Here is a 57092-nt window from a genome sequence, read left to right on the forward strand (position 1 = left end):
AGAACTTCAGCCTTCCAAGCTGACTACGTGGGTTCGATTCCCATCACCCGCTCCATTTATTTTAAAGTGGAACGGTTTTTTTTACTAAAAAGAAAATATCTAATACGAATAATCAATTCTTTAATAGATAGAGTAATCATTTGGTATTAGACATTTACAAATACTTTATATTGAATTTAGATTTTCAATTTGTTAAAATCTTAAGTGAAAAACTAAATACTATTATTGATATGTTGTAAGTCAAACCAATTAAAATGACTACACATTACGTTGTTTTCTTCATAAAAACAACGTTTTTTTATGCTTTTTTTATATTCTTTATCATTATATCATCTGATAAATGCAAAAGAAAGTCATTTGTAACAAAAATTGTGAATTGTTACTACTAATACCAATAGATCATATTCAATCTATATAACTTTTGAATACCTTTCTTCTACTCTTATATTATACCATAATATGCTACAAAAGTGTAGCTTTTTATATAATATTGTAGATATATTTTTAAAATTTGTTATAATATTTTTAGGAGGAATTTTAAAATGGCAAGAGCAAAAAAAGACTATAAAGCATTAAATATAAAGATTGAAAGTACAATTTATGAAAGACTTGAAAACTACGCTGAAGAAAAGGGGCAAACAAAAACAAAGGCTGTTGAACGTCTTCTAACAAAAGCAATGGATCTAGAAGAAAAAGATGATAAATAAAACCTAAAATATAATGTTAAAATAAAATAATTTTTGATATTTATTTTCTAAAACAGCTATAATATTCTCAATAATAAATTAGAGGTGATTTCTTTGATTTTAGAAGAATTTAATAAAAAGAGAATATTATGTAATATTGCTATAAAAAAAGCCTGTATGGAGCTTAATTTGAAGCTTCCAGAAATTTATTATGTTCAGCTTGATGACATCAAGCTCTTTGATCAGGACGGAAATATTGTTTCATATGATTACAGAGATGTAGGGTACAAGGTCAAAAGTATTTTATTCATTCCTAAGGAATACGTTATCTATATCAATGTTGATTTGTTTCAAAATGAAATAAATATGCTTGTAAAATGTTATCAGACCGCAAGACAGATGTATCATACAATACAGGTATATAATCAGCTTCAATCTAAAGAATTAAGTGAATCAACTACTACAGTCAATCAATGGCGATATTGTTATATTGAACGAAAAAATTCTAAACCTAGCGGAATTACACCTGTTCAGGCGGATATGATGGCTTTTTCTATTGTAATGATGCAAAAGTATCATTTTATCAATATTGAATTCAAAGATAATGATTATTTTAGCTGGGAAAGTTTACTGAAAGATATGAAGAGCCGATATTTATAATATATTATAGGTTTGAACAAAAAACATATCATATTTACAGGTAGGTGAGATAATGAGAAACAATGTTGAAACATCAACAGTTGGTGAGATATTATTTGAAGAATTTATGAAACCAAATAATATTTCTGCATATAAACTTGCTAAAGAAATAAATGTTCCATTATCAAGCATACAGGATATTATTCATAATCGTAGCAAGATAATTGTTGACATATCATTACGACTTGCTCGTTTCTTTGGTGTATCAGACAAATATTTTTTAGATATGCAGAATGATATAGATATTCGTAACTCTAAAAAAGGTGTAAATGAAATTAATGATATAGAGGAAATATAAAAATGGAAAATTCAATAAATATATTAAGATCTTTAAAAAAGGAAAGAGAGAGCTTATCAAATAAATTTAATGATGCAATGCAACAAAAAAATATATCAAAAGCTTTAGAAATCAAAGTCAGGCAAGACAGTATTTGTGATAAAATAATCAATGTATATGATTCAATGATAAAATTGCAAAGTAATGAATAAAACCTATTCTCAATTGAATAGGCTTTTTAATTGTTTATAAAATCGTAGATTTCTTTTAATGTTTCAGTTTGGTCAGAACTGTATGTTTCATTTGTGATTTGTTTTAACAATGTTTTTTTCAATCCTTCAATAAATACATCATATGTATTAACTTCTTCCTGATGAATAGCAAATTCTAGCTTTTCTACCATTTCCCTTTGAATTTTTGCATTAACATGTAAATATGTATCGGTTATAACAATATTTTCATGACCTAAACGTTTAGAAACATTATAAACATCATTTGTAAGATTCAACATCAATGTAGCGTGAGAATGTCTAAAGCCATGAAGATTCATATTTGTTACATTTGATTTTTCCTTATATTTATTGAATATTCTACCAAGAGTGGAAAATGAAATCATTTTAATTCCACCAAATACATAATGTTGTTTAATATTACTGGTATAGTTTTGTTTTTCTTTTATAAAATGGTTGAGTAACATTTCGTTCAAGCTTCTATTTATGTAAATAATTCTGTGAGAACTTTTTGATTTAGGTGGCTTTATACATTGTCCTTTACCACGAACACGACAGGCAGTGGTATTTATTGTTATCGTTTGATCAATTAAATCAACATCTTTCCAGCATAAAGAAAGTAGCTCACCTTTGCGCATTCCTGTGTAGTACAGTACACTGAAGAACAGACGATCTCTTTCATTATCAACTACTTTCAAAAAGTTATTGAAGTCTTTTATTGACCAAATTATTTGTGTATCTAATTGTGCTTTTTTATCTATGATAGAAGTAACACTTTCAAGTCCTCTTATTTGAGCAACTGTAAAATCACCATAGGACATAATATTTGCATATTTTAAAAGTCTTTTTAAAAGAGCAATTATTTTATTAATGTAGGAAATACTGTATGTTTTTCCATCTTTTGTTTTGTGCTTTCCATTTAAAAGTTCTTTTTGGTATTTTTTTATCTCTTTAAATTTAATTGATTCTAATTTTTTATTTCCATATTTTTTAGCAAGTCCCGAATTATATACATAACGTATAGAATCTAAAGTAGTATCTTGATGTGTTAGGTCAATATCTTCTAAATACAATTCAAATAGTTCGTTTAATTTCATTAATTTTTTCCTCCAAAAAACAAAAACTAGTCTAGCATCAAGCTAAACTAGTTCAGTATAATATATTTTTGTTTTCTGTGAAAAGTTTGTATAGAAATAGTTCTAATGTTTTTTTCTTTTTTTTATTTGTTGTTTTTTTGGTGGTTGCATCTTATTTTGATATTTAGAAAGTCTATCAAAATGCAATGTACCATTTGAAAAAATTAAATGATCAAATACATTCATAGGAATACCATCAGGGTTTTTATTAGGTCTTTTCTTGTCAATGTTATAAAGCTCCCAAAGTTCTTTTTTTGATTTTTTTATTTCATTACATCTTGTTTTGAATTCCTTATCAGCAATTTTGCAAACGACAAAGGAATTTGGCTTAAATTTAGATACTTCGCTATCATTCCATGTATGGAGCGATTCAACACGACCAATTCTAAAATCATTAGCTGGTCTACCATACATATTTTTTCTTGTGATTTCTACAATTACATAGTCTCCAATTTGAATATCTTTTAGATCACAAATATAGTTGAAAGTTTTATTGTTTTCTTTTCCTAGAACTCCACGTTGCATCTTGATTGATACAATACGTGTTTCTTTCTCTAAATCTGTATGATCTTTGTCAGGTTTCATCACATCAACCCAAGAAGTCAAGCGTTGAAATTGCAGACTGTCTGTTTCTTTAATGATGTCATCAAAAATACTATATCGAGGATTCTTGTTATCTTTGTTTTTGATAGCTCTATATCTAGCCCACAATGACCACTTTTTTTTCAATAAAGTGTTACAGCGCATGTAGAAATCATTGTCATTGATTTTAAACACAACAAAGTTGTTAGGTCTAAATTGTGCTATTTCTCCATCCCTGAAGATCATAAAATCTTCAACACGACCAATTCTGAAGTCATTGTTGAAATTTTTAGCACGTGTTTTCATGGACAATTCTACAACAACGAAATCACCTTTTTTTACATCTCCTATATCGCATATAAAGGTCATAAGTTTATTTACTTGTGTAATAGGGTCAAGGACACCTCTATGTAGTCTAACGATTGCAATTTTCTTTTCCATATATTGCTCCTTTTTTGTTAATTTCATTATAAAATAAAATTTTAAATAATTTCTCATTTTATTTTCCAACTAATTAAATTCTTATCTATTTAATTAAATAGCATAATGAATACCCCTAGACATAAAGATAAAATTAGAACATAATATGCTATTTTCCAAAAAAGAGGATATTTACCTAAATATCCTCTAATTAGCCATAGACCAGTTTTTTTTGATTTTCTTTTGTTACAACTACTACAGGCTGCTACTAGATTTTTGCAGTCATTTATATCTTCTATATCGAGTTTTTTTAGCAGTTTTCTATTTATATTTCTAAAACTACTATTTTTTACTTTATGGATAGGATATAGATGATCTATAGTTATTTGATTTTTTTGAAAATGTCTTCCACAATACACACAGCGATAATAGGGCTTACCATTTTTAATGATAGGTTTATTGTTGGCAAAAAAATCTGCACGATAATGAGCATTTCTTGAATATGAGGATTCCAATATCAAGAAAGTTAATCCTTTTTTTAAACAATATGCTTGAAGCCTATTGGCTAGGAATTGATCTTCAGTATTTAAATACCAATATCCTGAATATTTACCAGTTTTTTTGAACTGACAACCAAATTCTTTTAATTCATTTTTAAAATAATAAGTCTTATTTTTACCATTCTTTATTTCATATCTCATGATTCATAGTTATCATATTCTTCTTCGACTTCGTTGGAAGTAGGGGAATCATTTAGAAAAAAACTATTTAATTTATTATTGACCTTTTCAATTTCATCTTTCATAGCATAAAGCTCTTTTAATTCTTTGTTATATTCCTTGATTTCATTTTGTTCTTTTTTTATATTTTCTTCTTTCTTTTTCTTTTTTTGTTCTAATGATTTAATACGTGTTTCTAGTTTTTTATAATTATTCATAGTACAGCTCCTTTTACAGTTATAACAAAAAAGAGCTAACTTGGCTCTTTTGTCATTTATATATTTTAATATTTTTTAGAAATCATTGTATCAATACTTAATTCTGGATGCGTATATCCATAAGCAAAAATGTAGCCATCAATCATACACCCCCAATAATAAGGGCGGTTTTTATCAGATTGCCATCCTTCACGAGATGTTGACATTCCTTTGTAAAATGGGGAATATTTTAGCTCTTTAAGCATTGTATCAAATATCCAAGTTTTATAAATATTCCATAGTTTTTTATGTTTAATATCCTGTATTTCATTATTTTCACGAAGAGTAATACTCATTAATTTATGCAGTACATTTGTATCTTTCCAATTTTTAATAAGATGTATTGAATAGTTGTACTGTTGCTTTGATAGATAATCTTTTAATGAATTAATAACTTCTTCAACATCATATTCTTCATATTCTTCTTTTTCATCATTAACTATGAAAGCTTTACTATTACCTACTTGTTCGGGTTTTAACATAGGTTTAGTACTTTTAATACATTTACCAATTATTTTAATATTCATTTTTTGTTCTCCTTTAATTATATTTTTATTTTACAAGAAGTAGATAAATTATTTCTCACTTTATTTTCCAATAATGTAAAAAGAGCCAACTTGGCTCTTCTATTACATTAAATATTTTGACTTTGATAATAAATACATTTTTCTTCTAGCAACTTGAAATTACAGCATCTGTTTTCAAGTGATTGCCAAGAATGAGTTATAACAGCATTATAAATTCTTTTGCTGTCAGATATTATTTTTTTCTTATGTAGGTTACAAAATGCTATTTCTTTTCTTAAAAGAAAATAATCTTTGTCTTGACTAATATTATAATTGATTATTGCTCTGTCACATACAGGAATCATATTATTTAGATTTAAAACAGAGAGAAGCTTTCTTTCATCATTATATGTTTCCTCAATAAAAAACATATCTATAGGCTTTTTACCTGTTTCAACATATTTATTAAACATTCTAGATAATTTATCCTTTTTATTACTAGAGATAGGTACAAAATATTTTAAATTGTTGATTTCAAAAAGAACACCCACAAAAGGTTTATTGTCTTTATGTAAAACACTAGAGTTGATTTGAACTTTACTATCATATTTTCTTAAATAGCTTATATATTCTTCATCAATTCTAATTAGAATTGATTTTGACAAGTTTTCTTTTTTCATTAAATCACATCCTATTTTATTAAAAAAGGACAGTCATATATTATGACTATCCAAACTTTTATAGTCCTCAACTACGGTATGAGGTCACCCAACTTTGTATAGTCCTCAACTATGGTATGAGGTCACCCAACTTTGTATAGTCCTCAACTACGGTATGAGGTCACCCAACTTTTACCTCTTTTTAAAAGTGAGGAATCTTTTGGTGGAACTACCACCTACATTTAGTATAGTATCATATTTCAAATTTAATTCAATACTTTATTTAATACTATTCTAATTAGTTTTTTCGTCATAGTAACTTATAAAATATAAATAAATTTAAATATTGATTTGATGTTTTTTCATTGATGATATTTGTATCAGTAGACATTTTCTATGTCTCCCTCACAAATATTAAATTGTAGAAATTCTTTTTCAGCATTCTTTAATGCCTTTTCTTTTATATCATTATTTTTCAATAATCTAGACATCATTTCAATTCCTCTAGGATAAATAATGTTTTTCATTTTATATTTATCATAAGTATGGATATTCATATTTAAACCATATTTATTTGAGAGATAATTGACCATTGCTACTAAATAAAATGATTTACAATATTTTTTTCCTTTAAAGAATTTTTCTATTGTATGAGAATTTGTAATTTCTTCTATAGCTTCTAAAGGATCTAATAATTTAATAGACTGACAAAGATTACTTTTAAATAGCTCAAAATCATCATTATCGGTAATAATTATTACTTTTTTAATAGCCATATCAATTCATCTCCTTTACCTGAATGAATAAAAGATTAATGATTATATTTAGAATCATATATTGTTATTCCTTCATTAAAAATATTTTTGTATATTGGTGAATCAATTTTAATAGAAGATAGCTGAAAAATATCAATATCTTTAGATAATGCTTTTTGTAAATCTCCTTTAAGTGTAAATAATTTTAAACTTTTAATTCTTGGATCAATAATACAGAAGTCTATATCACTTATTAATGAGGCTTCATTTCTAGCATAAGAGCCAAATAATAATACACGGTTGACCTCATATTCGTCAAAAATGGGTTTTACAATTTTTTTAATGTCTTCAATATTGTAAATAAATTGATATTTTTTATTAGAATAATATCCTTTATAAATCTCCATGTTGTCACCAACTTTCATACTTATTATAACATATATAATTAGTATTTATTATTCGTATTCAATACCAATTTTAATACCCAATCCTTTTGGTAAAACAGCGGAAATGATTTCTTTTTCATATAAATATCTATTTGCTTTTATTTTCTTTCTCCATTTACCATTAGAGAATCCAAAATGATATTCTTTAAGTATTTCTTTTGCTTTAAACGTATTTCCCTCAACAACTATATAGCCATCAAACACCAAAACAAGATGATGAGGTGTTCTAAAGTCCAATTTAACTGTTTGATCAAGAGAAAATAGTTTCTCTGTTATTTCATCTACCTTATCAATTTCATATTCTTTATCCCATGATTGATAGCTGGAATTATATCTAAATCCATTTTCTTTAAGATAAGCTTTGATGTTGTAAGAATTAAATACCTCTAAAATAGTAGTTTTATATATTTGTAAAACAACATTCTTTTTCCAGCACACTTCTAAAGCTGTTTTTATTAACTTTTGGTTTTCATAGTCCTCGCAGTTGATTAATTGAACATAATCCAATAATTGGAAGATAAGAGCTTTATAAAGTAATTTTGAATATACCTGAAGAAAAGTCTTATCATTTTTAGTTTCCCCACGATCACAAAAATCAATGTGGTGGGCAAGGGCGATAATACATGAATTTGCTATTGCAACCTCTTGACGATAGAGATTAAAAACAGTAAGCACATTATCTTTATATTTTTCATTTTTTGTTGATTCTTTTTTTGAAAATTCTATTTTAAAGTTCTTATAATTATTTTCTTTGTTTAAATTTTCATAGGTCTTGTCTATGATAAATTCTAATTCTTTTTTTATTGATTTCATAATTATCCTCCGTGTACAAATTCGAGATTTTTACTTTGTGCTCTTGCTTTTTCAATCATGTTATTGAGCATTTGTTCTTGTTCTTTTAGATCATAATGTGCTTGTGCAAGTTCTTTAGCAAGTTCATCTAGTACACCACCTTCAAGACATCTACTCCTGTTTTTCATTGATACCTTGGCATGTTCAGAAACTGTTTCGGAAGTATTATCAATATATAATTCATCTTCTTGTTCCTGCTCGTATTCATCAACATCTTCACGATAACATTTGATATTTTGAAGGATCATATTAGCAATGCGATCATGTAATTCCTTTTCTTTGTTTTCAATGGATTTATTTTGTTCTTTAGATTCTTCTTTAGAAAAGTAACGATTATCAAACATTTCTTTTTCTTTTTCTAACATTTCCCTGTATTTTTTATAAAGCTTATTAATGTCATCTTTCTCTAATAACTTATCTACAAGTTTATCAATTTCTTGACGGTAGGGCATGATATTTGCAGAATTATATTTCATACTTCCAGTTTTAGGAATGTTTTTTTCTAATTTCTTGAACATTCTGTTGATTTCTTTATCATTTGCAAATAATTTTTTTGAATTGTTAGAATTTGAATATTTACCAGCATCCAATCCCATATCTTTTAACGTATCAATGATTTCTTTTTTAACATTGTCTCTTTTAAGATAAAGTTCAGAGTTGATATTCATTGTTCTAATAATGTTTGACTTGATAGGTTTAAAAGTATTTTTTTTAATATGGTAATCTGTTCTTGTTGGATTTTTTTCAAAGATAAAAGCATGGATGTGGGGGTGTGCTGTATTCGTATGGTAGTAGCAACCCCATTCGACATTATCAGGATTCAATCCCAATTCCTTGATATTTTTGTTCATGCTCTTATTCATTAGATTTTTCATTGCTTTTTTATCTAGAATTTTATTTTCTCTAGCAAAAGTTTCATCAAATGAAATAACCAGTCTATAGATCGTTTCAGGTTTATATTTTTCAAAGAGTTTTTTATCTTCGTCCGCTTTGAAATCACCATTCTTACCCCAACCACCATTAGATCCAATTCTATATTTGTAATAGTTTACAGCATCTTCAGTATCAATAGTTTTATCACACGCTTCATCACGATCGTAGTAATCGCACATAGCACCAGTATTAATTTTTTGCTTGCTGTCATTCGATTTAGAATATTGAGTTTGTTTATATTGAATATTGCAGAATATTTCCATATTATTTATTACCTCTGATCGTGTTGATACTTTCAAATGCTTTCCTTAGATCATTACTGTTTAATTCATTGATTTTATCTAATAAGGACATTTTAGGAACACTTTTAGATGTCTTTGACATTTCTTTTTGAATATCTTTAATATGACTTGCTGAATTTTCTTTTTGGGCATTGATGTGTGGTACATCAATTTGATTGATAAATTCAAAGAACTGTTCAGAATTCATATAATTTAGTAATTCTCTTCTTTCAGGAAAATAGCCTAAAGATTTAACGTAAGCATTGATATGTCTTTTTACAGCAGAAGCAAGATCATCACGTTGTGACCAGTACCAGTACATATCTTCTTCAACTAATTCAGTAGTTTTAGGTTTGATATTGTTTTTTACATTAGGAATTTGTGATAGGTCATAATCAGCTCTTGTATAAATAATATAGCGAGGTACAGCATAATGAATTTTTCTATTTATATTATCTATTCTTGAATCTTCCTCATGCAAGTCTTTAATCCATTTGTATTCAGTCATATCAGGAAGATAGTTTTGCATAGGTCCAAGATAAGTACGTGTAACAATAATTCCTCTTCCATCTGTAACATTTTGATAACGTAAAACATCAGGAGCAATCAAAGGAACTTGTTGCTGACTGTATGAAACTCCTCCACCATTTTGAGTAGCATTGTTATTAAAGTTTCCACTTTGACTTGCGACCCAAATAGTTTCATATCCTATTTCTTTACTAAAGTTTTCGCAGGTATCCATACTTGCACTTGAAATAAAAGTTTTTAAGTTACAGTTACCACGAATAATTAATGCTATTTTATCACCATATTTTTCATCTAACTGTTCATCAGCTTGAAGAAAAAGATGTAAGAAAATCCAACGAGATAGGGCAACTGTAATTTTTGTTTCAATTTGATTGATAGGTGCCATGTTTCCAAATTCATCTAAAAAAATGTGACAACGTTTATTTAAATGCATATCTTTTGTAGCTGTAGCACATCTAACAAGTTCTTGATAAGCTTGGTCAACTAAAACAGAAATGATAGGATTATATTTAGAATTTTCATCAGGGTTAATAATAAATAAAACATGTTTACCATTTGCATAATCACTAAATGTCATATCGGAATCACTTAATAATTTTGCTAAATTTTGTCCACTAAAAATTGCAAGTGTCGATAATGTTGAAGTCATAAAACTTCCACGTGTCTTATCAGGAGAGTTAGCAATAGGGGTGAAGGCAACACGTGATGGATTTATTTCATCCAGTGAATTAATATAGGCACTTAAAAGCATACGTGGATTTTTTTCTCCTTTAAAAGTAACTTCCTTTCCTAATACGGAAAGAACCTGATAAACTGAAAAAAGATTTTTACGATTGTCTTTAATGTTTGCTTGTGCGACTGCAAGTATGATTGATTTAATTAAAGCCTTTTGACCATCTATCCAAATTCTCTCACTTTTACCATTGTCTACTACAACTTGGTTAACGAAGTCATCAGTAAACTGGTCTGCATCATCTATACGAGGGTCATCATTATCTTTAAAACAATCAACAATCAATTTAAGCGGATTCCATCTTTGAGATTTTTTCATAAATCTAAAATCAATAACATTAACAGTGTAACCATATTTTTCAAACAAAGTATGAAAGCGACGATACAGTTCTCCTTTGTTATCATGAAAGATTGCAGACTCACGAGCTTTTATAACTAACATGACAAATACACTTAAAAGTTTTCTCGTTTTTCCTGAACGAGTTGAACCATAATTTAAACTGTGAGTAGCACCGACATCATAAATAAGTTCATTGTCACTGATCTTATTGACAGGCATACCTGCTGTTTCAATTTTTTCATTCATATCTATTTTTGCAATTCTAAAATCTTCAAATTCTTTTTGTTCATCAATAGTCTTCCAGCTTTGTTTCCCTAATGTATCTGTTTTCTTTGGCTTTGAAAAAAGAAATGCTTTTGTAATAAATGTAAATGAAAGAACATATAAAGCAAATGTAACGATCATGATAATATCCAAATTATCTGAAAAAACAGTTACAAAAGAACTTTCCTGTAATAATAAACTGAAGAACATATATACAAACATTACTGAAAAAATCGGTACGATTATCGATATACCAATAACAATGATCATCAACTCTTGGTGATGCTTTTTATCTTCTTTTTTGTTCAAAACTTATTACCTCCTTTTTATAATTTTGTTAATGAAAAAAGAGCCAAGTTGGCTCTTCATCTAAATCTAAAAAATTTGCTTCCTACTTAATTTTCTTGTCCTAATTAACTGAATATTTTGACCGAAAATTAAGTAGCAGGATAAGGAGTGTCCGACAGACACTCCGTTTGGGGCTTGTTCGCAGTGCGAACAACCGCATGGTTGACGTTTATTCAAATATTCATTTTTGGAGACAGTTGAATATTTTAGGAATAAATATTCAAAAAATATTCAAGAAAAACTATGCTTTTTTCTTTTGAAAACCGCACGGTTGACGTTTATTTTGATTTTTTTAGAAGTGTCCTCCAAAAGTGAATATTCAAAGCTTTTTTGTGCTTTATTTTTTAAAATATTCAGCCAAAAACCGCACGGTTGACGATTCCTGTAAAATATTCACTTTTTGTCCGACAACTTTTGCTCAAATTTAACTGTAAAACAAAAATATTCAAGAAAATATTCACTATTTTTTGAAATTTCATTTGAAAAGCGCATGGTTGACGATTCCTGAAGGATTTAACCATTGTCCGACAATATTCAGTATTTTGAGTACTTTTAGGACGGTTTTATCCGTCCAAACCCGCATGGTTGACGTTTATTTTGAATTTTCAAAATATTCAAAAATTGTCCGACAGCGTTTAATATTGATCAAAGAATTTGTTTTGTCTTTTATTGTATTTTTTTAGAACATAATCATCTTGAATTGGCAACTCATTATTGCTCGTAAGTTCATACCAAGTGAAGATGTCATCTTCATCAAATGCGATAGTTGCAAGTTCTTCTTTTGCTATAATTGAACAAAGTTTTTCAAAATATTCAAATGAACTATCAAGATAAACTAGAACAAATATTTCAGGTCTGAACACTTTTAATTTTCTTAAAATCATGAGTAGATCTTTACTTTTATAGAATGATTTTTGAATAATTACATGTGTTAAATTTCTATAACCTGTTACTGGATTTATTGAAAAATTAATATATTTATTTGAAACAATATGAATAACTTCATTTGTGTTTCTATCAAAAAAATGAACAATTTCATCATTCTCGTTATCTCTAAATGTAAATCTTTTGAATAATTTTTGATATAACGGTTCATCAGAATACAGCACGGTTCTGTAATTTTCTAACATTTTTTTCAACTCCTTTTTTGAATTTTTTATTACTTTTTTATTTAAAAATTTGATTTTTTTAATTTAATTATTTCATGTTTTTTGTTATTAAAATAATTAAAAATCATAAAATAATAATTAAAAAACAATTGTTTTTGTATTACCATTTAGCTATATTTTTTCTTTTCGATTCGATAGAATTGAAATCTTTTTTTGCTTGTTCTTCATCAATTTCATAAGTTTCTAAAATAAAATCTAGGAATTTTTTATTGCTGATATTTTCTTTTTCAAGGTCTTTTACTGTTGTTGCCCATGTTTTCAAAACAACTTCTTGAAACATATTTTCTATATCATATTTCACTTTTGACAGGTCGTGATTAAGAAAATACTGTTCAAAAATATAATTAGCTGTTTGAGAAAATGAATCAAATTCATGTTCAATTTCTATCATTTTAATTTGTTTTAAAGTCTCATTTTTTATACGTAAAGCCATTTTAGTAGTAGGTGATACTTTTAATGTATCACTAAATATTTCATCATCAATTTCAAGTTTGACTGCTATTTGTTTCAGTAGATTTTGGTCATAAGTTTCATATTTATTTGCTTCGAGTCTTTGATAATTTGAAAAGGATATTTGTAGATATTCAGCCATATCTTTTTGTGTAAGCTTCTTTTTTTTCCTTTTATCTTTGATAATGCTCACTAATTTTTCATTTATTTTTACTGTTGCCATAAATAAAATCTCCTTATTTTTTTATAGGAAAGGAAAGGGCAGGAGTGATTTTAGACAGTGCTTTTTTATATTCATTACTAACATAAAAATAGGTTTGAATATAAAAATCATTGTCTTTATTTTCTAATGACGATAAAATATCTTGCCTGTTTAATAGATGATTATTTGAAATCATATCATACGCATCTAACATTTTTTCAATACGGATGTACCAAAATAATTGTTCGTTGTTCATATGGAAACTAGTAAGAAGAAACATCTTCTCCTTCAGGTTCTTCATCTTCATCAGGCATTTGATTTTCGGTATCATCATTTATTTTTTTATTTTTATATGCATCCTTATCTACAATATACAGATACGTTTTTCCTTTTTTGTTTGGTTTGTAATCTTGATTATTAATGTCTCCATTCCATATAAATTTACATTTTTTATTTTGAATATTGAATTTTGTCTTATATAAAGATTGCCAATCATCATCCAAAAGCACATAGCATGTAAACAATTTTTTGTTTTCTTTTTTTGGCTTTTTTATTTGTATATTGTTAATTTCTTTATCTTTATATTCTAATTCTTCTAGATATTTTTGAATATCATTTTTAAAAGCTATTGTCTGATTTTTATTTAAAATATCAGAAATAGAATCTTCATTTTCAATTTCATAGTAGTAATTTAATTCTTTAATATTTTCATTGAAAACAGTATTTTGCAGTATTAGATAAGTTAAATATCCACCAATTAATAGAATAAGAATAGTGATATAGATAACTGTCTTTTTTGTAATTTTATCGTCCATAATCCATTTAAATTTCCTTTCTTTTATAAATATTTAAGGCATTCTGCTTTCTCGTTTTTCCAACGATTATGCCAACCATTATAATATTTCTTTCCTGTCTTTCCGTATTTTTTATATCCATTCATATCTAGAGAATAGAGATAATCATAAACCTTTGATACAAAAGTACGATCATCCATTGAAGTTTTCGCACCTGAATCAGCAATTATTTTTGGAGCAGTTCCACTTCCAGCCCAGTTAGAAAGAGAACAAGCCATGCCTTTTACAGCATCATTTTTTCCTGAAATATCAATTCCTTTTTTCTTCAAATTGTTTTCGACTGGAACATAATAAGTGTTATATTCAAATTCATCTTGTTTGATTGCAAAGTCATTAGGATCGTTTTTATAAGCCTGTTTCCAAGCATTATCCAGTCCTTTGTTATTTGCTAAATCTTTTTTATTCATATTCAAATAAGGAGCAAACATTGCGTATTTTGCATTGTCTTTTCCATAACAATAACTCAAGAATGTTTGTAGATCATAACGATTATCAAACTGATAATATCCCATTGCGTGGTAGCCATCACCACTTGAAAATCCTTGTCCATAATTTTGTCCTGATTCAAATTTAGCAAAGAATTTGAACGCTTCAGATAAAGCACCCTGTAAAGTTTGATTTGTTGAACCAGTAGAAGGGTAGTTAGGAGAAGCATATCCAAGAATTCTACTGTTGTTTGTATCATAGCTTCTTTCTTTCACTGTATTAGAAGTATTTCCTTCAACTGTATAGACTTTATTTCCTTCAACTTTTGTAACGATACCTACATGAGTTGAATCATTTTTATTTCCTTTGCAGAAGAAAATTATTTTCCCTCGTGCTGGTAAACCGCCACCTCCATAACGTGAGACATAGTCAAACTGGTTTTTATCTTTGAACCATTTGACACCAGCATCACATGATTGAAATTTAGGAATTGCAGTATTTAATATTCCTGCTTGATCAGCACACCAAGAAACAAAAGTTGCACACCAATTTGCACCATCAGCTTTACCTGTATACCATTGACGGTATTTATCTCCACCTTTTCTACCTGCAACACTGATACTTTCATTGACAGCTATTGTTACAAAGCTTTCCATAGTATCTGTAGTATCAACAGTTTTAGAGGAATCATCTTGCTGTTCTTCTTCAGATGCTCCCATTAACATGAAAGAACTGATAAGAATAATAAAAAATAATAATGATGAACAACAAGAACTGATAATTATTTTTTTTGAATTTTTTTTCATAATTCAAAAATAAAAAAGAGCCAATTTGGCTCAATTTTATTTTTTAATACTTTCAAAGAACCTAAGCTCATTAGGTGGAATTATAATTTGTGTAGTCATGGCAGTTTGAGATCCAAACTTTGCATAGCATTCACCGATATTAGCAAACTGAATAAACTCTTGTGCAGATTCAGGAAGAATTTTTGTACCTTTGAAATATTCCGTTTCACCAGCAAGGTTAAAGAAAAATTGATAGCCACTTTGATTGATGATTACCTCACCTTCAGATTTAACTTCATCTTTCAATACGTCACTAATTTGTTGAGTAGCAACTGTAAGACCGCCTATACGTTTTCTGATTCTACGGCTTATAGAACTAAAATATTTCATTACTTCTTTTAAGTCAGGATCCATAATAATACCATATTCATCAGCATAAATTTGTTTTCTAATATCTCTACTATCACTGATAACTTGAGTCCAAATAAATGAAAGGATGTTGAAATATTGAGTTAAAAGAATTCTAGAGCCTGTGTTGTCTTGCAATCCTGAAATATCAAAGTTGATCAATGGATTGTTTAAGTTGATATTTGTATGTCCATTAAATAAAATTGCATCTGCACCTACTGCAAGAGGTCGAATAAAGGCAATACACTCACTAAGTTTTTCTTTTCGAGTTGTATCATTTGCATCTTCGCTTTCATTTTTCATTGTTTTAAGCTCCTCATATAAATCTGATAGAATTGGGTAATCATCATTTGAAAAATTTTCAACAATATCTTCTGCCGATGTTTGATAGTCAATATTCATGATACGTTTATATGTTCTTTCTAAAGCTTCTTCTATTAAGTTGTCATGTAGAATACGTATATCCTTTTTTCCGTTTCTACCTTTATATGCATCAAAGAAAACACGCAAGAAACGTATGTGAGGTGATAATGGTTTGATTTCACTCAATGGAATCTTTTCATCTTCTTTTTCACTTTCTGGAACAGTGATACGGACATGTAAGGGATTGATGCGTCCTTTATCGCCATCTGAACAATCAACGTTTTCACCGCCGAGCGCATATGTCAATTTCTTCAATTCTGAACCTTCAACGTCAATAGAATATTGTTGATATCCAATTCCATATCTATGTGTTATAAGGTGCATTAGATAGGTGGTTTTCCCAAATCCACTTGAACCAAATACAGCTTCATTATAGTTTGCACGATCATCTTTTTTAGTGAAATTATCATAAAATAGAACCCCATTTGTGTCTTTGGTCGTTCCAATACAAATAGGGGGATAACGGTATATTATATTTTTATTTTTATCACGTCTTACTGTTGAATCATATAATGCTTCATGTGTGAAAGGGTACATATAACCAAGAGTATCTACTGTCGTTAACTGGTTATATTCAGGTACTTGATTTAAACATAATGGAGAGGATAAATTGAACATCTCCATAGGTCTATGCATTCCTTCTCTAAATTTAATATTTAGTTGTGTTGCAAGATTATCAACATCTTTACATCTTTCTTTTAATAATTCTAGAGAATCGGCAGTAATACGTATTGATACTAGGAAATAAATAGGTGTGCTACCTTCAGCACTAACTTCTCTGGTCATTTGATAGTTATTATCCAATTCTTTTTCAATTACCGCTTGTTGAGAAGCATTCTTTTCTTTATTTAGGTTTTTATTTAAGTTATTGATTGTTTTATCAATATCTTTTTTGATTATATCATGAGGTGCCATTTCAAAGTGCAATGAAAAATCACAATATCTGAATGTTGCACAATATCCAAGCAATGCCATAGTTGGTTCAGACATAAATGTATATACCCATTTAGTGCGAGTATAGACATTATCATTGATTGTCATTGTAGATGACAATCCTCTTTGAAGTATTCCAAGCTTATCAGGATAAATCAAATCCATTTTTCCATAATCTAAATCAAAATAAGAAGTACCAACAAACTCACTTTCAGTAGGATTATAGTAATTATAAACCGTATTCAACATTTCCTGTGGGGTTGCTGGTTTCGTTTGTTGATAGGTATTTAAAATACTACATACAGTATTGATTTGATCCTTTAGAACGTCTAGATTTTTATGTTTTAAAATGATCATAAAGTTTCTGTCTACTAATTCTCTTGTAATAGATACTTCTTTCAAACGATTTTCGGCATCATTCAATATCTCATATCTTTTTCGGTCAACAACACTCTTTGTTACATTTAAGGTATTCTTCAATACTTCACAATCATGTACATATCCTTCGACATCAGCAGGGACTTCATAAGAATAAATCATCCCAGCATGGATATTTTGTTGAAAGATGGTTGCATAGGCATTCAGATAGGCGAACTGGTCTTTTTGATTCATTCCCCAAATATTCGTTCCTGTAACCTTTGCCATCAAGATGAAATTATCATTATTATCAACAAAGCATTGATATTCTTCACTCCATTTAGCAGGGATAGCATCCTTAATATGTGAGACTTTCTTTGTATCTCTAGGAGAAGGTTTCTTGTTTTGCTGTTTATTTTGATTTTTTTCTTTTTTCTTTTTTGATTGGTTGGATTCTTTCTTCTTGAATATACTCATATTCTATTTCTTCTTCCTCCTTTTCTATATTGATTTCTTTGTAATAAAGATAATTCTTAGGTTGATTTGTTAGAAAATTGAAAAATAGTTTGATGTGTTCCATCATACTCAAATGATCAGGTAACTCAAAACAAAGGACAGCATAGAAAGCCATTGAACCAAAGCCAATCATCAGAGCATAGAATTCACCAATTAGCTTTTTTGATATATAAAAAGTTGCTATAAAAATTATTGCAATTATAAATACTTGATCTATTGATAGAAAGAAGACAAATTTTTCTTTTCTCTTTCCTTTATTTATAATGATTTTTAAACTATTAGGAGCAATCATTTACTTTTTTCCTCCCTTTTTGTTTTTATTTGAATAAGTATTACTGAACAGATTTTTCATAGAGTTTGACTGTGTGGAATTTGGTTGACTTTGTCTCCTGTTAGGAGCATACCTGAAATTTCTAGCACCTCTTTCAACAGTATCACCAATCTTTTTAGTCATTCTATCTCTTACGGGAACACGTCCAACTCTACCATCTTCAGCGTTGCTTTTATCTCCCATAAACGCACCTACGATACCGCCATGACGATTACCGTAGTTTGGATTTGCAACTGTATTTCCATCTTTATCTTTTGCATAAGGGTTTGTATCTTTTTTACCTAGAGCAACACGTGCAATATCTTTTCCAGCATTTTTAATTCCTTGTTTAGTGCTTCTAAATGCACCTTTAGCTCCGCCGACAGTTTGACCCTGCATATTTTTATTACCAAAGAGTTTACCACGAACACCACCAGTCAAATGTCCTGTCATATCATTATGTCTACCCATTACTTTTTTACCAGCAGCCATTACTGCTCCGCCACCGATTGAATTCCAAATTCCTTTCATTTGGTTCATAGATTCCAAGAATCCAGCACCATAACCACCAATCATTGATTGGACGAAAGGTGGGGCAGAGATCACGACTGAAAAGGATGCGAAATACAAAATTAGTGATGCAATCGTATTAGCGACACCTGTTGCTTTGTTGTTGAGAATAGATGATGAAATATTCATGAAAAACTGTAATAAAAAAAGCTGTGCAAAGTTTACAAGAAATGCTCCCATGATAGCATTCTTCCAAACGTTGAAAGCTTGTGGATTCTGTTGATTTGTTAATGATAAACAGCATAAAGGACTTATAATATACCAAAATCCAATCATGATTATTCTCATTGCAATTTCAATCGAAACATAGCCCAATAAAATGACAAATATAACTAATCCTACAAGCGTACCGATATAACTGAAATCCCAAATATAATCTCCTGAATGTTCGACCATATAATCATAGGCTTTTTTTGCTTGTGATTTACTAGATGGTACAGAATGAGTACCATAAGCTTCACTTCCGCCTTGATCTTTAGCTTCAGGAAAATCATCATCTGTATCCCATTTACCTAACAAGTCAAAATCATCTGAACCTTCAGTTCCTCCAAAATGGTAAGAACCGCTGGTATCCCAACGATAGTAAAAAGACCATCTGTCATATTTCCCTCTAGAAAAAAATGAGGAACTTGAACGACCGCTTTTATTAGATGGCTCTCCATCATAACCGTTTAATGCATCTGTTGAATTTGTAATATAGTCATAGAATCTTTCAGCTCCTATATCCATTTTTTCATTTTTACCATTTGTGACATATGAAAAAACGGTATTTTTTTTTTCCATTCCACCAAAAGAGCATAGAACAGAGACAACTAGATTTTTTGAAAGATTAATTTGCTGGTTTGACATTGTTTTTTTATTGCTTTCGCTACTTCCTGTATATTCCATTTGCATAAGGGCATTAGACGAATTTACGCTAATGTTATTGACCATTGGAATAACATATTGCATTGAAATAGCGATAAAGAAACACATGATAGCACCAAATATTTTCTTACTAGGGTCGACATTGTCAGCATCCATCATGATTGCATAAAAAAGCTCCCAAGCAATTTTTGCAGGGAGAATTGAAATCATTAAAATAATACATGCTTTATATCCAGCATTGACCCATTCATTAGATAGAATGGAGAAGGGCAGAATTCCATTAAGTAATGCATTTAACAAAACGTTCAGTACATTTATAAGAGGTTTAATCATTTGCCACATTATGTATCTAAAAGTATTAGAAATACCATCAGAAGCAAAATCTAAAATTGCATAATACATTAGATCAATACACCTCCTAAAATAAATGTAATCAATATGACTGCAAGAAAAATAATTGATTTTTTAGGATTGTTTTTAATAAACTTAAACATGTTAATCATATAATTTTTATATTGGTTATTATGAGAGTTATTTATATTGTCGGTATCTGTTTTATTGGAATTTGTTTCATTCTCTATTGAATCCAACTTATCAACAATATCTTTGAAAATAGATTGCAGTAAGACTGTTTCACGTTCATAAGCGTCAACAATTTCTTTTGTATCAACTTCAACATTTTTACTGTTTAATTCGATAAGCATTTTTTTAATTGAAGTGAGTGAATCGTTGACGTTTGAATGATATTCTTTAATCATTTTCATGATTTCTTTTTCATCTTCTTCATTCATAAATGGAATATCATTATTGACTATGTTTATTTCAAAGCTTTTATATACCTCGTTGAATTGATAGATCATTGCTGGAATATTTCCTTTACAGTATTTATAGAATTTTTTGAATTTGTCATAATCATCATCAAATAATTCTCTTACCTTTGAAAAAACCATTTTACTGATTTTAATTTCACCTAATTCTTCACGAATAGTTTTTTCATCAACTCCCAAAATAATAGCAAGATTATCCATTATTTTCCTCCTTTCAAAAAATTAGATAAAACCGCTAGGGTTCTACCTGATCTATTTATTAAAGTAGTTACCGATTACTTCTACGATTGGTTTAGCCAAGAAAATAATTGCTAAAGCAACCAATACACCTTTTGTTTTTTGTGAGTACATTTGGTCTTGTTGTACTTCGGCAAATGATTCTCTAATTTTATAATAAGCAATGATTGAAGGGAATGCGATTGTTGCACATGATTGAAAAAATGTATATCCATCAGCAAAGAATGTTCTGATTAGGTTATAAATAGGTGCAAATCCATTTGCAAATAAAATAGGCATAAAATTTCCTCCTTTCGTTTAAATAAAAAAGAGCCAACATGGCTCAATGACTAAAGTGTTGTAAATAGTGCGATAAACACAGCAACTAATGCGTAAATACCAATCCTTTTTAAGACATCAATAAATTCTTTATCTCCTTTATTGTACCAATAGATTAACTCTGCTACTGATAATAGAATAAAAAATATTGCTCCAAGAATTATGTTCATTACCTTGACGTGCATTTTTTTCACCTCCTTTCAGGTATAAAAAAAGACAATCATTTGATTGTCTTATAGTTCTAGTATTTCCTCATGGACACCTTCTATTTTGTAATAGATATGATTATAATATCTTCTTTCAAAAACAGCGGTTTCATACTCATTAGCTGTAATGAATATAAGCTTTGATTCTTTATATTCATTTGTTTTAATGGAATAATGAAGTATAGGAATATTTTTTGAATGGTTTTACCTTCTAAAGTAATTACTTTTATAAATAATGTCATGACTTTAGGATTTTCACCATATATACCTTTGTTTTTTTTATATCTAACTTTTTTTCTAAATATTTAATTCTATCTAAATATTCTCTTTCTTCAATATGATATTGACTTATTTTATCGTTAAGAAATTCGATTTCTTCAAATGTTTTATCAATAAATTTTTGACTGTCATATCTCCTTATGTAACTTATCCAATATTTTTTTGATTGATCAATGATGCTCATTCTCTATCCTCTTTTCTATTTTATTAAAAAGAGCCAGCTTGGCTCTTTAGTTAAATGTAACATTAAATCCATTACCATCAGGACTAACTGAATAACCATGAACTTTACCACTGTTCATCATACTTTCAGCATAGCTGTATGCTGAATTATATGAATCAATGGAATTACCACTAAAATATTTGTTATATTGACTAGGATTAGTCGAAGTTCCTGAATTTGACTTGTTATTTGATGGGTTAGATGAATTAGAATTATCATTATTTTTATTATTATTAGTATTAGAATTATTTTCATTTGAAGTAGTAGGGGATGTAGGCTGATTGTTTTCAATACTAACTGTTACTTTTTCCTCTAATCCATTTGCTTTTACATGTATGATAGTTTGACCATTACCAATTGCTTTTACAAGACCATTTTCATTTACTGTTGCGATTCCTTCGTTTTCGGATGAATAAGTACATTTATTTTCTTTACCAGTAGTAGAAGCGTTTATTTGAACTTCCTGATTTACTTTTAAAGATACTGATTTATTAGATATAGATAGAGTAGGCTTATCATAAATATGTACGGTTGATGTAGCCTTATTTTTATTACCAGCTTCATCTTCAACAGTACAAATAATTTTATATTTTCCTACTTTGTTCTTGATTTTTCCTTTATATTTAATTTTTAGATTTTCTTTCTTTGTTAGATTGTCATTGATTATAAATAATTTTTTTATACTGATCTTATCATCTATCGTATAATCTATATTTTTTTGATATTCGATTATTGGCTTCTCTTTATCTTTAACAGTAACATACAATGGATAACTGTAATTATCAACTTTATAGACTAGTTTTTGTTTTCCCATTTTATTTGCAGAAAAAATAGGGCATTTAATTGTATAATTATCTATTGTAATTGTTTTTGAATTTTTATGTCTGTTGATGTCAGAGATACTATAACTGTCATAGCCTGTTACGAATTTAGTTGTATCAACATCCTTTTTTCCATAGTTGATTGTGATATTTTCTTGAAACTTCATTCTATCTTCTTTAGAGTAGGGATCTTTGATCAAGTCAGTACATCCCGTTGTAAAAATCAGAATAAATAATATGATTATAGTTATTTTTATATATTTCATTTCAATCTCCTAAATTAATTGCATTCTTAATATTTATAAAGAAAAGTTTATTCTTTTCTCTATAAATATTAAGAGGTGGCAAATAGCCACCTCATGCATGTAAATTATTTTTTGCCTTTAAGAATAGGTTAGACTTTACGTCACTTTATTTTTTATTCATGGCTTTTTTTTCTAATAAATAGTATAGAAAATGCAATTAAGGATAATACAGCAACCACAACATAGTAGTTAATACGAGTATCATCACCAGTTTTTACTTTTTTAGCAACTGGTAATAATTCATCATACATAACGACTTTTTGAACGACTGTTCCATTGTTATCAATAGTGAAATTGATACTTTCAGCAGTTTTGTAGTTTTTAGGTGCGATTTCTTCGATTAATGTATATGTTTTTCCAATAGTCAAGTTTTCAATCATATGAGGTTCTTTACCTGAAATCCAACTATCTACGACATTACCATCAGAATCTTTAACAGTTAATTTAGCACCTTCCAATTCTTTTTTAGTAGTAATATCTTGTTTTGAAATTTCTACATTGTCAGTACGTTTGATATTGACAGTTTGATCTTCATCATCCTTATCTTCATGTTTAGCAATTTCATTACCATCTTCATTGAATAATTTTTCAAATACGACTAAAGAACCACCTGTGAAATCTTTAACGTCAAATTCAAAAGTAACATCTACAGTACCATCTTCAGTTTCAGGAATGAATTTTTGAGTAGCAGTAACTTCTTTGTCATCTACTTTAAATACTTTTCCATCTTTGGTATGAAGAACACCAGTTAAAGAATATTCCTTACCTACAGTCAATCCTTCATAAGAAACGGTATCAGTTAATTTGATTTTAGTTTCTTTATTGTTATCAACTGTAATTTCTTTATTGTTTTCTACATTAGCTGAAGTATGAATATCAATAATATTGACAGTTTGATCTTCATCTTCAATGTCGCTATGACTAGCTAACAATCTGTTTTTTTCATACATATCTTCAAAAACAACGATTTTCTTTTTAGAAAGACCTGTACCATTGAATGTAAATTCTACATCAACAGACCCAGTTCTATCTTCAGCGGTAAATGTAGTTTCAGCAGTAACTTCTTTTCCATCGACTAATAAAGGTTGATTAGTTTCTTTATCCATCAATACACCTTTTACAGTATATTCTTTTCCTTTGACTAATCCTTTGTAAGAAACCTTATCTTTAATTGTGATTGTTTCTTGCTCTTGTGCTTCATGGTTGTCATCAGAAGTTGCTGTTGTATGAATTTCAACTTTTTCATTCGTCATTGATTTATCTACTGTATATACTTTAGTAGTTGTATTTTTTTGGCTGAATTCAAATTTGATTGGTGTATCATCAGTAGCATATCCATCTAATGGTTTTGTTTCAACTATTGTATAAACAGTTTTACCTTCAGCATTGATTGGTAAATCAGCAATATTGATTTCTCCATTTTCATCAGTTGTATATTCACCGATGACTTCATTTTCGTGATAAATAATTGAACCATCAGCATCATCAATTACATCTTGATTAGCTGTTAATTTGAATCCTACATCTTTCAATGTCTTTTTTGTATCATAATCTTTTTTGATTAATTTGATTGAACCTGTAGGTTGTTCGTTGTTGATAACGATTTCTACTACATTATCTCCATCATCATCTTTAGTAAGATCAACTTCATTTAAAATGCTGAATTCTACAGGAGCATCTAAATCCAAGAATCCTTTTGGAGTTTTGATTTCAGTAATTTCATATTCACCTTTAGATAATTTTAAAGGAGTTGTCACACTTCCTTCTTCATCATCTGAAGATGAGTATTCATCTTTAACGACTACTTGATTTTTACTGTTAGTTGTAAATACAGAATATTTAGTTTTTCCGACTTTTTGAGTTACATATTCATCAGTTTCTTTATTTTTGATTTTGAATGATGCACTGTTTAAAGATACTGTCTTACCAGTTTTAGCATCTTTTTTGACTAATTTGACATAGGCAGTAGTAATGTCATTGTTCAATGTGATATTGTCAGTTTCTTTACTGATTTCATAAATCAAATCAGGGCATGTAACGTATCCATCAGGAGTTTTTGTTTCTCTGATAATGTATTTGCCGTATGGTAAGTTAGTTGTAGTTGCATATCCTTTTTTACCGTTTGAATTATTGGCTGTTGTAATAATATCATAAGTACTTGCATTATCCCAACCTTTTTCATTGACTTCACTTTGAAGTTTCAAAGTAAATTCAGCGCCATTCAAACCTTCAATCAATCCACTTTGGTGATTATCTTGACCAATACCTAGTTTTTGGATTTCAACATCTCCAAAATCTAGCCAGTCTACAGTATAAACTAATCTTGCGCTATCAGGATCCATTTCCCATGAACCTTCGGTTTGTGTTCCTGAACCGCCATCTTTGATTGCTAAAGCAGTAAAATTTTCACATCCTGCTCCAGCGACATTTCCACTTTGGTAATCACTGATGTTTTTATTAGGTGCAGTCAAATAAAAGCTTTGTCCTGCATTCAAAGTATAAGTTCCACCTGTTTGTGTTTCACCCGTAGTAACATTATGCAATGTTACTTCATCTTGCAATGTTAAGTTTGCTTGTGCGTTACTTCCTTCAAGTGTAACTGTATTTGTATATTGGATTCTATTAGCTGGATCATATGTTGCTTTTAAATTTGTAATTTTTCCATTTCCAGTTGATGGATTCCATTTAGCATAACCAATATCAGGCTGAGACATGATCCAGTTATAACCCCATAAGATATTGTCACCATATCCGCTTACTCCGTCGGCATTAGGCCATTTTTTATTGAAATCGTTTAGGTTTAATCCCATTAGATCTCCACTATAGGCATAAGATAACCAGATATGTGTAAATAAATAAGCACCGTCATCGAAATTACCATGCTTATCTCCAAAATCATCAGGAACACATGAGTTCAATTCAATAGTATACATGTCTCTTACTGCTTGATTGTAACCAGGTCCTCCAAATCCATAATAAAGTAACTTTCTAACTGCTTCGTTATTTTCAATGACTTCAGCTGGATAATTTCCTGCTGAAGGGGATTTTTTACTGGCTTCTAAACAATAGGCATATTTACCATTGTATTTAGTCATCACTGTTGACCATTGTTTAGTAGAGCCAATTTTTTTAGACCACCACCAAGGATATTTGATTTCTTTAATTCGTGTAAATTCATGAGGAATTGTATTATCCCAAGCTTCTACTGAAGTAGTGTTTCCTGCAGAAAAACACATGGAGAATATCATTCCAATCACGATGAACACTTTTGTTAGTTTATTAAATTTATTAAACCATTTGTTCATATTCTCTATCTCCTATAATTATATTTAAAATATACGTATATTTTCTTAATGCAAGTTTGAGCATTAAATTACTTCTGTGAAAAAGGCTTTATGTTTGACGCATCAAACGACCTTTGACAATAAAAAAAGACAATCCGTAGATTGTCTATGGGTGAAACACCCATTTGAATATATAGTTTTTCATTTCATTATTTCCTTTCTGTATAGAAAAAGACAATCTTCTGATTGTCTTTTATAATTTTATTCTATTCCCAATACTCACTAGCTCCGTATCTTCCATGACCCGGACATTTGTCATTGTATAAATTTTCATCTAAATGTTTATTCAAACCATCACTTGCCTCTTTAGAAGATTTGTATGTATCACAATACCATCCACAATCACATTTTGCCCAATATTTTGTTTTCAAAACTTTTGAAGGTTGAGATGGTGTACTTGAATTACCACCCGAAGATCCTGATGAACTTCCACCGGTATTTCCACTGCTGGATGGTTTACTGGAAGAACTTCCTGAACTTCCATGTGAACCACTATTGCTATTATTTGTTGAATTAGATGTATTGCTCTTTGAACTATTGCTGGAACTATTTCTATTAGAAGTTGTTGTGTTATTTTTAGGTTTACTTACAACAACTGTTTTCTTTTGACCAGTTGTTGGATCAGTTTGTACTTCTGTAGTAGTTTCAGTATTTTCATCTGTTGATGGTTGAACAACTGTCACTTTAAATTCTTTTTCAGTTTTATTTTTATTGACATCTTCAACAGAAGCTTTTGCTGTATATTCACCAGCAGTATTGACATCAACAGAACTATAATCTATTTGGATTTCATTTAACTGTGCTAGATCAGTTGCACTCATTAATGATTTGAAATCAAAAGTAGATAGGTCAGTTCCTTTAACGACTTCCGTATTATCAGGAACATTTAGCTCTGGAGCGGTTGTATCTTTAACAGTGACTTTGACAGTTTTTGTTTCATCCTTATATTTAACTGTTACTTTATATTTTCCAACAGCTGGATAATCTTTCTGATTTTCATTTTTGATACCATTTTTAATTTTAACATTGTTTTTAAGATACTTAACATCGTCTTTATCTAGTCCTTTTGTCTTGACTAATTGATCAAATACAGGATTATATGTTTGACCGTATTCAACAGTTACAACTTCTTTTTTCAAAGATAAATCAGGAGAAGTATCTCTAGTAACATAATAAACTCCTCCAATCAGTAAAACACCAGCCACACAACCAGCAGCGATTTTTTTTGATTTTGTATTTAAATATTTTTCAATAACATTTTGTTTCTTTTCTTCCATATTCAACACTCCCATTTTATGATTGAGCCAAGTTGGCTCTTTATTTAAATTATTAACTTTATAATTTTATTCCTGTAATACATATAATAAATGCAGAGATAATTGCTATAACTAAAATAATAGCAATTAAAAATATAATTTTGGCAAACAAATATTTAATTTCTATTTTTAAAAATATTGCTATTGGATCTTCTTCATCATTCATCTTCTACCATCTCCTCTAATATTTTTTCTAAAGCTCTTACTTTCTTCAATAATACATATCCATCCGTTTTTTTGAATTCTTTGCTTGATGTTATGATAGGGGTTGGATCTTTTCCAACAATAGCATCAGCTCCAAGTATTTCTTTACGTTCCTCTGGACTTTTACTTTTAATAAAATCAACTGCTTCTATTTCAATGATGACATCAAGCATTACCATAATTTTATCTCTTACTTCTTCATACATAGGCTGTAGTTTTTCTTTTTCTACAAAACCGTGATAGAAGCTGGATCTTGAAACATCATATTTATCCAATTGTTTTTTCAAAGAACCAGTATAAAATTTCTTAATAAGTTGAATTTTGTTATTTATAAATACGCTCATTTTCTTTACCTCACATTAGGAACACATTTTAATTTATATGAACAACTTGTTCCTTATCTACTTATATGTTATTCCTAATGGTGGCATAAGTCAAATCATATATTTATATAAAAAGGTGTTTTGATAACACACCTTTTTATAGAGAAACTATTAATGAACCAAACGTTTACTAGTATTCCTTTCTAGGAACTCCTAGTATACATATTTTAGCATACCTAAAAATCGGTTTTCTCTACTTTTTTTCCACGATTAAAATTTGAACTCTTTTGAAAGTCGCATAGAATAAGGATTTTTAATTTTTATATATTTTAAAATTTTTTTGATTCATATTTAACATCTATATTTTAAATAGAATTAAAAAGAGCCAAGTTGGCTCTTTTGAATTTGAAATATATTCTACAGGTGGATTTCTGAAAGAATATACTTTTTAAGTTGATTGAATTAGATGGTTTCTTTTGATCAACTGTATGTTGGATTTATCTATTTCTTCCAACTATAGCAATTATAGCATACCCCAAAAACGGTTTTCTCTACTTTTTTTCCACGAATGATTTTAGCAATCTTCTGAAACTAGCATAAAATAAGGGTTTTTAAAAATTAAAAAAAATAAACTTTTTTTAATATTATCAAATATGATGATGTAATTCTTATTTTTTACAATAAAAGAGCCAAGTTGGCTCTTTTAAAAAAATACGTACATAGACAAACATGTTATAAAGATTGTTCGTCATTAATTTCTTCTACTTCTTCATTTGTATGTTCTTCTTCAAAAAGTTTATCATATTTATGAGGTTCACTTACACATTCATTCATTGCATCCATCAATGGTTTTAAATCAATATCATGTGCCAAAGCAAACAATTCATTTAAATCATTTGACAATAATTTATTTAGGTCTATGTCTAATCCTAATTCTCTTTCAGCAAATTGTTGGGAGAATAGTATTGTTGTAATGGCATTTCCTTTATAGAAGGGTTGAATATCAAATAGCTTACTCATATTAAAAGAGAAAAGGGCAACTTTTTGATCTAACGAACATCTTTCGTAATAATTTTTATCAAATCCTTGAAACACTTCATTAAATGCAAGGTCAAAATTTTCTAAAGCTATTGGTTCGATATAATGCTGAAAATCATCTTTGGTTGTTCCAGCGAAGTCGACTGTTCTAAACTTTCCAGCAAAATCATATAGATCTTCATAAATAAATTTATTGATTCCTTTTAGAAAATTGATTTTGTCATCTTCAGTTTCAAGTTTTATTTGATCAAGAACATTTTCTTTTTGCTCAATAAGCATAGCAGTTTTTATCTTTACAATGTTTTCTTCTTTAATTGCTAATTTTGATTCTGATTTTATATTCAATTTATTTTTTAAAGTATTAGTATGTTTATACTTTAAATCATTAAATCTTTTTAATTGATTATCATAAGAAAAAAATGGATCGCTTAAATCCAATTTGTCGTGTTTTTCATTCATCTTTTTTGCCTCCAATTTAGTAAGTAAAACAAAAGAGCCAAGTTGGCTCTTTTGAAAATGATTATGATTTTAATTCTTCTTGAAGTAAATCATCTAATGATTTAGTTCCTTCGATATATGGTTGAAACAAATCTTTGTCCTTTGAGTATCCATCTAAAGAGCAAAGTGAAGAAGCTGTTTCAACAATTTGTTCTCTTTCTTCTTTTGTTTTCATGACCTTTCCTCCTATTCATTTACAGCTTTTTTTAATGCTGAACTTGCTTTAAAAGCAGGGGATTTACTTGCTTTGATTTCAATTGTTTCACCAGTATGAGGATTTCTACCAGTACGAGCGCTTCTGTCTCTTACTTCAAAATTACCAAATCCCTTTAGAGAGACTTTGTCTCCTTTAACAAGTGCATCAGTAATTACGTCAGCAAAGCTTGTGATTACTTTGTCTACATCAGTTTTAGTCAGTTCAGTTTTTGAAGCAATAGCTTCTACTAATTCATTTTTTGTCATTAATAAATTCTCCTTTATCTTTGTTATATAACTATTATATTATAACAGTTGTGACAATTTCTAAACATTTTTTCTACTTTGATGAATGAGCCAAGTTGGCTCTTCTGCTAGATTTCGATAATGTCATCTTGTGTTTGTTCTTGATTTAACACTTGATTTTCTTTATCTTTCAGATAATCTAAAAAGCTTTCATCATTTGCAGATAAGCATTCAAATAGATTTTTAGCAGTTACAACACGTATAGCTTCATTTATATTAATAGATATATTTTCTTTAGAAAATAATTCATGTACCTGTTCTTTAGAAATTTCAAATATATTTTCATAAAATTCTATAAATGTTGAAAGTTCATTTACTTGATTATTGTTTAAAAATTCTTTATAGCAGTCAGAAACAGCGTTTTGCATTGGGTAGTTGCTTTCACTTTGTTCTATTAATTGATCTATCAGTTTTTTTTCTAATTTATTCATGAATATACTCCTTTTCTTTGGAAATTGAAAAGAGCCATATTGGCTCTTTTCAATGATTATTTGTATTAAATTTGAATATAAAAAGCAGAAATTCTTTTTAAAACTTCTACATTTGTAGTATAGCATATGTAAATCGACAAATCCTCTACTTTTTTTCCACGATAGATAAATTATTAAATTTATATGCTATATAGAAAGAGCCAAGTTGGCTCTTTTGCTAGATTTCGATAATGCTATTTTTAATTAAAAAGGGCTAAAGTAGCCCTTTTTAAATTTCTAAATTATTTTCTTGTTCATCTTCTTCAAATTCATTAACATATTCTTTATACATTTCTTCGACATTAGATATTAAGTTTTCTATTTCAGGAAATGCTTTTACTATTTTACGTCTAGCTATTTGATAATCTAATATATATCTTGTTTGTGATTCCCAGTTGGTAATCATATCACTGTTATCATCAATATATTCAGGTATCAAATCTAACATATCATTTTTTTCAAATACATTTATTAACTGATTAATGCTTTGGACTTTTGGAAAATCTATACCATTCATAAAAAGAATGTATTTTAATGTTAGTTCAACTGATTGCTGTAAATGATAACCTGCATAATTGAGCATGATTTCATCATCAAACGATTCATAGATATTTTTTGCTAGTATTAAGTTTTCTTTTGCAATATCTAGGTATGTTCTATCGCTCATATATGGTTACTCCTGTTTTCTTTATTTCATTTCTTAAATTAGCATCTACTGTAAAATTGTTCCAGTAATCATATGCCTTTGTAATAAAAGGAAAGTTGACTCTCTTGTTTTCATCAAGTTCAAGATAAATATCGATGTCACTGTCAATGTGACAAGTAGGTTTTAAACTTGATCCAAAAATAATTATCTTTTTTATATTTTCATCCTTTTTTAATGAATTTAATATTTCTGATACATATTTTTGTTGGTTTGGGAAAATACGATCACAATGTTCAAAGGGTTGTTTTATACATACATGATATTTATATTTTTTCATAAGCATAACCTCCTTATAGATATTGTATCATAATAATTATTAAATTTCTAAATCATCGTTTTCTTGTTCAAGCTGTTCATTTTCATGTTGATTTTCTTTGATGTTTTCTTGCGTAATAATTGATGCTATTTGTTCTTCAACGATTTTCATTTGCAAAGGATCATTGATAGAAACTGGTATATCAATAATATTGAATTCATTATTTGAATTCAATAAAATACCGACTTTCCCTTCATTAATGAAATTATTTTTTTCTTTAATATCATATATAAAGATATTATCCATATCTTTAACATGCAATTTATCTAGTAAAGTAGCATACTGTTCAAGTGTAATTGCACTTTCATATACTTTACCTTTTAAATTCTTATTTAATATATGTTTTTCTTTGAATTGTTCATTAATATTTTTTATCAATTCGTTTATTGTAGATTTATAACTTGATTCAAGAAAAGAAAAGTAGGGTGAAGAAATAAAATCATTGATTTCATTTACGAATTCATTCCTGAATGATTTATCTTTTATATTTTCAATAAGATATTCTTTTAAATTTTCCTTTTCATGATTATTAGAAGTCATTAAATCTGAATAGATTTCAATAGTATTAACTAAATTATTCATGATTATAACCCCATTGATGTTTCAATTTCATCAAGAGATAATTCGTATTCTTGATGATGTTCTTCTAAATCATACCCTTCAAGTTCTTGTTGCTGAATTCTTTCAACAGCAAGATCTATGAAATTGTTGAGTTCCGCAGGAGTAATAGGTTTGACATATCCGTAAACTTTTAATGAAAGTTCGTCACTGTCGGGGGCTTTTACTTCTATCATATTAAGCAATGCTTGACAGATCGTATATCCAGTTGCTCCTTTTGCCAGAAGTACTCTAACTCTGTCAGGATCAATTAATCCCATTTGCCCAATTAAAGAGAGTGAATCAGGAATTTCTGATATAACAGATAAAAGTATTTGCATCCGTTGATGATTATTGAGTTTATAAATATTCTTTTTTAATGCAAGACATATTTCTTTGCTTCCTTTATAGTTCATACATATCATCCTTTCTTTCTATAAAGTCAAAATATTTAGTTTTCACAAAAAGAGCCAAGCTGGCTCTTTTAAAATTTGATTTCTTGATTTTTCTACATCTTTTTATTGTAAGTATTAGGTGAAAATTCAATTTCTTTATTCCAGTCAAGAATGTTGTCTAATTGTGATTGAAAATATTTTAAATATTTAAAACGTATATTGTTTGGAAGTTCTTTATAAATAATATATTTATACTGCTCTGCGTGATTGCATTCCCATTCACTAACAGAGTGTTCTATTGCATATCCAAGTCTTTCTAGTTTCAAATTGGTATAGGCATCATTGCTTCTTTGTTTTGCTAATTCAAGGCATTTGTTTGTTAATTTATTTAGAAACTTTTTATTTTCAAATAGTTGAATTGAACAGTTATATAAATCTTTAAGAGATAATGATGTATCATTTTCAAAAGAATAAGTTAGGTCATATTCATTGATTTCGTGAGGTGCGCTGATTATATCTTTATAATTTAAAATATGATTATTTCCTACTTTTCCATTGGTATATAAATTTAATTCATGCGGATAGATATTTCTTCGTAAGCTAGGAGAAAGTTCAATATCTAATTTACAATAGTCCTTTGATATATCTGAATCGTTTTTGTAAATAAAGTTAAGCGTATTGGAATTTCTAGAAGAAAGCCATATTTTAATACTGCTTTTATTATAATCAACATCATAATGTCCATTCAAAATAAAATTATTAAAAATATAGTCATTTACTTTTTTATTTGTACTATTATTTTTAATAAAATCTACTAGATCCTGTAAATTTTTTTCAAGAATAAATTTTGATGTATTTCTTCTTATTGGTGTAAAAATAGGGGAACCTAATTGATTATTTTCTTTATCAGCTCTTGCTATTTCGCATATATTGATAGCCAATTCTAAATATTCATTGTAATTTTCTATATATCCTACAAGACAATCATTTAAATCAACGATTACAAAATTTTTTTGTATCAATTTATTCATAAGATTGACCGATAATTCTTTTTCATTTGAGCTATATGATATTTTAGCAACATACAAAGGTTTAAAAGTGCTAGTTGATGCAGTTGTATAATTTATTTTCATAGCTTTTCCTTCTTATAATTTAGAAAGAGCCAAGTTGGCTCTTTGTTATATTTCTAGTTCATATTCATCTTCTTGTTCTTCATATTGATTATTTTCTTCTTCATTTATAACTTTTTCAAATACTTCATGCATAGCTTGTTTTTTAATTTCTTCACAACGAGCAATATCTCTATGAATTTCATGATAACGTTTATTTATTTCTTTAATTTCATCTAATTTATTATCTAAAATTAATTGAATACTAGAGGGGTTTTTCATCAATTTAAAAGGCAGGTCTTCAAAGAAAGAGAGAGTTTGAATAATGTTGTTTTTATCAATTTCATCATATGCCATATCTAATTGAGATACCCGCTCGTTATATATTTCACCGAGTTCTTTTAATGATTTTAAACTATTGATTTTTAATTTAGCATCTTCATTTTCTAACAGTGAATTTAAATAAGTTCTGATGTTTTTTTTATGAGCTATTTCATTCATGACATCTAGTTTTTCATTTTCTAGTTTATGCTTTTTTATAAATTGGAAGAAATGTGTTTCTTGATTTAGAAAATCTTTAAGTTTAGTTTTATTAACATTTATTTGTTCATCAAGTTCATTAAGTGTGTTGTTTATTTCATCATTACTTTTGTATGCTAAATCTTTTGGAGAGATATTATTTTCTGATAATTTCATTACATCCTTATTATGGTTTAATAAAAATTTATAATGTGCTATATCTGTATCAATATCCTCTAGATTTACAGGCTTTAAAATACAATAGCTTTTTAAATATTCTCTAAAATCTTCTCTATCAAAATTTAATAGTTTGTAATCAATTTTTTCATTTTGAACATGTGAATTTTGAAAATAGTCATTGTATTTAGATATGAATATTTCTTGGGATTTTGTTATCTTATACATGTCGTTGAAATAAGAAGCGATAAGTTCCTTGTTATTTTTTAGCATATCTGCATTATCTAATTCAACTGAATATTCAGCAAATAGTTCACGTAAATTTTTTTCTGCTTCAGGGTACAGTAAATAGGTATCCTTAATTTCATTTTTATATAGTCTTCCAACATTTTCAGGTAAATGTGTCAACCTAAATTGTTCACAGGTTTGTATTTCCCAATTTTCAACATCCATACCACCGTTTGATCCATACATATATTGGTCATAGGCTTCACCAGCATCATATTCGGCAATTTCTTTCATGGCATTTATTACTGCTGTTTTTACATCTTTATCTAGCAAAATTGTATCATCTGTTCTTTCAAGTAAATCGTTTGGTAATTTAGGAGGATATTTGTCTAAATAATCTTTTATATAATATAACACATACTTTTTGGTTGGTTTATTTTCTTTTAATAGATCTTCCATTTTTTCATTGATCATATTGAGTCCTTGTTCATCAACTTGTTTATATTCAAACAAAGGTATCTTTTCTATACGGTCATTATCTAGGTATTCAATCCATATATCAGTATCAGAATTCGCTAGGCTGTTTCCCAAGCGGTCACCTTCAGGATAACTAATAACAATTTTAGTTTCATTATTAGAAGAAAGACGAATCGTTTCTTTATCTTCAATATAAAAATCTGTAGAGTTTTCTATGAATTCATGTTTGAATTCTTCGCTGGGGAAAAGCTCTTTGATACGTGCAAGAGCAACATTTTCATTGATATTAGATCCTTTCAAGGTAGATATTAACTTATTTATTTTTTTATTTAACAATTCATTCATTTTATTTTTTCCTTTCCTGATAGATTTAAAAGAGCCAAGTTGGCTCTTTTAAAAACTCATTTCAATTTCATCTGTTTCTTCAACAATTTCATCTTCTTCTAAAGAAGTTTCTTGTTCTTGTTGTAGAGTATATTCTTCAATGTATTGATTCATTTCTTTAGCATGACTGTTAAATTTTGACATGACATTAGTTGAAAGTTTTTCAATATCCAATGATATATCTTCATGAGATTTACCAGCGTTTTCAAGTTGTTTGATATATGAGTTATAATTACCTTTTAGATGTGACTTTAATTGGTCATCTAACTCAAAGCCATACATTCCTAATGACATTGTAGCAAATATATCCGCTTCAATTTCTTTTCTCTCCGTTGTAAAGAGGATATTTGTATTTTGTCCATCTTCTTTCTCACTTTTTTGAGCTTCTAGATTATGATAAAATGCGTGTCCTAGTTCATGCAGCATAACATAGATTTTTCTAGTATCTTCACAAATGGTATTGATACAAATTGCATTTGATGAAGGTGAAAAGAATCCACCTAACGATATTGAATCCAATTCTACCTCTTCTATAGAATAGGGGGTTTTTTCATTAATGTAATTTGCTATTGCTTTGCACATAAAGTTTGCTTTTTCATCCGCTATGCCAACAGAGAAAATTTCTGGATATTTTTCTTTTGGATAGGTCGTTTGCGATATATCAAAGACAGTTCCTTTTCCAAATACAAGTTTTTCTTTTATATCATACTCACCAGCCTTAGCTTTTTCTTTAATTTCATCACATGCTTCGGATAGGGCAACAGCAACATATTTTGCGTTAGTACTCAAAATAGTGTCTCTATAATTATCAGTAAGCTTTTGATACTTTATAACAGTATCTTTATCAGCGATAATAAACTTTTTTGTCTGTGGAACAAGAATACTTGCTCCGTGTGTTCCTTTTTTCGGATAGGCACCCATTTTGATCCATGATGCACTTGATTGGACAAATGTAGCATGAGGGTTTTGTTGAAAAATCATTGCGGTATTTCTAGGTGAATAGTTATAGAATCGTGATGAAAATAGAAAGTATTCTATCATCTTGTCTTGGTCGGTTCTATAATTATCAAAAATATCTCTTATGGCTGTTTTTGACAGTTCTTTAGTTTCTTCAACCTGTTTCTTATACTTTTCAAGTTGTTCTGGAGTAGGTGTCCATTTTTTCTTACTATTCTTCGACATCACATAGACCTTCTTTCATTAATTTTACAGTCATATCTTCATCAAGTTCCTTTACAAGTTCTTCATCAACTGTATCAGAGATATTAATGATTTCCTCAATATAACCGATGGCCATTGTGTCAGTATTTCCGACATAGCTTACATTTCTTTTTAAATCTTGTTTAAAACATACGTACATAATTATTTCCTCTTTTCTTTTTTATTGATTAAAGTTAAAAGAGCCATGTTGGCTCTTTATTATAATTCTATTTCAATAGTATTTTCTTTATCTTCTTGAACTGTATCATTACTATTATTTAAAATGTTTTCTTTCATCTTATCATAGGTTTCTTCATCTTTTTCTATAACAATTACATTACGATTTGTATTGAGAGAAGCAATAGCAAAATTCCCTGAACCGCCAAATTGGTCTAAAAGCAATTCATAAGGCTTTGAAATGCAATGAATAATATCTTCTAAAAGTTCAACTGGTTTTTCGGCAGAGTGTATTTTTTCTTTTGCTTTTGCTGGTTGATAGTCAAATGCGGTAGGAAGCATTTTAGATGTTCCAGACATATAGTGAATTTCTAACCCATGTTTTTCTAATATATCTCTAACTTCATAAGAACTTTTACCTTTTACATCTAAATTGTTTTCTCTTGCAATTTGAAGATTTCTTTTTTGATTTAATCTCAACTCTCTAGGTTTGCCATTTGAGAAAATCATGACATCTTCACAGTTGCTTGATTTTCTACCAGTATTGCTTACAAAAGTTCCTTTTGACCATGAAACCTTAGAGTAATATCTAAATCCAGCATCTTTTGCCATTTTTTTGATACTGTAGAGATATTCCATGTTATCTTCATTTTCTTCTGGAAGAAATTCAACAAGGAAAGCTCCCTCTTTTAATACACGTTTTTTTTCAGTAAAATCATGTTGTTCATATCTAAAAAGCTCATATTTTGCAAAGTTTCTATTTCCTCCTTTCAATGATTTAACTAGTGAATAGGGGTGATCCGTAACAATGCATCAATGCTTTTATCAGGAATACTGCTTAAATCTCTACCATCACCATTTATTAAAAGACATCTTGTTGCTTTTCCTTTAATTTGGGAAGTTACTTGATATACACCTCTACTTATTTTAGAAAATATTCCTCGTTCAACACCTTCATAGATTCTAGCTCTGACAGATTCATCATTGACTTTCATATCTTTGACTGTATTAATAACTTCGGTTGCTTCTTTAATTGTAAATGATTCATCTTCATAAAAGTAGTCGAATAAATTCATTTGAATAGTGTTCATTATTCTTCAACTCCAAAAACTTTATATAGATGGTTTACAAATTCATTGCTCTCTTGTTTTTGGTAAATAAGATGCAAATGAGGTATTCTATCATGTTGGAAAAAGTGGGGTACTAATGCACCTTTTCTTTTATTCTCTTTAAGAAATTTACTGTATTCACTTAAAATGAGTTTATATATTTCATCAACTTCATCAATATTGTAATTATTATCTTCATCTTCAAAATCAATGAGAACTACTGAATAATGTTCAGGTGAAAAGTTATCTTCAAAATCTTCTTTATTAGAATCATTGAACTCTTTCAATGCTTTCTTTCTATTATCTAATTCAACCATTGAAAAGATTTTTTCTTCATCTTTAGTGCCATCAAATAAATGAATATTACCTTTCATTATGTAATGTTTATTGTAATGTCTTTCAGTAGTTGCAAACATATAGGCTTCAAAATAATTTAGATTTCCTTTTAGTGGGTAATCATTATTAAGTAGAATGTTTATCATATAGGTAGCTCCTTTCTTTGTCAAAAAAGAGCCAACATGGCTCTTTTTAGATTTCTATTTCTTCATTTTCATAGACTTCATCAGTTTCTTCTTGCATATCTATTAAAAACTGAGGTACTTCAATATCACTTAATTCCATAGCCTGTTTTAAATTACAATGTTCTGGTAAATGTATATCTCTTTCGATAGAACCTATCGTAAAAGGAATACCATTCAGTTTTGCTTTTATTTCAATGCTTTCTAGCTGTTTTAATGTAACATAGCCAAATTCGGCATCATGTGGATTACTTAATTGTACATATCCAAACATTAAATAATCTCCATCTTCCTGTTTGTCTCCTTCAGTAATAAGCCATGTACCATGTCCGTATGGATTATAAAACTTTGCAATTACTTCAGCATCAAGTCCTTTTCCATCTTGACTGTATAATGGATATTTTTCAAATTTTTTTTCAAGTTCTTTTGTTAACAGTTTCATTTTGTAGTCTCCTTTATAGATGAAAATGAAATGAGCCAACTTGGCTCTTTTATCCTAAATCTATATAAAATTCTAATTCATCTTCTAATTCCTGTTCTTGTTGATTATCAAATATTTCTTCAAACAGATTTATTTTTTCATTATTACCATTTACTGGTATGATTTTATATTCAGTAATCATTTCTAAAGTAACATCGTCAGGAACATATTTATACATACTTCCATAGCATTTAACTACAAGTTCTTGTTCTTCGTTAAAGAATAGATCAACACCTGAATGGATGTCGGCTGAATTATAAATATTATTAAAGACATCATGAAGCTTATCAGTATAACCATCAATCATCTTATTTTTATGTCCTAAGTCGGTGTATTCTGGTAGAACATAACATTTATAGTTTTTTAAATGTTCGTTGATATACATTTCAAAGTTTTCAATTTCTTTATTGTGTTGCTGTTCGGTTTTTTCATCAGTTGCATCATAGAGTTGAAAACTTGTTACATAGGCATTGCCATTGATCTCAGTTACTTTCATTTTTTGATTGTTTTTTTCTATAAAGCTTATAAAACTGATATTGTCATTTTCGTATTGGTTGTTTTCGACCTCATATAAAAATTGTTCTTCTGGCATTTTTAATACTTCGATTGCTAAATTCAGCCATGTTTTAAGTGATTCAATGGATTCTGGGTCATCAATACTCATGTAATTATTATTATTGTCTGCAAATTGCAAATATTCATCTACGATCTTTAATCTAAAATCATTGACTGGTAAATCTTCATTAGTTGAACTGTAATCATTCCAATACTCAATAATCATAGGAGATTCATAAGACTGTATTACAGTATGTTTATTGTAATGGGCATCTTCTTTAGCATCTTTCATTATAGCATTGACATAATTATCGACAGTAAGTAGACCATCATGATTTAACTTGTAGAACTTATTAATAAATTCTTCATTAGAGAGTTCTATAAGGTCTTTGGTTTTTTCTATTGTCATAGATAGCAAACACATATCATTATCGGCTGTAGACATATTAACCGCATTTATAAGTAGGTTATGCATGATTTCATATCTAAAATTATTGGCATTGTCACTTACGATTTCAATTCCTATATCTTCAATAGATGCAAAATTTGAATTACCATATAAGATTTTATCTACAAATTCATCATCTGACATATCATGTATTTTAATAACATCTCTAGTCCAGTTGATAAATTGTTCATAGCTTTCTTCTTCTTTCTTTCCAGCATTTGCTTCAGCGTGATAAAACCATTTTACTTTGATTTCTTTTTTTAATTCAGCAATGGTAGATTCCTTTTCAGCTGATTTATCAAAATTGTCAATATATTTAATTTTTCTTTCAAAGGCTTTTTCAATTGTCTTTTCATTGATAATTTCAAAATCATCTTCATCATATAGAAGTGCAAGAGAACTTCCATTTTCCCATTTAACATGAATTTGCCCAGCATCATCCACGTGATCAACAATACCCTGTGTTCCTCTTGGAACAGGATTGTAATTATCTTTCATATAATTTAACTTGATTTTTGTTCCTTCAGGGTACATCTTTTTTATTTGTTCAATTTTACTATTTTCACCCATTTTTTTATCTCCTTTTATTGAAATAACTAAAAAGAGCCAAGTTGGCTCTTTATAGTTCTAGTTCTTCATCTTCTTCAATTACATCTTCGATATTGTAATCATTATCGTAGAATTTATCTAATATATCATTGTCTGACATAGAGTAGACTGGGCATTCAAGGTAATCAATGCCATTAGATTGATATTCTTCATTTTCATACAGTCCAGCGATATATTCGCTTAAATCTTCTAATGTAGTCCTTTTACCAGCTTCATCATCAACGCTCCTATATATTACTTTTGCATGATCAACAATCTGTTGAATGTTGTCATACATAAGATAAGGATGATTTTCTTCCAAATAGTGTATCGTTTTATACTTTTCATAATCCATTTTCTCTGCGGTCTTATTTGCATAGACTTGTTTTGCCACTTCCAATCGTTGACTGTAAACAAGAGAATTTGACCATTCACCTGTTTCATCATTTATATCACAAGCAACATTGTAATAGTTAGACACTTCATTTTTTAAAAGCGCAACGTGATTTTCATTATCACGCATTATCACTTTAAAAGGAGTACCATTATTAAAAATAATATTTGGACTTTGCTTAGTATTTAAGCTAGATATTAATTCTTCTGTTTCAATGTCACAATATGAGGATAAGTCATCTAATACACTTTGATGTTCAACTAGCCAATTAGCAATTTTATTGTTTAAATTAAGTCGTCTGCTTGATTGTTGTTTATGAGGTTTAAAGATATATTGTTTATCATTTTGTAAACAATCAACGATTTTATCTAGTTCTTTATAAGCACTTAAGTATATATCTTTAATCGCTTTACCATCCTCTACAAAATCTTTTAGATCATTAGCAGTTAAATTAAAATCTGGTAAATTTGATAGAGCAAATTCATATGCATTAAACTTATCATAAGTTCGTTTCATTTGAGATTTTAATTTTTGAACAGATTCAATTTTTGTATAATCAAAAGTTATGTCCGTGAAATCATTTATGATGGTTTCGCCTAAAGGTGAAGTAAATTCAGTAAAAATATCCACACCATTTGCTGAATATGCCCATCCTAATCCGTCTAACGCTTGAAATACTTCATAAAACCTTGAATCATTGATATACGAATAAGCTTCGAATTCTGTTCTGAATTTTTCACTATATGTTTTATTATCGTCACCTTTTTTCATTGTTACTGTATATGGTTCATTTTCATATTCATCGTATGTTCTATTGATAGTATAATAAGTATCCATTTTTTATCCTTCTTTCTATTTATATAAAAACAAAAGAGCCAAAATGGCTCTTTTTAAAGTTCTATTTGATTGTCTTGTTCAATTTCCTCTGTAATTTCATGTTCAATGATATTATCTTGATAAAGAGCATCAAAATAATCCGCTTTAAATACTTCTTTTGCAAATTCAAGATGTTTTTCATTGTAGCAAGTAAAATCACGATCCGCTGCTAGGGTATCTTTTCCATTACAAGTTACTACTTTTGGAAAATTTTCATGAGATTCTTTGACTTCCATATCTTTGTTTTCATTAAATATATTTTGAAAATAATTATTTTTTAGATCATGATAATCACCAAACTGGCTATATTCATCAATATAGCCAATGTTATAAATTGTCCTTAAATTAAAATCAATTTGTTTTGTATCTTCATCATATTCGCAATAGGTAAGCATATCACTTGCTTCAAGAAGAGAAATAACATGATTGAATTCATTGTTATCAAGGTGATATTGTTCTTGAATATCTTTTTTATCACATATCCAATTACACGAAAAAGATTTTTCCATTGCACGATAAATAATCATGTCTTTTACATAGGAATAGTACAGTTCCATAGAATCTTGCAATGTAACGTTCAATGATTCTAAACTTTCTTTAAGATTTGTAGCATCATCCATAAAATATTCTAAAGGATGTACAGAATTTATTTTTTCATATCTTTCCTTTGCCCATTCGTTGATGTTTAAAGATTGGATTTCATCATGTATTCTATTTTGAAGATTTTTGATAATATGTGTCATTGAATCATGAGGATCATCAATATCTATTGAAAGCCATAGCCTTTTGAGATTACTGAAACCAATACCTAAATTTACTGTTTTATTATCAATATAACATTTAACATTATCTTCTTTTAACTCATGTGAAAGTACTTTTATCTTTTCTTGAATACTATTTTTGTTTAGAAGCTCATAGTCTAATTTATCGTTTATTTTAGAAAATTCTTCTTTGCTTATCCTTTTTTGAATTAGATCTTTTAATGATTTAGTTGTTTTTCTATATCCACTATTAGTTTTAGTTCTAGTAGTAAGTTCATTGTTATCTAAATCAAAATTTTCAATAATATCACATTTTGTTTTTTTCTTTAATGAATTCATGAGACTATTTATTTTATCCTGATCTTCAATACATGAGAAGAAATATATAGAAAATTCATCATTAGAGTAAGCTTTACTTACAGCGTCAACACCAAATTCTTTAGTTAGTTTTAAAAATTCTTCTTCATATTCATTTTTGAATAAAATACTGTTTTGTGTTTCTTTATATTCCATTTAAATGTTCCTTTCTAATTAATGTAATAAAAGAGCCAAGTTGGCTCTTTTACAAAGTTTGTGCATCATGTTCATTGATTTCTTCATTTTGTTCATTTTCTACTGGTTCAATTTTTGAATCATAACTATCGTGTACTTTTAAAACAGTATAACGTTCAGGGTGTTCTTTCATGATTTCTCTTTTTCTAGCATTTTCTTCATAATAATGTTTTACTTGCAAAAGCTGGTTAAGATCATTTATTTTTAACTGTTCATGTCCTTTAAGGTTGAATTTTACACTTTTAATATCAAATGCTTTTTCTTCAATACTTTCATTTTCTGATATTTTAAAAAGAGATTTATTTTTATATGCTTCAATTATTTTATTGGAAGCTGTTTTTCCAGCATCATCTAAATCAAGCATTAGTCTTATTTTTTTAATATCTTTAAGTTCTTCATTATTTTTAAGATTGTATTTCAAAGTTGATAGGGCACAACCACAACCTGATGATGCAAGGATATGAGCGTTAGGATTATCTTTGGTTAAAGTAGCATAACTCAATCCATCAATTACTGCTTCAGTAACAACCAATGTATCTGTAGGGATAGGACATTTGTAAAAGAATCCATTTTGCTTATTTGAACCATAGACATCTAATTGAAATTTAGTTTCTCCAGTTCCTCTTCGACAACCAAAAACAGGCTTTTCTTTGTTTTCTAAATCGTATGATATAAATACAGCGTTATGGAAAGTATCTTCAAATAACAAATGCTTATTTATTAGATCCTCAACCAAATCTTTATCTAAACATCTTTTATGTGTTAAATAATCAATTACTGTTTGATTATTTTCATTGGCAATAGGTAGAACAAATTCTTTTTGTCGATATGTTTCTTCAAGCTCTTCATCATATAAATAAATATCCTTATCAATTCCATCATATTTTGTGTAATAAAAATCTAAAAGTTTAGCAAGTCCTTCAGCTTTAGATAATTGATTGTACTCACAATAAAAGTCAACCACATTGAGAGGTTGACTTCCTGTTCTTGCATTCCAAAACACTTTGTTTGATTTTAAATCAAATACCATTGAACTATGTTCTTTTGCTTTCAAATATCTTTGATTGCTTCTAGCACGTTCCATATTAAGATTTAAAATATTTGTTGCTACATCTATACAACGAAGATTTGATAAAAGTTTTTCTACATTCTCTTTTCTAAAAGCTTTTTCATTAATAACATGCTCATTATCCTGAACTAATTGAATGGTCTCTTTCATAGTAAGTATCCTTTCTTTATTTCTAGATAAAATAAAAGAGCCAAGTTGGCTCTTTTATTTATTTGGGAGAGGACTCAATAAATGAGATTGATTTGATTATAAACGAACTTGAAAATATCATTTAAGAGTCCACAAAGTTGAAAGGTCATTTACATAACTTTCAACTATAGATATTTTACTATATATAAATAACTGTTTTCTCTACTTTTTTTCCACGAAAAGTGAATATTTGCTGAATATCGCTGAATATTTTGAATATTTTCTATAATTTTCTTCTTTATACCAAAAAAGAGCTTGATGACAGCTCAATCTTGGATTTTAAAAAAGGAAGTTTTTATCAGTTAAGAATGATGATTACAAGACTTGATTTTTAATCTTAACTAATAAAAATGGAATATGAAAAAATCAAGTTGGACTATGGAGAAATCCAACCATCTGTATAATAGCACTAACTGAAAAATTATTTCTCAACTTTTTTTCCAAAATAAAAAAGAGCCAACTTGGCTCTTTTGAGAAAAATTGGGAGGGTTTCTATGATTATAGAACCCTTGAAAAGATAAATGTTTAAATCAACTGCTAAATTGATTTAACATAGTTAAAAGATTGCTGTTCTTTTAACTATTATTAGTATAGCATACGGTAATAAATAAAATCTCAACTTTTTTTCCACGTAGTTTAGAAAAATATTTCAGATTTTATGAAATATATTATTATTGTTATAATTTGTCGAAATATGGTTTATATTATGATATAATTTTAAAGCACTTAAGTGCCTATGGAGGATCTAGCATGTTAAAACATCATACTAGGAGACTAGCATTGATGTGACTTTAAGAGAGGATTAAATGGAATATTTAGTTATTCTTTATTTAATTCTAGTTATTACCGCTTTTATATTAAAGTAGTTTTAACTGCTTAAGTCTATTGATGCTAGTATCCAAAATAGCGAAAAAGGAAGAACGGCAATTCTTCCTTTTTCATTTAGTCTATTAATGCTAGTCCAACGACTACACATATAGTATAGCATATTTAATTTAAAATAAAAGATTTAAAAATAAATTTAAGAATTCATTCATACAAGTTGATAGTAGAAAATATTATTTTTATTAATTTTGAGAATATTGTTTATATTCAAAATAGTGAAAAAGGAAGAATTGAAGTACTTCCTTTCTCTTAATACACTTTGCTAGTCCAATGACTGCACCAATAGTATATCATAATTATTCAATTTTTTATTTCAATTCTATAAAATAATTGTCATAACAGTACATGGCAATATTCAAGATTGTTAAACTTTGTTCAATAGTTTTGATGAAGTTTAACATATTATAACCATTGCTGTAAGTCATACCAGTAATAAGGGGAATTAGTATAATTGAAAAAATCGTTGAAACAGACACACAAAAAAATATCATTAATATCGACGTGTTAAAGTATCCTTTTTTTAAATAATCTTTATACATATCAGCAAGTAAATATAATATTATTAAGTGAACAATATATGCTGGTATACTTTGCTGTGCAGGTTGAACAGGATAATCCTGAGAATACACAACAAATAATGATACTATTAGACTAATGATAAAGTTTTTTGCAAATTTAAGCATTAATATCCTTCCTTTCTTTTTCATTAATTAGCTTAATATTTAGTTTTTATTTTCCAAACTTCTTACTTATAATATATTTCATGTATTTTTCTGTGAAGTCTTGGACAGGTTTCATATAATTTTTTTAAGTTTTCATAAAAACACTCCTTTCTTTTATTAGCAATATACAATAAAGCATTCATTTGTTATACCCATGGCATTTAAAAATAAAAAAAGAGCCAACTTGGCTCTTTTTGTTTATATGATTATATTGTAATTATTAATGATAATGTATTTAATAACATATGGATTGCTATAGGTTTCATTATATTATAATTACTTTTTATATATATTGTATTTGTGATTACATAAAATATAAAATAGTTGATCAATGAAAATATAACTTTGTAATTTAGTGCTGTAATTTCAGTAATACAATGAAAACTGGCAAATAATAAGGCAACTATGATTGTTTTAATCGCTTTATGTTCTTTAAGAAATTTGGTATTTTTAAATATTTGTGATTTAAATAGTAGTTCTTCAACAAATGGCAATAATAATATCGTGATTAAGCCCATGATATAAGGGTGTTGAGCAAATAAAATACTAATAATGTTATTATTTACAGTTGTTTGTTTAAAAATAATTACTGATAGGAATGTTAAAGCAATATTGATTACAAAAATAATAAATGTTGTCACTGCTGTTATTAATGCTCCTGTACCCAATACTTCGTTGATTTGTTCAATTATATTATCAAATTCTTTTCTTGAAATCCTGATCATAAAAAAGAAAAGAAACAGAGATATGATTAATCGTGTGTAAATTTGGTATTTTGAAGGAGTAAAAGATATAATTAAACTCCCTACAAATAAATATCCTACAAAATATAATAATATTGAACTGAATACTGTATGTTCTTCTATAAAATGATTAATTTTATTCATTTGATGGCACACCTTCATTTAAAATTTTTTTAATTCGATTATCGGCATATGTTGCTATAAGAATAGGCGGGATTATTAATCCAATATACAATATACCTTCTAGATCAAAGGGAACAAGTGCGTAACCATTAAATATTATTCCTAAAGAATTTCTGGGAATTTCATCAGGATTAAAATAATTGATTATTAAATAAATATATGTCATGGTAAATAAGCATGTTCCCAATAGACAACCAAATATTTGTAGAGCTTTAATGGCAGTCAATTTTAAAGAATTTGTTTTATTTAATTTATATATAGAATAAGCAGTACGTATGACTACATATAAAATTGCTCCAGCAATAATTATATATGTAAGGTAATTTGTAACTTTCTTTAAAGATAAATATGTTGGAGTAAACACATCTTCATTAGTTAAGATAGTCATTTTTATTTTCCTTCTTTCTTTATTTCTTAGTTAAATTTTTATATATGTTAATGAAGTAAATAGAGTGTCAAAAAGAATACAATATTACAGAATAATAATGTTAAAATTCTTTTTATTAGAAAATTTGTCCATAATGGTTTTCTCTTGATCGTAACTATAGATACTAAAGCAAAGATAAAATCAATAATTAGTAATAGTGTTATTTGTTGATTTGGATTCATTTTCATTATTCCTCATGCCATAAAAGCTTTTGACCGCAATTTGAACAATAATTCATTCCTAATTGGACATCTTGTTTACATCTAGGACAAATTCCTGTAATCCATTCTCCAAGTAAGGGATTACCACCGTAATGAATTTCATTTTCATCTTTAATTTCAAGTGGTATACATGATTGTATATTGACTTTGTAACCACATAATTCAGCAAATTCCTGTTCATTAAGATCAAGTGCTGTTGCTATCTTTACAACAGTTGAGATTTGGGGATCTTTTCGTTTACTATTAACGATATTCCAAATGCTTTTGTTTTCTATACCAGATAGTTTACTTAATCTATACATAGAAATATTTTCTTTTTCCATTAGTGTTTTCAAAATATTTATATTCATAAAATTTCTCCTTTAAAAAATATTTGACAATGGTCATATGCCCACTATATAATACTTTCATATTTTTATGAAAGGTGGTATATCCATGGATTTTTTTATTAATAAGTTTATTCCTGTAGCTGGTTTTTTTATAAATGTATTTATAGCTATATTAACTTATAAATCTATGCATCCTAACAAAGATGATAAGAGTATAGTAGATATTAAAATATTACAAATCAATCCTGAATACTTTTATAACTACCAAGATGCGCAATATTCCAAAACAAAATGTATTTCTAATGAAGATAATACATATAGAAATAAACGTTGGCTCATAAATATGGTTTATTTTATTTATTTAGCTACAATATGTATAAGTTTCATATATATGTATTTATCAGTATATGATTACACTGATTTAATGTCATTTGTCTCAAGTTTAAATAGAATGACAATTGGTCAAATCTTGAATATTACAAAAATATGTCTTTTTTACATAAGTTTTTCAATGTTCGTTTATTCCTTATTTACTTTTTTGGTTTTCTATAATAGAAAGGCAAGTGTAATTAATAATATTATTGCAATGAAATATTATGTAATCAAATGTATATCTGATATATCTTCTTTAGTGATTATTAACGATTTAACAGTAATTAATATTAATGATACCTTATCATACTTGATATATCTTATAGCTTTTTTAATATTGGTGCTCTTTCAATTCACATGGTTTGATTATTCGTTAAAAAAAGCATTTCTAGATTTAAAATCAAGTACTTACATACCTGAAAAAATGTATCAGTTTTTTAGTTATTTTCCTGTTTATCTTTCGCCAATTGTTCTTTATTATTTAATTAAATTAGTTTAAGTGAACTAGGAAAACAGGCACTAATGATGACAAAATGAACATTATAAAAATATTAATTATTAGTGCTCTATTAATTTTAACTAACGTAGAATATGTAATTGTCACATCCGTTTTTATTGTTATTGCTTTGTATATCAAATATATGCTTAAAACAAAAATGGGAATTATAGCAATAAATGAAATAAATAGATAAGCTTTATAGATTGAAAAAAATAGTTCGCACATCATATCTTCCTCTTTTCTTTATTTATATTTTCTCTAATCCTTTGCTTCTTCATATCCGCACAGTTTAGCAAATTCATGTTCATTAAAATCAATTCATTTCTCTTTGCTATAAGTTTCTGCAATTCTTTTTCTAAAATGTTATAAATTTGGTTAAAATTTTATAGATTACATAAGATAATAAAATCATTTCAAATATATTGATTATTGATAAGCTACTTGATTTAAGCTTTTTAGATATTTTTTTCCATAAAGGAAAGCAGATAATAAGTAATGGGATTGCTATTACTATCATTAAACCAAAATTTTTTATACTAGAACCAGCCATATGGATCATATAAATTGGCATCACGGGAGAAGTGGTGTTTTGTTTGCTTAATAGAACATTTCCTATTACAACCATGTTAATTATTATTAAAGCTAAATCTATAAAATGAAGAATAATAATTTTTATGTCTTTATGGTTATTTTTTCTTGTTTCTTCCGTTTTAAATATGCTCCAAAATAGGAATATAATTGATAGAGCTATAAATATATAGGATAAAATTGTTTTATTCATTTAAAAACTCCTTTTTAATTACATTGCTAATCTCCTTTAAAAAAATCTTATTACTAAATAGAAAATACCTATTGAAGTTAGAAACATAAAAATAAGAGGTAAATATTTCTTTAATAGTTCTTTTATCACTGGTTCTAAAATCATATATAATATAAATAGTATTGGAACAGGCATCATATAACGTGATAAAGTATGTATTAATAAATCATTGACATAAGAATCACTGTTATAATTCATTGCGTATATATTTATTACATAAAAAAGAATAATTGATAAAATTAATAAAATTAATAATTTAAGTGTTTTTTTGTTTTTCATAACGTTTCTCCTTTATTTGATATGGTTTGATTTTTTGAAGTTACTTACTTCATTTTCAACTTTTTTTAGAAGCTTCTTTTCTTTTTCTAAATCTTTTTCATTTGCATTAGGTCTTGTTATATAAAACTGAAGCGCATGTTTTACAATTTGAATATCTTTATAATAAGTTGACATTTTATTTGATTCCTCTTTTATCGCTAAATTTATATTTGCTACCCATAGCAACACCTAACTCATAGCCCTCATTGTTATCTCTTTTAAAATGAGATGTATTAGCTTTAACGTTTTTTTCTACATATTCTTTAACAACAGGGTGTAGATCAATAATTGAAACCTCAAACTTTTCCTCTTCTTTTAATTCTATAAATCCTTTATCTAATTGAGTTTTAATTCCTAAAGCAAAACCTTTACACCAATTTCGTTTAAATATTCTAAAATCCACTTCACCTATATAACATTCTTTTAAATCTAATAAAGTATCTTCCATATAATCAAGTATTGGTAATGCAATTTCTTTACACAGTATAATATCATCCTTAAAGCCTATAATTCCTAAATTCGCTTTTGAATTTAATTTTCCGATAAAAAAAGCTTTAGTTTGACAATATTTTGCTATATGATTTAACGTCCAAATTAAATAAGCTGTATATTTTTCCTCAAAACAATATTGTTCGACATTTTTAGAAGAATTGTCTTTTTCAATAATATCTTTTCTTTCAAGCTTATATTTAAACATTAGCTTTTCAGCACGATACGCTGCTAACTGAATTTCTTGATCAGAAGCTGAAGGATCTTCAGCAATAGCTAACAATTTTTTTATTTTTCTAACAACGTCATTCAATTCCATAGTATCACCTCAATTCTTTAATTACTGTGTCCCTGATCATTGTTATGTTCCTCAATTAGTTTTCTTTCTTTTAATTTTTTAGCAATTTTTAAATATTTATTTAGTTGTATTATAGAGTAGATAAGTATTACTAATTCAATAAGATAAACAATAATAGTACTTACTAAACCATAAATCGAAGCTATTGAACTTTTACAAATACTTGATGCCACATTTGATAAAAGGACTAAAACAATAGGGTATGAGGAATCAATCATAATTTGTTTAGTATTTTTGGCAATAATTATTAATATACAAAGCAAAATGAACGTATTCGCTATTCCTAAACAGGCTAGAAAAGTATCTGATATTTCTTTCATGATATTACTCCATATTTTCTTCATTAATTCTTGTCATAAGATATTTATAGATTGATTCATGATGATGTTGATCATAATAATCGCTAATATAACTGTCTATGATTTTTCTTGCTTCTAATTTTTTTAATTCTTTATGTTTGTTTTCATATATTTGATAGAAAAGACTTGTTTCTAAAGCGGTTCTTTGTTGATCAAGAAGCATATCATATACAAGAAGAATCTCTTCATCATTCATATTGTTTAAATTTCTTGCAATATTAACACATTTATCTATTGAATTTTTTTCCATAATTTTATTTTCCTCTTTTCCTGTATGTTTATCTTCTTTTTCAAAAGAACTTGTTTTTGTTATTGCTAATTCGTCACATAGTTCTTTTGAATGTTGTAATTGTAATTTAACAATTTCTTCAATTTTTTTATTTGATAAGCTCCTATATTCATAAGGTAATATTATTTTTTGTACAATAACCATATGTGCCTTGTTTCCATTTGCACTGTTTACTATGGTGATGTTATAAATATATCCACCATTAATACGAACAGCTATTTTTTTTGTATATTCAATTAGTAGATCTAAAACACCATATTTCGCACAGGAAAATTGTGTAAAAATGAATTCGTCCATTTAGTTCACTTCCTTTTCAAAAGAGCCAACTTGGCTCAATTCTTTTGAATAAAATCTTCCAGCTTCAAATGGAACTCTATCTACATAAGTTGAACCGTTATCACTTTTAAAAATATAGGCATAGAATTCGCCATTAAGTTTATTAATAGGTAAGATCCAGCAATTCTGTAAAACATCATAAATAGGGGTATATTCCACTATTTCATTTTCATCTAGCGAAACAAATTGTTTAACATAATTCATTGCTGAATTGATTACATTTTCAAGTGCATCAATTTTTTTATCTTTTGAATCATCTTCATTGATAAAATTAAAAATGACATCAAAATCTTTTGTAAAATCTTTCACTGCTTCAATAGAAGCAACAAGTTCGATTATTTCTTTTTCACTCATATATTTACTCCTTCTTTAAATTAAACTTTGTATAATAGAATTACTCATAAATAGTGCTCCTTTTCTAATAGATACTAAAGTCACGAGCATTAGAAATTTCTTGATAAAGATTTAGAACTTTAGGACTAGTTTCTTTTTTGGCATCTTCTAGTAGAAAAGGAATATCAAACCAATTTTCCATTTGTGACATAAGATTTGCAAGTTCATGATTACGTGCTTCTGTATTCTTATAAGTAAATTGATTTCCATAATCCTTTTCAAGTATTTCTTTGAACTTTCGTTCAATGATTTCAATTTTTTCTTGTTTTCTATGTTGTATTTGTGCAACACTGTGTATTGATGACATGTTATTTTCCTCGCTTGTAATAGATTGTTTCAATTAAGATAATTAACTTTGATGTAACGGTATCTAATCTTCTTCTTTCTCTTTTTGTAATACCGTTAGTTTCATCATTTAATTCTTTTTTTAGCAAATCCAATGCTTCATTTAAGTTTTCTAAAGATTTTTCTTTGATCTTCATATAAATCTTCTCCGTGTAATCAGTCTAGAAATACAGTTATTTCATACGGACATTCATATTCATTTCCGTATTGATCAAACTGTGTTATAGGATTCTTTTTATTTATAGATAATTGATAGTGCAGACCGTTCTTTTTACAGCTTTTTTCTTTAGAATCTCTATCAGCTTTTTTTGAAAAGAAATATATATTTTTCATTTTTATGATTGCTCCTTTACATATGGTTTTAATTTTTTTTGAAATACTTATCAACTAGTAGTGCATCATTAAGTATCAAGTTTGTTAGTTCTTCTTTTTCTTTGTCAGAGATTAATTCAAAATGATGTGCGAGTTCGACCATTCCTTTAAATTCATCTATTTTTTCAAATTTTACAAAACTATAAATCCATAATGAATTAGCTATGATCATTTGTTTGTATTCTAGAATGTTATTTAATATATAGGTATAAGCATAAGACTTATTCATTTTCTTATGTCTCCTTTATTTGAATAAGATTTGTTATTTATTTTTTTGTTTACTTTTTCTCCTGCAAGTCTTCCCAAATGTCTTAAGAACTTAATATATAAGAATGATGCAATACCTACAACAAGCAGTACTATTGTGAGGATGGCAACAATAATAATTGTTGCCTGAACCTCAACAGATAGTGAGTTCCACCAGTTTTGTATTATTCCACTATGGATGATTTCATAAACGATTAATCCAACCCCTAAAATAAAGATAATGAAACCAATAAACTTATTTTTATTTCTCTCTAAAAAGTTTTTTATTTTATTCATCTGTTTCTCCATTTAATCCTAATGCTTCTATGATCCTTTCGTAATTTTCAGCAGTAGAAGTGATTTTGATTGTAAAACTATTGTCTTTATAGGTTGTATCAACAGGGCATCCTAATTTTCTACTAGCAAATTTTTTTCTTTTATCAAGTTCTTTTTTAAACGTAATTTGTTCTTCAGTAAGAAGAGTTTTTTTCTTATCTTTTGCGTATTCTTTTCTTTCTCCATCCTTTAGTTGTTTTTTGAGAGAATCAAAAGCAACTTGAATAGTTTCTTTTGGTAGGTGGGTTTTAGATGAAATGTATTCGTATTTGTCGACTTTTTTCCCTTGATTTGTTAGATTAAGAACTTCACAGGCATATTTGAATATTTCATCTTCTAATTCTTTTTTTAAATCTCCGACTTTCATTTTCCCAAGACCCGTTGTTTTAGCAATTTCTTCTCTAACTCGACCGTTGAAATCGCCTTTAAGCTTTTTTAGTGCAAACAGTTGATAACCTTGTAAAAACAATGCTTTCTTTTGGTATTCAGTTTCAAACTTACGATAACCGTTATAATCCATAATGAGTTGTTGTTCTTCGATTTCATCTACTGGTTTAGGAACAACGATACAGTTGACATTTTTTTGAATATGTCCTGTGTCATCTAATTGATCAGCGTTTTCAACATTGTATCTTAAAGCTTTTAATCTCTTATGACCTGATAAGAGAATATAATCTCCATCATCATCACGATAACAAGCTAAAGTATCAATTATTCCTTTAGGGTTGTGGTAAATCTTGTCAGCGAGTTCTTGAATTTCTTCTTCAGTATCGAATTGTGGATTTAAAGGGTTTAGCTTCAATTTGTTTATATCTATCATTTCTACTTTATGTTTATTTTTTAGATCGTCAGCAAAATCAATATTGCTTGATTCAAAACTATTTAAATTTCCAGTAAAATCTAACATTTTATATTTCTCCTTTTTTTAAAGATGCTTGTATTCAACGACATTAGTGAAAACATACATCAATTTGTTTTTTATTTTCTTATCTATTACGAATGCGTTTTTCATACAGTAGGTACAGTTGTAAGTGAAATCATAAAATCCTTCTTTTAGTTCATTAACTCCTACACCTAGAAAATAGTGTAGATAGATAAACTGTTTTTCAACTGCACTGAATCTTTTTGAAGCAAAATCTAGGAATTGATAGACGAGAGTATCAAATTCATTTATATTTTTATTTTTTCCTTTTCGTGAAATAGAAACGAGAAGGGCAAGGTCAGTTTCTTCATCAATTTCAAAAGCATTTATCTTTTTAATTTGATAAAGTTCTGAACTTGTAAATGCTACCTGTATGCAATTTAATAGATTTTCTACTCTATTTAATGTTGCTTCATTATCTATCAAATCCATGATTTTAACTCCTTTCTAATTTCTAAATAATTTGTTCGATTTCATCAACGACCTTTTTAGAATCGTAGCCAATATTTAATTTACTATCTATTAAATATTGGTTATTCATTGAGGCTTCACTTGCTGGTTTACCTCTATAGCGAACATATCCGTTTAATAAATAATCACCAGCAAATGCTTTGAATACTTTGTATAGTTTTTTGTTGACCTTGTTGTTATCGAAAATTGAGAACATAAATTTAAAATTAAGATTTAAATTATTTTTCTTTTGAATATCCATCATATAGTTGTAAGTATGTAAGAAACCTTTTAATGAACCTTTGTCACTTTTTAAAGGAATCAATACGAGATCACTGGCATAGATAACACTTGAAATAATCATATTTTGGTCAGGAGGACAATCAACAATAACGTAATCATATTTTTCTTGAACTGGTTCAAGAGCTTGTTTTAACTTACTTATTGTTCCACCTGTAAATGATTCAATAATTAATTCAATTTTAGTTCTTCCTAAATCAAGTGAAGAAGGGATAATGTCAAGATTTTTGACATCAGTTTTCATGATATAGTTTTCAATATTTTTATCTCCATCTTTATAGACATCAGCTAATGTATTTTTGATACCATAGTCTTTATATAAAGAAGAATATAGTGATTGCATGAATGTAAGCATCTTTTCATCACTTGATTTGTCTTTAAATAGTTCTTCGTAGTCAACAAGCATTTTATCTAGAAATTCCTCTTCGATATTATTTCCGATATTTACTACTAGATCAGTAGCGTTTGCTTGTTGGTCAGCATCAATAATCAATACTCTATGTCCTTTATCAGCTAAACCTTTAGCGATTGATGTAGAAGTTGTTGTCTTTCCAACTCCGCCTTTTAAGTTTGTTACAGCAATTAATTTAAACATTTTTCTTTTCCTCTATCTTTCTTTTAATTTTTTAATCTTTTTCTTAATATTCTTTAGAAAATTTTTCGTAAATAAAATCAATTTGTTTTTCGCTTAATTTGACCCATTTTCCGTTTTTATCTATTCCAGCAAAAATAACATTTCCTACAAAAGTTGTCTTTGCAATGCCACCGTGATAAATTTCAAAGTTAAATTTTTTATCTTTTAATTTTCCGTCTTCATCTACAAGAAGAATGATATTTTCTTCTTTAAATACTGGTGTATTAATTACTTCGATAGTATCGCAGTCAATTAAATGAAGCAGGGTACTAAGTTCAAGATTTTCAACAGATACTTTTGTAATAGATTTAAGTGGTTCTTTGATTAATATTTCCATGTTCTTCCTTCCTCCCATTCTTCGAGTTTTCCATTTGCTTTCATTTCTTTTTTCTCTTTTTTTAAATTTTTGATGATTTTTTCCTCTTCTTCATCAGTAAAGACATACCAGTCACGACCGAAGCACTTATAAAGTTCAACTTGTTTGATTGTTCTTACACGGTCATATTCATCAACACAATGAATAGTAAAGTTGACTTTTGTTTTTTTGTTACAGATCATGACGTTGTAATAACCTTGTTCTTCTTCATAGTTCATTTTTTTCACCTCCTTTAAATACACATACTTCAGGTAAACATAATGCTAAAATCATCAATGCTTCTTTTTTATATTTGTAGAACAATGATTTTGATATGTTTAATTTAGTAATAATTGAATTTATTGTTTTTGCTTCAAAATAGTAGTAGATGATGATATACTTGTGCATGTACTTCAAATCATTGATTTCATTCAAAATTATAGAAATATAAGTGATTTCACTTTTTTGCTGATCTAATTTTTTGTTGAGATAGGATGATTCTCCATTTTTACCAATTATTGAGTTTTCAGCTTTTAAAATTGATGTGGTCTTGATAGAAATTGGAAGTGTTGGAACATTATCTAACTCAATTCTTACATCATCTGAAGTCTCTTCTAAATGATGTGGAAAGCGATAGGATATAGAATCAGCTACATAGTTTAATGTTTTATCCATTAACTTGAATGTATCGTTGCTTAATATGACATCTAACATTTTTTATTCTCCTTCCATCT

75 protein-coding genes are annotated in these 57092 nt (G+C 27.9%); 5 read left to right on the forward strand and 70 right to left on the reverse strand.

Features of this window, described 5'->3' with window-relative positions:
* Nucleotides 1–542: 542 nt before the first annotated feature.
* From HUU89_RS00005 to HUU89_RS00020, 4 genes are all read left to right on the forward strand, one after another.
* A complete protein-coding gene (locus HUU89_RS00005) occupies nt 543–707 on the forward strand; it encodes a RepB family protein (RefSeq protein WP_117867854.1) in 165 nt (54 codons plus the stop codon).
* A gap of 93 nt (nt 708–800) precedes the next feature.
* Complete coding sequence (locus tag HUU89_RS00010; protein ID WP_175300624.1) at nt 801–1346, forward strand: hypothetical protein; 546 nt, start codon at nt 801–803, stop codon at nt 1344–1346.
* A gap of 52 nt (nt 1347–1398) precedes the next feature.
* Nucleotides 1399–1683, forward strand: a complete 285-nt coding sequence (locus HUU89_RS00015; protein ID WP_175300625.1) for a HigA family addiction module antitoxin — start codon at nt 1399–1401, stop codon at nt 1681–1683.
* A 2-nt stretch (nt 1684–1685) separates the two neighbouring features.
* Nucleotides 1686–1874, forward strand: a complete 189-nt coding sequence (locus HUU89_RS00020; protein ID WP_175300626.1) for a hypothetical protein — start codon at nt 1686–1688, stop codon at nt 1872–1874.
* 26 nt (nt 1875–1900) lie between these two features.
* Here the strand turns inward: HUU89_RS00020 and HUU89_RS00025 are convergent, their stop codons facing one another.
* From HUU89_RS00025 to HUU89_RS00275, 52 genes are all read right to left on the reverse strand, one after another.
* Nucleotides 1901–2989 (reverse strand): tyrosine-type recombinase/integrase, encoded by a 1089-nt coding sequence (locus HUU89_RS00025; RefSeq protein WP_175300627.1) that lies wholly within the window; start codon nt 2987–2989, stop codon nt 1901–1903.
* A 102-nt stretch (nt 2990–3091) separates the two neighbouring features.
* Entirely contained in the window at nt 3092–4051 is a 960-nt protein-coding gene (locus HUU89_RS00030) for a hypothetical protein (RefSeq protein ID WP_175300628.1), read from the reverse strand.
* 89 nt (nt 4052–4140) lie between these two features.
* Nucleotides 4141–4731 (reverse strand): HNH endonuclease, encoded by a 591-nt coding sequence (locus tag HUU89_RS00035; protein ID WP_175300629.1) that lies wholly within the window; start codon nt 4729–4731, stop codon nt 4141–4143.
* Nucleotides 4728–4967: a hypothetical protein gene (locus HUU89_RS00040; RefSeq protein WP_117867860.1), complete on the reverse strand. Its 240-nt coding sequence runs from the start codon at nt 4965–4967 to the stop codon at nt 4728–4730. Before HUU89_RS00040 ends, HUU89_RS00035 begins: the two co-directional genes overlap by 4 nt.
* A gap of 65 nt (nt 4968–5032) precedes the next feature.
* A complete protein-coding gene (locus tag HUU89_RS00045; protein ID WP_175300630.1) occupies nt 5033–5533 on the reverse strand; it encodes a hypothetical protein in 501 nt (166 codons plus the stop codon).
* Between the two features lie 107 nt (nt 5534–5640).
* Nucleotides 5641–6192, reverse strand: coding sequence for a type III toxin-antitoxin system ToxN/AbiQ family toxin (locus HUU89_RS00050; protein ID WP_175300631.1), 552 nt, complete (start codon nt 6190–6192; stop codon nt 5641–5643).
* A gap of 359 nt (nt 6193–6551) precedes the next feature.
* Nucleotides 6552–6947: a hypothetical protein gene (locus HUU89_RS00055; RefSeq protein ID WP_175300632.1), complete on the reverse strand. Its 396-nt coding sequence runs from the start codon at nt 6945–6947 to the stop codon at nt 6552–6554.
* Between the two features lie 35 nt (nt 6948–6982).
* The gene (locus HUU89_RS00060; RefSeq protein ID WP_175300633.1) at nt 6983–7333 is read right to left on the reverse strand and encodes a nucleotidyltransferase family protein; all 351 of its coding nucleotides are present in this window, start codon (nt 7331–7333) and stop codon (nt 6983–6985) included.
* Nucleotides 7334–7381: 48 nt separating this feature from the next.
* Complete coding sequence (locus HUU89_RS00065; RefSeq protein ID WP_117788332.1) at nt 7382–8185, reverse strand: hypothetical protein; 804 nt, start codon at nt 8183–8185, stop codon at nt 7382–7384.
* Nucleotides 8186–8187: 2 nt separating this feature from the next.
* Nucleotides 8188–9420, reverse strand: coding sequence for a relaxase MobL (gene mobL / locus HUU89_RS00070; protein ID WP_175300634.1), 1233 nt, complete (start codon nt 9418–9420; stop codon nt 8188–8190).
* A 1-nt stretch (nt 9421) separates the two neighbouring features.
* Entirely contained in the window at nt 9422–11611 is a 2190-nt protein-coding gene (locus HUU89_RS00075; protein WP_175300635.1) for a VirD4-like conjugal transfer protein, CD1115 family, read from the reverse strand.
* A gap of 674 nt (nt 11612–12285) precedes the next feature.
* Nucleotides 12286–12780, reverse strand: coding sequence for a hypothetical protein (locus HUU89_RS00080; protein ID WP_175300636.1), 495 nt, complete (start codon nt 12778–12780; stop codon nt 12286–12288).
* 139 nt (nt 12781–12919) lie between these two features.
* Nucleotides 12920–13492, reverse strand: a complete 573-nt coding sequence (locus HUU89_RS00085) for a helix-turn-helix domain-containing protein (RefSeq protein ID WP_117812368.1) — start codon at nt 13490–13492, stop codon at nt 12920–12922.
* Between the two features lie 13 nt (nt 13493–13505).
* Nucleotides 13506–13727 (reverse strand): hypothetical protein, encoded by a 222-nt coding sequence (locus HUU89_RS00090; protein ID WP_175300637.1) that lies wholly within the window; start codon nt 13725–13727, stop codon nt 13506–13508.
* A gap of 7 nt (nt 13728–13734) precedes the next feature.
* Complete coding sequence (locus tag HUU89_RS00095) at nt 13735–14286, reverse strand: hypothetical protein (protein WP_175300638.1); 552 nt, start codon at nt 14284–14286, stop codon at nt 13735–13737.
* A gap of 23 nt (nt 14287–14309) precedes the next feature.
* Nucleotides 14310–15557, reverse strand: coding sequence for a CHAP domain-containing protein (locus HUU89_RS00100; protein WP_175300639.1), 1248 nt, complete (start codon nt 15555–15557; stop codon nt 14310–14312).
* A 36-nt stretch (nt 15558–15593) separates the two neighbouring features.
* On the reverse strand, nt 15594–18134 hold the full coding sequence (locus HUU89_RS00105) for a VirB4 family type IV secretion system protein (RefSeq protein ID WP_175300640.1): 2541 nt from the start codon (nt 18132–18134) through the stop codon (nt 15594–15596).
* Nucleotides 18070–18465 (reverse strand): hypothetical protein, encoded by a 396-nt coding sequence (locus tag HUU89_RS00110; RefSeq protein ID WP_175300641.1) that lies wholly within the window; start codon nt 18463–18465, stop codon nt 18070–18072. The genes HUU89_RS00105 and HUU89_RS00110 overlap by 65 nt, the downstream gene beginning before the upstream one ends.
* Nucleotides 18466–20322 carry a hypothetical protein gene (locus tag HUU89_RS00115; protein ID WP_175300642.1) on the reverse strand — a complete coding sequence of 619 codons (1857 nt, stop codon included), beginning with the start codon at nt 20320–20322 and terminating at the stop codon, nt 18466–18468.
* Complete coding sequence (locus HUU89_RS00120; protein ID WP_175300643.1) at nt 20322–20948, reverse strand: hypothetical protein; 627 nt, start codon at nt 20946–20948, stop codon at nt 20322–20324. The genes HUU89_RS00115 and HUU89_RS00120 overlap by 1 nt, the downstream gene beginning before the upstream one ends.
* A 51-nt stretch (nt 20949–20999) precedes the next feature.
* A complete protein-coding gene (locus tag HUU89_RS00125; RefSeq protein WP_175300644.1) occupies nt 21000–21263 on the reverse strand; it encodes a hypothetical protein in 264 nt (87 codons plus the stop codon).
* 50 nt (nt 21264–21313) lie between these two features.
* A complete protein-coding gene (locus HUU89_RS00130; RefSeq protein WP_175300645.1) occupies nt 21314–21487 on the reverse strand; it encodes a hypothetical protein in 174 nt (57 codons plus the stop codon).
* A gap of 259 nt (nt 21488–21746) precedes the next feature.
* On the reverse strand, nt 21747–21971 hold the full coding sequence (locus HUU89_RS00135; protein ID WP_175300646.1) for a hypothetical protein: 225 nt from the start codon (nt 21969–21971) through the stop codon (nt 21747–21749).
* Nucleotides 21972–22017: 46 nt separating this feature from the next.
* On the reverse strand, nt 22018–22998 hold the full coding sequence (locus tag HUU89_RS00140) for an Ig-like domain-containing protein (protein ID WP_175300647.1): 981 nt from the start codon (nt 22996–22998) through the stop codon (nt 22018–22020).
* Nucleotides 22999–23249: 251 nt separating this feature from the next.
* Nucleotides 23250–26441: a VaFE repeat-containing surface-anchored protein gene (locus HUU89_RS00145; RefSeq protein WP_175300648.1), complete on the reverse strand. Its 3192-nt coding sequence runs from the start codon at nt 26439–26441 to the stop codon at nt 23250–23252.
* A gap of 245 nt (nt 26442–26686) precedes the next feature.
* Nucleotides 26687–27757 carry a hypothetical protein gene (locus HUU89_RS00150; RefSeq protein ID WP_175300649.1) on the reverse strand — a complete coding sequence of 357 codons (1071 nt, stop codon included), beginning with the start codon at nt 27755–27757 and terminating at the stop codon, nt 26687–26689.
* A 58-nt stretch (nt 27758–27815) separates the two neighbouring features.
* Complete coding sequence (locus HUU89_RS00155) at nt 27816–27962, reverse strand: hypothetical protein (RefSeq protein WP_175300650.1); 147 nt, start codon at nt 27960–27962, stop codon at nt 27816–27818.
* Nucleotides 27955–28344: a hypothetical protein gene (locus HUU89_RS00160; protein ID WP_175300651.1), complete on the reverse strand. Its 390-nt coding sequence runs from the start codon at nt 28342–28344 to the stop codon at nt 27955–27957. Before HUU89_RS00160 ends, HUU89_RS00155 begins: the two co-directional genes overlap by 8 nt.
* Nucleotides 28345–29055: 711 nt before the next feature.
* Nucleotides 29056–29820 (reverse strand): hypothetical protein, encoded by a 765-nt coding sequence (locus HUU89_RS00165; protein WP_175300652.1) that lies wholly within the window; start codon nt 29818–29820, stop codon nt 29056–29058.
* Between the two features lie 61 nt (nt 29821–29881).
* Nucleotides 29882–30034 carry a hypothetical protein gene (locus HUU89_RS00170; protein ID WP_158556453.1) on the reverse strand — a complete coding sequence of 51 codons (153 nt, stop codon included), beginning with the start codon at nt 30032–30034 and terminating at the stop codon, nt 29882–29884.
* A gap of 11 nt (nt 30035–30045) precedes the next feature.
* Nucleotides 30046–30348, reverse strand: a complete 303-nt coding sequence (locus HUU89_RS00175) for an HU family DNA-binding protein (protein WP_288651935.1) — start codon at nt 30346–30348, stop codon at nt 30046–30048.
* 80 nt (nt 30349–30428) lie between these two features.
* The gene (locus tag HUU89_RS00180; protein WP_117788374.1) at nt 30429–30791 is read right to left on the reverse strand and encodes a hypothetical protein; all 363 of its coding nucleotides are present in this window, start codon (nt 30789–30791) and stop codon (nt 30429–30431) included.
* Between the two features lie 268 nt (nt 30792–31059).
* Nucleotides 31060–31497 (reverse strand): HEPN domain-containing protein, encoded by a 438-nt coding sequence (locus HUU89_RS00185; protein ID WP_175300653.1) that lies wholly within the window; start codon nt 31495–31497, stop codon nt 31060–31062.
* On the reverse strand, nt 31487–31813 hold the full coding sequence (locus HUU89_RS00190) for a nucleotidyltransferase domain-containing protein (RefSeq protein ID WP_175300654.1): 327 nt from the start codon (nt 31811–31813) through the stop codon (nt 31487–31489). Before HUU89_RS00190 ends, HUU89_RS00185 begins: the two co-directional genes overlap by 11 nt.
* A gap of 39 nt (nt 31814–31852) precedes the next feature.
* Nucleotides 31853–32434: a hypothetical protein gene (locus tag HUU89_RS00195; protein ID WP_175300655.1), complete on the reverse strand. Its 582-nt coding sequence runs from the start codon at nt 32432–32434 to the stop codon at nt 31853–31855.
* Nucleotides 32435–32436: 2 nt separating this feature from the next.
* Nucleotides 32437–32865 (reverse strand): hypothetical protein, encoded by a 429-nt coding sequence (locus HUU89_RS00200; RefSeq protein ID WP_175300656.1) that lies wholly within the window; start codon nt 32863–32865, stop codon nt 32437–32439.
* A gap of 92 nt (nt 32866–32957) precedes the next feature.
* Nucleotides 32958–33977 (reverse strand): hypothetical protein, encoded by a 1020-nt coding sequence (locus HUU89_RS00205; RefSeq protein WP_175300657.1) that lies wholly within the window; start codon nt 33975–33977, stop codon nt 32958–32960.
* Nucleotides 33978–34022: 45 nt separating this feature from the next.
* Entirely contained in the window at nt 34023–35690 is a 1668-nt protein-coding gene (locus HUU89_RS00210) for a hypothetical protein (protein ID WP_175300658.1), read from the reverse strand.
* A gap of 57 nt (nt 35691–35747) precedes the next feature.
* Nucleotides 35748–36920, reverse strand: a complete 1173-nt coding sequence (locus HUU89_RS00215; protein WP_175300659.1) for an ImmA/IrrE family metallo-endopeptidase — start codon at nt 36918–36920, stop codon at nt 35748–35750.
* The gene (locus HUU89_RS00220) at nt 36907–37098 is read right to left on the reverse strand and encodes a hypothetical protein (protein ID WP_175300660.1); all 192 of its coding nucleotides are present in this window, start codon (nt 37096–37098) and stop codon (nt 36907–36909) included. Before HUU89_RS00220 ends, HUU89_RS00215 begins: the two co-directional genes overlap by 14 nt.
* Nucleotides 37099–37157: 59 nt before the next feature.
* The gene (locus HUU89_RS00225; RefSeq protein ID WP_254697664.1) at nt 37158–37889 is read right to left on the reverse strand and encodes a DNA methyltransferase; all 732 of its coding nucleotides are present in this window, start codon (nt 37887–37889) and stop codon (nt 37158–37160) included.
* Nucleotides 37890–37897: 8 nt separating this feature from the next.
* Nucleotides 37898–38206 (reverse strand): hypothetical protein, encoded by a 309-nt coding sequence (locus tag HUU89_RS14820; protein WP_254697665.1) that lies wholly within the window; start codon nt 38204–38206, stop codon nt 37898–37900.
* Complete coding sequence (locus tag HUU89_RS00230; RefSeq protein WP_175300661.1) at nt 38206–38706, reverse strand: hypothetical protein; 501 nt, start codon at nt 38704–38706, stop codon at nt 38206–38208. Before HUU89_RS00230 ends, HUU89_RS14820 begins: the two co-directional genes overlap by 1 nt.
* A gap of 46 nt (nt 38707–38752) precedes the next feature.
* Nucleotides 38753–39184 carry a DUF2958 domain-containing protein gene (locus tag HUU89_RS00235; RefSeq protein WP_175300662.1) on the reverse strand — a complete coding sequence of 144 codons (432 nt, stop codon included), beginning with the start codon at nt 39182–39184 and terminating at the stop codon, nt 38753–38755.
* Nucleotides 39185–39233: 49 nt separating this feature from the next.
* A complete protein-coding gene (locus HUU89_RS00240; RefSeq protein WP_175300663.1) occupies nt 39234–40796 on the reverse strand; it encodes a DUF4314 domain-containing protein in 1563 nt (520 codons plus the stop codon).
* A 49-nt stretch (nt 40797–40845) separates the two neighbouring features.
* Complete coding sequence (locus HUU89_RS00245; protein ID WP_175300664.1) at nt 40846–42045, reverse strand: hypothetical protein; 1200 nt, start codon at nt 42043–42045, stop codon at nt 40846–40848.
* Nucleotides 42046–42098: 53 nt separating this feature from the next.
* Nucleotides 42099–43358 carry a hypothetical protein gene (locus tag HUU89_RS00250; protein WP_175300665.1) on the reverse strand — a complete coding sequence of 420 codons (1260 nt, stop codon included), beginning with the start codon at nt 43356–43358 and terminating at the stop codon, nt 42099–42101.
* A gap of 49 nt (nt 43359–43407) precedes the next feature.
* Nucleotides 43408–44616, reverse strand: coding sequence for a DUF3991 and TOPRIM domain-containing protein (locus HUU89_RS00255; RefSeq protein ID WP_175300666.1), 1209 nt, complete (start codon nt 44614–44616; stop codon nt 43408–43410).
* Between the two features lie 1232 nt (nt 44617–45848).
* Entirely contained in the window at nt 45849–46247 is a 399-nt protein-coding gene (locus HUU89_RS00260) for a hypothetical protein (protein WP_175300667.1), read from the reverse strand.
* 221 nt (nt 46248–46468) lie between these two features.
* On the reverse strand, nt 46469–47149 hold the full coding sequence (locus HUU89_RS00265; RefSeq protein WP_175300668.1) for a type II CAAX prenyl endopeptidase Rce1 family protein: 681 nt from the start codon (nt 47147–47149) through the stop codon (nt 46469–46471).
* A complete protein-coding gene (locus HUU89_RS00270; RefSeq protein ID WP_175300669.1) occupies nt 47142–47576 on the reverse strand; it encodes a hypothetical protein in 435 nt (144 codons plus the stop codon). The genes HUU89_RS00265 and HUU89_RS00270 overlap by 8 nt, the downstream gene beginning before the upstream one ends.
* A gap of 226 nt (nt 47577–47802) precedes the next feature.
* The gene (locus HUU89_RS00275) at nt 47803–48186 is read right to left on the reverse strand and encodes a helix-turn-helix domain-containing protein (RefSeq protein WP_175300670.1); all 384 of its coding nucleotides are present in this window, start codon (nt 48184–48186) and stop codon (nt 47803–47805) included.
* A gap of 85 nt (nt 48187–48271) precedes the next feature.
* Between HUU89_RS00275 and HUU89_RS00280 the strand changes: the two genes are divergently transcribed.
* Entirely contained in the window at nt 48272–49036 is a 765-nt protein-coding gene (locus HUU89_RS00280; protein ID WP_175300671.1) for a hypothetical protein, read from the forward strand.
* Between the two features lie 355 nt (nt 49037–49391).
* Here HUU89_RS00280 and HUU89_RS00285 read toward each other — a convergent pair whose 3' ends face one another.
* The 18 genes from HUU89_RS00285 to HUU89_RS00370 form a co-directional block, all read right to left on the reverse strand.
* Nucleotides 49392–49817, reverse strand: a complete 426-nt coding sequence (locus HUU89_RS00285) for a hypothetical protein (RefSeq protein ID WP_175300672.1) — start codon at nt 49815–49817, stop codon at nt 49392–49394.
* Between the two features lie 36 nt (nt 49818–49853).
* Nucleotides 49854–50135 (reverse strand): hypothetical protein, encoded by a 282-nt coding sequence (locus tag HUU89_RS00290; protein ID WP_175300673.1) that lies wholly within the window; start codon nt 50133–50135, stop codon nt 49854–49856.
* Between the two features lie 12 nt (nt 50136–50147).
* Nucleotides 50148–50309: a hypothetical protein gene (locus HUU89_RS00295; protein ID WP_175300674.1), complete on the reverse strand. Its 162-nt coding sequence runs from the start codon at nt 50307–50309 to the stop codon at nt 50148–50150.
* 1 nt (nt 50310) lies between these two features.
* Nucleotides 50311–50982: a DUF2786 domain-containing protein gene (locus HUU89_RS00300; RefSeq protein WP_175300675.1), complete on the reverse strand. Its 672-nt coding sequence runs from the start codon at nt 50980–50982 to the stop codon at nt 50311–50313.
* A gap of 17 nt (nt 50983–50999) precedes the next feature.
* On the reverse strand, nt 51000–51341 hold the full coding sequence (locus HUU89_RS00305; protein ID WP_175300676.1) for a hypothetical protein: 342 nt from the start codon (nt 51339–51341) through the stop codon (nt 51000–51002).
* A 4-nt stretch (nt 51342–51345) separates the two neighbouring features.
* Nucleotides 51346–51966, reverse strand: coding sequence for a hypothetical protein (locus HUU89_RS00310; RefSeq protein WP_175300677.1), 621 nt, complete (start codon nt 51964–51966; stop codon nt 51346–51348).
* Nucleotides 51967–52359 carry a hypothetical protein gene (locus HUU89_RS00315; protein ID WP_175300678.1) on the reverse strand — a complete coding sequence of 131 codons (393 nt, stop codon included), beginning with the start codon at nt 52357–52359 and terminating at the stop codon, nt 51967–51969.
* 64 nt (nt 52360–52423) lie between these two features.
* Nucleotides 52424–52705, reverse strand: a complete 282-nt coding sequence (locus HUU89_RS00320; protein WP_175300679.1) for a hypothetical protein — start codon at nt 52703–52705, stop codon at nt 52424–52426.
* 1 nt (nt 52706) lies between these two features.
* Nucleotides 52707–52880, reverse strand: coding sequence for a hypothetical protein (locus HUU89_RS00325; RefSeq protein ID WP_158560195.1), 174 nt, complete (start codon nt 52878–52880; stop codon nt 52707–52709).
* Between the two features lie 19 nt (nt 52881–52899).
* Complete coding sequence (locus HUU89_RS00330; RefSeq protein WP_175300680.1) at nt 52900–53076, reverse strand: hypothetical protein; 177 nt, start codon at nt 53074–53076, stop codon at nt 52900–52902.
* Nucleotides 53077–53104: 28 nt separating this feature from the next.
* Nucleotides 53105–53344, reverse strand: a complete 240-nt coding sequence (locus tag HUU89_RS00335; protein WP_175300681.1) for a hypothetical protein — start codon at nt 53342–53344, stop codon at nt 53105–53107.
* Nucleotides 53341–53658, reverse strand: a complete 318-nt coding sequence (locus tag HUU89_RS00340) for a hypothetical protein (RefSeq protein ID WP_117788459.1) — start codon at nt 53656–53658, stop codon at nt 53341–53343. Before HUU89_RS00340 ends, HUU89_RS00335 begins: the two co-directional genes overlap by 4 nt.
* Nucleotides 53651–54604, reverse strand: coding sequence for a ParB/RepB/Spo0J family partition protein (locus tag HUU89_RS00345; RefSeq protein WP_117851614.1), 954 nt, complete (start codon nt 54602–54604; stop codon nt 53651–53653). The genes HUU89_RS00340 and HUU89_RS00345 overlap by 8 nt, the downstream gene beginning before the upstream one ends.
* Before the next feature lie 18 nt (nt 54605–54622).
* Nucleotides 54623–55051 carry a hypothetical protein gene (locus HUU89_RS00350; RefSeq protein WP_117788464.1) on the reverse strand — a complete coding sequence of 143 codons (429 nt, stop codon included), beginning with the start codon at nt 55049–55051 and terminating at the stop codon, nt 54623–54625.
* Between the two features lie 22 nt (nt 55052–55073).
* The gene (locus HUU89_RS00355; protein ID WP_117868117.1) at nt 55074–55964 is read right to left on the reverse strand and encodes a ParA family protein; all 891 of its coding nucleotides are present in this window, start codon (nt 55962–55964) and stop codon (nt 55074–55076) included.
* Nucleotides 55965–56007: 43 nt separating this feature from the next.
* On the reverse strand, nt 56008–56340 hold the full coding sequence (locus HUU89_RS00360) for a DUF3846 domain-containing protein (protein WP_175300682.1): 333 nt from the start codon (nt 56338–56340) through the stop codon (nt 56008–56010).
* A complete protein-coding gene (locus tag HUU89_RS00365) occupies nt 56328–56597 on the reverse strand; it encodes a hypothetical protein (RefSeq protein ID WP_175300683.1) in 270 nt (89 codons plus the stop codon). Before HUU89_RS00365 ends, HUU89_RS00360 begins: the two co-directional genes overlap by 13 nt.
* Nucleotides 56587–57072, reverse strand: coding sequence for a hypothetical protein (locus HUU89_RS00370; RefSeq protein WP_175300684.1), 486 nt, complete (start codon nt 57070–57072; stop codon nt 56587–56589). Before HUU89_RS00370 ends, HUU89_RS00365 begins: the two co-directional genes overlap by 11 nt.
* Between the last annotated feature and the right edge of the window lie 20 nt (nt 57073–57092).

It is taken from the genome of Faecalibacillus sp. H12, assembly GCF_013361255.1.
Taxonomy (GTDB): domain Bacteria; phylum Bacillota_I; class Bacilli_A; order Erysipelotrichales; family Coprobacillaceae; genus Faecalibacillus; species Faecalibacillus intestinalis.

Excerpts from the sequence above, each read along its gene's own strand:
- HUU89_RS00005 (WP_117867854.1), top strand. The coding sequence starts at position 543 with ATGGCAAGAGCAAAAAAAGACTATAAAGCATTAAATATAAAGATTGAA.
- HUU89_RS00015 (WP_175300625.1), top strand. The coding sequence starts at position 1,399 with ATGAGAAACAATGTTGAAACATCAACAGTTGGTGAGATATTATTTGAA.
- HUU89_RS00020 (WP_175300626.1), top strand. The coding sequence starts at position 1,686 with ATGGAAAATTCAATAAATATATTAAGATCTTTAAAAAAGGAAAGAGAG.
- HUU89_RS00025 (WP_175300627.1), bottom strand. The coding sequence starts at position 2,989 with ATGAAATTAAACGAACTATTTGAATTGTATTTAGAAGATATTGACCTA.
- HUU89_RS00030 (WP_175300628.1), bottom strand. The coding sequence starts at position 4,051 with ATGGAAAAGAAAATTGCAATCGTTAGACTACATAGAGGTGTCCTTGAC.
- HUU89_RS00035 (WP_175300629.1), bottom strand. The coding sequence starts at position 4,731 with ATGAGATATGAAATAAAGAATGGTAAAAATAAGACTTATTATTTTAAA.
- HUU89_RS00040 (WP_117867860.1), bottom strand. The coding sequence starts at position 4,967 with ATGAATAATTATAAAAAACTAGAAACACGTATTAAATCATTAGAACAA.
- HUU89_RS00045 (WP_175300630.1), bottom strand. The coding sequence starts at position 5,533 with ATGAATATTAAAATAATTGGTAAATGTATTAAAAGTACTAAACCTATG.
- HUU89_RS00050 (WP_175300631.1), bottom strand. The coding sequence starts at position 6,192 with ATGAAAAAAGAAAACTTGTCAAAATCAATTCTAATTAGAATTGATGAA.
- HUU89_RS00055 (WP_175300632.1), bottom strand. The coding sequence starts at position 6,947 with ATGGCTATTAAAAAAGTAATAATTATTACCGATAATGATGATTTTGAG.
- HUU89_RS00060 (WP_175300633.1), bottom strand. The coding sequence starts at position 7,333 with ATGGAGATTTATAAAGGATATTATTCTAATAAAAAATATCAATTTATT.
- HUU89_RS00065 (WP_117788332.1), bottom strand. The coding sequence starts at position 8,185 with ATGAAATCAATAAAAAAAGAATTAGAATTTATCATAGACAAGACCTAT.
- mobL (WP_175300634.1), bottom strand. The coding sequence starts at position 9,420 with ATGGAAATATTCTGCAATATTCAATATAAACAAACTCAATATTCTAAA.
- HUU89_RS00080 (WP_175300636.1), bottom strand. The coding sequence starts at position 12,780 with ATGTTAGAAAATTACAGAACCGTGCTGTATTCTGATGAACCGTTATAT.
- HUU89_RS00085 (WP_117812368.1), bottom strand. The coding sequence starts at position 13,492 with ATGGCAACAGTAAAAATAAATGAAAAATTAGTGAGCATTATCAAAGAT.
- HUU89_RS00090 (WP_175300637.1), bottom strand. The coding sequence starts at position 13,727 with ATGAACAACGAACAATTATTTTGGTACATCCGTATTGAAAAAATGTTA.
- HUU89_RS00095 (WP_175300638.1), bottom strand. The coding sequence starts at position 14,286 with ATGGACGATAAAATTACAAAAAAGACAGTTATCTATATCACTATTCTT.
- HUU89_RS00100 (WP_175300639.1), bottom strand. The coding sequence starts at position 15,557 with ATGAAAAAAAATTCAAAAAAAATAATTATCAGTTCTTGTTGTTCATCA.
- HUU89_RS00105 (WP_175300640.1), bottom strand. The coding sequence starts at position 18,134 with ATGAGTATATTCAAGAAGAAAGAATCCAACCAATCAAAAAAGAAAAAA.
- HUU89_RS00110 (WP_175300641.1), bottom strand. The coding sequence starts at position 18,465 with ATGATTGCTCCTAATAGTTTAAAAATCATTATAAATAAAGGAAAGAGA.
- HUU89_RS00115 (WP_175300642.1), bottom strand. The coding sequence starts at position 20,322 with ATGTATTATGCAATTTTAGATTTTGCTTCTGATGGTATTTCTAATACT.
- HUU89_RS00120 (WP_175300643.1), bottom strand. The coding sequence starts at position 20,948 with ATGGATAATCTTGCTATTATTTTGGGAGTTGATGAAAAAACTATTCGT.
- HUU89_RS00125 (WP_175300644.1), bottom strand. The coding sequence starts at position 21,263 with ATGCCTATTTTATTTGCAAATGGATTTGCACCTATTTATAACCTAATC.
- HUU89_RS00130 (WP_175300645.1), bottom strand. The coding sequence starts at position 21,487 with ATGCACGTCAAGGTAATGAACATAATTCTTGGAGCAATATTTTTTATT.
- HUU89_RS00135 (WP_175300646.1), bottom strand. The coding sequence starts at position 21,971 with ATGAGCATCATTGATCAATCAAAAAAATATTGGATAAGTTACATAAGG.
- HUU89_RS00140 (WP_175300647.1), bottom strand. The coding sequence starts at position 22,998 with ATGAAGTTTCAAGAAAATATCACAATCAACTATGGAAAAAAGGATGTT.
- HUU89_RS00145 (WP_175300648.1), bottom strand. The coding sequence starts at position 26,441 with ATGAACAAATGGTTTAATAAATTTAATAAACTAACAAAAGTGTTCATC.
- HUU89_RS00150 (WP_175300649.1), bottom strand. The coding sequence starts at position 27,757 with ATGGAAGAAAAGAAACAAAATGTTATTGAAAAATATTTAAATACAAAA.
- HUU89_RS00155 (WP_175300650.1), bottom strand. The coding sequence starts at position 27,962 with ATGAATGATGAAGAAGATCCAATAGCAATATTTTTAAAAATAGAAATT.
- HUU89_RS00160 (WP_175300651.1), bottom strand. The coding sequence starts at position 28,344 with ATGAGCGTATTTATAAATAACAAAATTCAACTTATTAAGAAATTTTAT.
- HUU89_RS00165 (WP_175300652.1), bottom strand. The coding sequence starts at position 29,820 with ATGAATGAAAAACACGACAAATTGGATTTAAGCGATCCATTTTTTTCT.
- HUU89_RS00170 (WP_158556453.1), bottom strand. The coding sequence starts at position 30,034 with ATGAAAACAAAAGAAGAAAGAGAACAAATTGTTGAAACAGCTTCTTCA.
- HUU89_RS00180 (WP_117788374.1), bottom strand. The coding sequence starts at position 30,791 with ATGAATAAATTAGAAAAAAAACTGATAGATCAATTAATAGAACAAAGT.
- HUU89_RS00185 (WP_175300653.1), bottom strand. The coding sequence starts at position 31,497 with ATGAGCGATAGAACATACCTAGATATTGCAAAAGAAAACTTAATACTA.
- HUU89_RS00190 (WP_175300654.1), bottom strand. The coding sequence starts at position 31,813 with ATGAAAAAATATAAATATCATGTATGTATAAAACAACCCTTTGAACAT.
- HUU89_RS00195 (WP_175300655.1), bottom strand. The coding sequence starts at position 32,434 with ATGAATAATTTAGTTAATACTATTGAAATCTATTCAGATTTAATGACT.
- HUU89_RS00200 (WP_175300656.1), bottom strand. The coding sequence starts at position 32,865 with ATGAACTATAAAGGAAGCAAAGAAATATGTCTTGCATTAAAAAAGAAT.
- HUU89_RS00205 (WP_175300657.1), bottom strand. The coding sequence starts at position 33,977 with ATGAAAATAAATTATACAACTGCATCAACTAGCACTTTTAAACCTTTG.
- HUU89_RS00215 (WP_175300659.1), bottom strand. The coding sequence starts at position 36,920 with ATGTCGAAGAATAGTAAGAAAAAATGGACACCTACTCCAGAACAACTT.
- HUU89_RS00220 (WP_175300660.1), bottom strand. The coding sequence starts at position 37,098 with ATGTACGTATGTTTTAAACAAGATTTAAAAAGAAATGTAAGCTATGTC.
- HUU89_RS14820 (WP_254697665.1), bottom strand. The coding sequence starts at position 38,206 with ATGAACACTATTCAAATGAATTTATTCGACTACTTTTATGAAGATGAA.
- HUU89_RS00230 (WP_175300661.1), bottom strand. The coding sequence starts at position 38,706 with ATGATAAACATTCTACTTAATAATGATTACCCACTAAAAGGAAATCTA.
- HUU89_RS00235 (WP_175300662.1), bottom strand. The coding sequence starts at position 39,184 with ATGAAACTGTTAACAAAAGAACTTGAAAAAAAATTTGAAAAATATCCA.
- HUU89_RS00240 (WP_175300663.1), bottom strand. The coding sequence starts at position 40,796 with ATGGGTGAAAATAGTAAAATTGAACAAATAAAAAAGATGTACCCTGAA.
- HUU89_RS00245 (WP_175300664.1), bottom strand. The coding sequence starts at position 42,045 with ATGGATACTTATTATACTATCAATAGAACATACGATGAATATGAAAAT.
- HUU89_RS00250 (WP_175300665.1), bottom strand. The coding sequence starts at position 43,358 with ATGGAATATAAAGAAACACAAAACAGTATTTTATTCAAAAATGAATAT.
- HUU89_RS00255 (WP_175300666.1), bottom strand. The coding sequence starts at position 44,616 with ATGAAAGAGACCATTCAATTAGTTCAGGATAATGAGCATGTTATTAAT.
- HUU89_RS00260 (WP_175300667.1), bottom strand. The coding sequence starts at position 46,247 with ATGAAAAAGAAAGGAAGGATATTAATGCTTAAATTTGCAAAAAACTTT.
- HUU89_RS00265 (WP_175300668.1), bottom strand. The coding sequence starts at position 47,149 with ATGAATAAAATTAATCATTTTATAGAAGAACATACAGTATTCAGTTCA.
- HUU89_RS00270 (WP_175300669.1), bottom strand. The coding sequence starts at position 47,576 with ATGACTATCTTAACTAATGAAGATGTGTTTACTCCAACATATTTATCT.
- HUU89_RS00275 (WP_175300670.1), bottom strand. The coding sequence starts at position 48,186 with ATGAATATAAATATTTTGAAAACACTAATGGAAAAAGAAAATATTTCT.
- HUU89_RS00280 (WP_175300671.1), top strand. The coding sequence starts at position 48,272 with ATGGATTTTTTTATTAATAAGTTTATTCCTGTAGCTGGTTTTTTTATA.
- HUU89_RS00285 (WP_175300672.1), bottom strand. The coding sequence starts at position 49,817 with ATGAATAAAACAATTTTATCCTATATATTTATAGCTCTATCAATTATA.
- HUU89_RS00290 (WP_175300673.1), bottom strand. The coding sequence starts at position 50,135 with ATGAAAAACAAAAAAACACTTAAATTATTAATTTTATTAATTTTATCA.
- HUU89_RS00295 (WP_175300674.1), bottom strand. The coding sequence starts at position 50,309 with ATGTCAACTTATTATAAAGATATTCAAATTGTAAAACATGCGCTTCAG.
- HUU89_RS00300 (WP_175300675.1), bottom strand. The coding sequence starts at position 50,982 with ATGGAATTGAATGACGTTGTTAGAAAAATAAAAAAATTGTTAGCTATT.
- HUU89_RS00305 (WP_175300676.1), bottom strand. The coding sequence starts at position 51,341 with ATGAAAGAAATATCAGATACTTTTCTAGCCTGTTTAGGAATAGCGAAT.
- HUU89_RS00310 (WP_175300677.1), bottom strand. The coding sequence starts at position 51,966 with ATGGACGAATTCATTTTTACACAATTTTCCTGTGCGAAATATGGTGTT.
- HUU89_RS00315 (WP_175300678.1), bottom strand. The coding sequence starts at position 52,359 with ATGAGTGAAAAAGAAATAATCGAACTTGTTGCTTCTATTGAAGCAGTG.
- HUU89_RS00320 (WP_175300679.1), bottom strand. The coding sequence starts at position 52,705 with ATGTCATCAATACACAGTGTTGCACAAATACAACATAGAAAACAAGAA.
- HUU89_RS00325 (WP_158560195.1), bottom strand. The coding sequence starts at position 52,880 with ATGAAGATCAAAGAAAAATCTTTAGAAAACTTAAATGAAGCATTGGAT.
- HUU89_RS00330 (WP_175300680.1), bottom strand. The coding sequence starts at position 53,076 with ATGAAAAATATATATTTCTTTTCAAAAAAAGCTGATAGAGATTCTAAA.
- HUU89_RS00335 (WP_175300681.1), bottom strand. The coding sequence starts at position 53,344 with ATGAATAAGTCTTATGCTTATACCTATATATTAAATAACATTCTAGAA.
- HUU89_RS00340 (WP_117788459.1), bottom strand. The coding sequence starts at position 53,658 with ATGAATAAAATAAAAAACTTTTTAGAGAGAAATAAAAATAAGTTTATT.
- HUU89_RS00345 (WP_117851614.1), bottom strand. The coding sequence starts at position 54,604 with ATGTTAGATTTTACTGGAAATTTAAATAGTTTTGAATCAAGCAATATT.
- HUU89_RS00350 (WP_117788464.1), bottom strand. The coding sequence starts at position 55,051 with ATGGATTTGATAGATAATGAAGCAACATTAAATAGAGTAGAAAATCTA.
- HUU89_RS00355 (WP_117868117.1), bottom strand. The coding sequence starts at position 55,964 with ATGTTTAAATTAATTGCTGTAACAAACTTAAAAGGCGGAGTTGGAAAG.
- HUU89_RS00360 (WP_175300682.1), bottom strand. The coding sequence starts at position 56,340 with ATGGAAATATTAATCAAAGAACCACTTAAATCTATTACAAAAGTATCT.
- HUU89_RS00365 (WP_175300683.1), bottom strand. The coding sequence starts at position 56,597 with ATGAACTATGAAGAAGAACAAGGTTATTACAACGTCATGATCTGTAAC.
- HUU89_RS00370 (WP_175300684.1), bottom strand. The coding sequence starts at position 57,072 with ATGTTAGATGTCATATTAAGCAACGATACATTCAAGTTAATGGATAAA.